Raw genomic sequence first — 57671 nt, 5'->3', positions numbered from 1 at the left:
TTGCTGTCGGACAGGATGATCTTGAAGGCTTCGGTCACGCGCTCTTTGGTTGCGCCGCCACCTACGTCGAGGAAGTTGGCTGGCTTGCCGCCGTGCAGGTTGACGATGTCCATGGTACCCATGGCCAGACCGGCACCATTGACCATGCAGCCGATGTTGCCTTCGAGCGCAACGTAGTTCAGTTCGAACTTGGCGGCATGAGCTTCACGGGCGTCGTCTTGCGACGGGTCGTGGAAGGTCTTCAGCTTCGGCTGACGGTACATGGCGTTAGCGTCGATGTTGATCTTCGCGTCCAGGCAGTGCAGGTCGCCGTCGGCCTTGATGACCAGCGGGTTCACTTCCAGCAGAGCCAGATCGTGATCCTTGAACAGCTTGGCCAGACCTACGAAGATCTTGGCGAACTGAGCGACTTGCTTGCCTTCCAGGCCCAGCTGGAATGCCAGCTCGCGACCCTGGAACGGCTGAGCGCCGACCAGCGGATCGATAGTGGCCTTGAGGATCTTCTCAGGCGTTTCGTGAGCGATCTTCTCGATGTCCACGCCACCTTCGGTGGAAGCCATGAACACGATGCGACGGCTGGAGCGGTCGACTACAGCGCCCAGGTACAGCTCCTTGGCGATGTCGGTGCAGGACTCGACCAGGATCTTGGTGACAGGCTGACCATTGGCGTCAGTCTGATAGGTCACCAGACGCTTGCCCAGCCAGTTGGCGGCGAAAGCCTTGGCGTCTTCCTTGCTCTTGACCAGTTTCACACCACCCGCTTTACCGCGGCCACCAGCGTGTACCTGAGCCTTGACGACCCACTCGGTACCACCGATTTTTTCGCAGGCTTCTGCTGCTGCTTCCGGGGTGTCTACGGCGAAGCCCTTGGATACGGGCAGGCCGTATTCAGCGAACAGCTGCTTACCCTGATACTCGTGAAGATTCATGCTTGTCTACCGTTTTCGTTTAGGTATTGCGCATCGGTGCTGCACTTGCGTGCCGCACCACCTGTGACCACCTCTAGGCAGTCAGGTGCACATTCCGCGCATGGGCCTGAGCCCTGCGCGGGCAATGCACCTTGGTTCTGCTTCGCGAAAAACCGTCCGTACGGTAGCGACCCTTGAGCCGCTGCCGGACAGACGATTTCTTAGCGTTTCTTGCGGTTGGCGATGTGAATCGCGCCACCGTTTACTGCGAGCGCTGCTTCGTGCAGCGCTTCGGACAGGGTCGGGTGCGAGAAGACCATCATGCCCAGGTCTTCAGCGCTGGTACCGAACTCCATGCCGATAGCGCCTTGCTGCACCAGCTCTGCTGCGCTTGGGCCGATCACGTGTACACCCAGTACGCGGTCGGTATTGGCGTCGGCGATCACCTTGACGAAACCGCCGGTGTCGTTGGCTGCCATGGCACGGCCGCTGGCGGCGAACGGGAAGGTGCCGACGTTGACGGCAACGCCTTCACTCTTCAGTTGCTGCTCGGTTTTACCAACCCACGCAATTTCCGGGTGGGTGTAGATGACCGATGGGATCAGGTCATAGTTCATCTGCGCCTTGTGGCCGGCGATACGCTCGGCAACCATCACGCCCTCTTCCGAGGCCTTGTGAGCCAGCATCATGCCGCGCACCACGTCGCCGATGGCGTAAACGCCCGGAACGCTGGTGGCGCACTGGTCATCGACGAAGATGTAGCCACGCTCGTCAAGGTCCACGCCGCTGTCCGAAGCCAGCAGATCGGTGGTGACCGGACGACGGCCAACGGCAACGATCAGCTTGTCGAAAACGATCTTCTGCTCGCCTTCGGAATCGGTGTAGTTGACGGTGACTTGCTTCTTCTTGACTTCGGAACCGGTCACGCGAGCGCCCAGTTTGATCTGCAGGCCCTGCTTGGTGAGGGTCTTCAGCGCTTCCTTGGCGACCGCTTCGTCAGCAGCAGGCAGGAACTTGTCCAGCGCTTCGAGTACGGTCACTTCGGCGCCCAGACGGGCCCAGACCGAACCCAGCTCCAGACCGATGACACCAGCGCCGATGACGCCCAGTTTCTTCGGTACGGACTGGAATTCCAGTGCGCCGGTGGAGTCGACGATGACGTCCTGGTCGACCGGAGCCGGCGGAATGTCGATCGGGCGCGAGCCGGATGCCAGGATCACGTTCTCGGCTTCGACGACGGAGGTCTTGCCGTCCTTGTCGGTGACTTCCACTTTCTTGCCAGCCAGCAGTTTGCCGTGGCCTTCCAGCAGGGTTACGCCGTTAGCCTTGAACAGGCCGGCAACGCCGCCAGTCAGGTTCTTGATGATGGTGTTCTTGCGACCGACCATGGCCGGCACGTCAATGCTCAGGCCCTTGGTGCTGATGCCGTGAGCGGCGAAGCCGTCATGGGCTTCATGGTACTTCCAGGAGCTGTCCAGCAGCGCCTTGGACGGAATGCAACCGACGTTCAGGCAGGTACCACCGAGGGCGATCTTGCCGTCCTTGTCCTGGTACTTCTCGATGCACGCGGTTTTCAGGCCGAGTTGTGCAGCCTTGATGGCGGCAACATAGCCGCCAGGGCCGGCACCGATGACTACCACGTCGAATTTCTGGCTCATAAAAGATTCCTTTTCAGCGTCAAGCTTCAAGCCTCAAGCTGCAAAACGGAGCGCTTCTACTCGAAGCGTGGCGCTTGCAGCTCGAGGCTGGTGTATTAGATGTCCAGCAGCAGACGAGCTGGGTCTTCCAGCAGGTTCTTGATGGTCACCAGGAAAGTCACGGCTTCTTTACCGTCGATCAGGCGGTGATCGTAAGACAGTGCCAGGTACATCATCGGGCGAATGACCACTTGGCCGTTCACCGCAACCGGGCGCTGGATGATGTTGTGCATGCCCAGAATCGCGGCCTGCGGCGGGTTGACGATCGGCGTCGACATCATCGAACCGAAAGTACCACCGTTGGTGATGGTGAAGGTGCCGCCAGTCATCTCTTCGATGGACAGCTTGCCGTCACGGGCTTTCTTGCCGTAGGCGGCGATGCCCGCTTCGATATCGGCCAGGCCCATCGACTCGGCGTTGCGCAGCACCGGTACGACCAGACCACGGTCGCTGGAAACAGCTACGCCGATATCCTGATAACCATGGTAAACGATGTCGTTGCCATCGATCGAAGCGTTGACCGCCGGCAGACGCTTCAGCGCTTCGGTGGCAGCCTTGACGAAGAAGGACATGAAGCCCAGGCGCGTGCCGTTGTGAGCTTTCTCGAACTGGTCCTTGTAGCGCGAGCGCAGCGCCATGATCTCGGACATGTCGACTTCGTTGAACGTGGTCAGCATGGCCATGTTCGACTGAGCTTCGACCAGACGACGAGCGACGGTGGCACGTACGCGGGTCATCGGCACGCGCTTCTCGGTGCGATCGCCAGCAGCAGCGACAACCGGAGCTGCAGCAGCGGCGGGCTTGGCAGCAGGAGCAGCAGCCGGAGCGTTTTTCTTGGCTTCGACAGCGGCAACCACGTCTTCCTTGGTCACACGGCCACCCTTGCCAGAACCGCTGATGCTGTTCGGGTCGATGCCGTTTTCTTCAGCCAGCTTGCGCGCGGCAGGCGACAGGATCTGGTCGTCGCCAGCGGCTGCGGCAGCAGGGGCCGCGGCCTGAGCCGGGGCTGCAGCGGCTTGCGCCGGAGCGGCGGCCGGAGCGGCTGCGCCACCTTCGGTCAGTTTGCCCAGTACTTCGTTGCTCAGTACGGTGTCGCCTTCGTTCTTGACGATTTCAGCGATGACACCATCGGCCTCGGCCAGTACTTCGATCACTACCTTGTCGGTTTCGATGTCGACGATCAGCTCATCGCGCTTGACCGCTTCGCCCGGCTTCTTGTGCCAGGTCGCTACGGTGCCGTCGGCGACCGATTCGGGAAATGTAGGGGCTTTGATCTCGATAGCCATTGTGTTCTGTTCCTTAAATTCGGTTTGTTCGAGGAGGTAGCCCCCAATTGAGCTACCTCCTTCGCGATGGCATTAAACGGTGAAGGCATCCTGCAGCAGTTTTTCCTGCTGCTCGGCGTGCATCGAAGCGTAACCACAAGCAGGCGCAGCCGAGGCATCACGACCAGCATACTCGAGCACCAGCGCCTTCTTGTGCGCCGAAGCAGCACGACGCATATGGTGCTGGCTGCAATACCAGGCGCCCTGATTCATCGGTTCTTCCTGACACCAGACGATGTGCTTGAGGTTCTTGTACGGAGCGAGAACTTCGGCCAGGTCGTCTTCCGGGAACGGATAGAGCTGTTCGAGACGCACGATGGCGATATCTTCGCGGCCTTCGGCACGGCGCTTCTCCAGCAGGTCGTAGTAGACCTTGCCGCTGCACAGCACCAGACGCTCGACCTTTTTCGGATCGATTGCATCGATTTCCGGGATGACGGTCTGGAACGAGCCTTCGGCCAGATCTTCCAGCGTCGACACGGCCAGCTTGTGGCGCAGCAGCGACTTCGGCGTCAGCACCACCAGCGGCTTGCGCAGCGGACGGATGACCTGACGACGCAGCAGATGGTAGATCTGCGCCGGCGTGGTCGGAACGGCAACCTGGATGTTGTGCTCGGCGCACAGCTGCAGGTAACGCTCCAGACGTGCCGAGGAGTGCTCCGGCCCCTGCCCTTCATAACCGTGTGGCAGCAGCATGGTCAGACCGCACAGACGGCCCCACTTGGTTTCGCCACTGGAAATGAACTGGTCGAACACCACCTGAGCACCGTTGGCGAAATCGCCGAACTGAGCTTCCCAGATCACCAGCGCATTCGGCGTGGTGGTGGCGTAGCCGTATTCGAATGCCAGTACCGCCTCTTCCGACAGGAAGGAGTCGTACAGATCGAAACGCGGCTGACCTTCATACAGGTTCTGCAGCGGAAGGTAGGCACTGCCGTCCTTCTGGTTGTGCAGTTGCGCGTGGCGGTGCGAGAACGTGCCACGGCCCACGTCCTGACCGGTGATGCGGATCGGATGACCCTCGACGAGCAGGGTCGCGTAGGCCATGGTTTCCGCATAGCCCCAGTTCAGCGGCAAGCCGCCTGCGCCCATCTTCTGGCGATCTTCATAGATCTTGCCGACCTGACGCTGAACGACGAAGCCGTCCGGGGTTTCCAGCAGTTTGCCGGACAGGTCCTGCAGGGTTTTCAGATCGAAACGGGTGTCGTGGCGCGCGGTCCAGGCATGACCCAGGTATGGACGCCAATCGACGAACAATTCCTTGTTCGGCTCCTTGACCAGGCTCTTGACCACGTGCTGACCGTTGTCCAGTGCCGTGCGGTACTCGTCGACCGGCGCTTGCACGGCCTCTGCCGACAGGCGACCTGCATTGGTCAGCGCTTCGGCATAGAGCTCGCGGGTGGTGCGCTGCTTGGCGATCTGCTGATACATCAGCGGCTGGGTACCACTTGGCTCGTCGGCCTCGTTGTGACCACGACGGCGGTAGCAGACCAGGTCGATGACCACGTCACGCTTGTACTGCATGCGGTAGTCGACAGCCAATTGGGTGACGAACAACACGGCTTCCGGATCATCGCCATTCACATGGAAGATCGGCGCCTGGATCATCTTGGCAACGTCGGTGGAGTACTCGGTGGAGCGCGCATCGTCAGCACGGTTGGTGGTGAAGCCAACCTGGTTGTTGATCACGATGTGGATGGTGCCGCCCGTCTTGTAAGCACGGGTCTGCGACATCTGGAAGGTTTCCATGACCACGCCCTGACCGGCGAATGCCGCGTCACCGTGGAGGGAAATCGGCAGAACCTTGTCGCCCGCCACATCATTGCGACGATCCTGACGAGCACGTACCGAACCTTCGACCACCGGGGAAACGATTTCCAGGTGAGACGGGTTGAACGCGAGCGCCAAGTGCACTTCGCCACCCTGCGTCATCACGTTCGAGGAGAAACCCTGGTGATATTTGACGTCACCGGAGCTCAGGCCCTCGACCTTCTTGCCTTCGAACTCGTCGAACAGGTCGCGCGGGTTCTTGCCGAAGGTGTTGACCAGAACGTTCAGACGGCCACGGTGGGCCATGCCGATGACGATTTCCTTGGTGCCGTAGGAACCGCTGCGCTGGATGATTTCGTCGAGCAACGGGATCAGGCTCTCGCCGCCTTCCAGACCGAAGCGCTTGGTGCCCGGGTATTTGGTACCCAGGTATTTTTCCAGACCTTCAGCGGCAGTCAGACGCTCGAGCAGGTGGCTTTGTGCCTCTGCGGAGATCTGAGGACGGCCACGCACGCTTTCCAGACGCTGCTGGAACCAGCTGCGTTGCTCGGAATCGGTGATGTGGGTGAACTCGGAGCCGATGGTGCGACAATATGTCTGCTGCAAAGCATCGCGGATTTCCCGCAAAGTAGCTTCTTCTTTGCCGATTGCCAGACCACCCGTGCGGAAGGTGGTGTCCAGATCCGCGTCGGTAAGGCTGTAATGGCTGATCGACAGATCAGCAGGAACAGAACGCTGCCACAGCCCAAGCGGATCGAGCTGAGCCGCCTGGTGGCCACGCATGCGGAATGCCTGAATCAACCGCAACACTTCGACCTGCTTCTTCTCGTGTTCACTGCTCACGGTCCCGGCTGATGCCGGCTGAGCGCGACGCTGGTTTTTGGCCAGCAACACGAAATGATCACGAATCGTCGAGTGCGATACGTCATTGGCGGTACTGCCTTCGGACGGCAACTTATCGAAATAAGTGCGCCATTCTTCCGGCACGGCGTTGGGATCGTGCAGGTAGAGCTCATAGAGCTCTTCCACGTAGGCAGCGTTACCACCGGATAGGTGGGCACTGTCCCACATGCGCTGCATCACGCTTTCTTGCATGCTTGGTCACCCTCGGTAAGGGGACACCACCGGCGAGGACACCGACTGGCTTTCGAAGTCATGTAACAGCGACTTCGACAAAGCCACCAAGAATCCCGCAGATAGTCCGGGCACCAGCCCGGATGCCCCTGCTGGTCGTCATATTTTTCGTGTAAGGACATCGGCGGCTAGGCCGATGCCCTGGCTATACTGCTACACCGACATGAAGTCGGTGCGGCAGGCGTTGCGGGTCAAGCTAAAGAACTGTGAATCAGGTACCGCTCTGCAGCAGCATGTTGCGAACGTGACCGATTGCCTTGGTTGGGTTCAACCCTTTGGGGCATACGTTCACGCAGTTCATGATGCCGCGGCAGCGGAACACACTGAATGGATCATCCAAAGACGCCAATCGTTCCGCGGTCTTGGTATCACGGCTGTCAGCCAGGAAGCGATAGGCTTGCAACAGCGCGGCCGGGCCCAGGAATTTGTCCGGGTTCCACCAGAACGACGGGCAGCTGGTCGAACAGCAAGCGCACAGAATGCACTCGTACAGGCCGTCCAGCTTCTCGCGCTCTTCCGGCGTCTGCAGGCGCTCGATAGCGGGCGCCGGGGTATCGTTCTGCAGGAACGGCTGCACCTTCTCGTACTGCTTGTAGAAGATGCTCATATCGACGACCAGGTCACGAATGACCGGCAGCCCGGGCAGCGGGCGGATCACCAGCTTGTTGCCCTTGACCACGGTGGAGATCGGCGTGACGCAGGCCAGGCCGTTCTTGCCGCTGATGTTCATGCCGTCGGAACCGCAGACGCCTTCACGGCAGGAGCGACGGTAGGAGAAGCCTTCGTCCTGCTCCTTGATCAGGGCCAGCACGTCCAGCACCATCAGGTCCTTGCCGTCGATCTCGACGTCGAATTCCTGCATGAAGGGCGCTTTGTCCGCTTCCGGGTTGTAGCGATAAACGCTGACTTTCAAGCTTTTGCCAAGAGACATGGTAGCCACCCTTAATAAGTACGAACTTTGGGTTCAAACGCCGGGACCGTCTTCGGCGAGAAGTTGACGTCACGCTTGGTCACGCGCTTCTCACCCGGGAAGTACAGGCTGTGGCACAACCAGTTGGTATCGTCACGATCCTCGTAGTCTTCACGGGCGTGGGCGCCGCGGGACTCGGTACGGGTATCGGCTGCGATAGCAGTGGCTTCGGCGACTTCCAGCAGGTTCTGCAGCTCCAGCGCTTCGATGCGCGCCGTGTTGAAAGCCTGGCTCTTGTCGGAGATCTTGACGTTGGCGATGCGCTCGCGCAGATCGGCCAGCTGAGTGATGCCCTTCTTCATGTATTCGCCGGTACGGAATACGCCGAAGTAGTTCTGCATGCACTGTTGCAGCTCTTTGCGCAGCGGTGCGACGTCTTCGCCGGTGCTACGCTCGTTGACGCCGGACAGACGCTTGAGCGACTGCTCGATGTCGGTCTCGCTGGCGCCACGGACTTCCACGCCTTCTTTCAGCGCTTTTTCCAGGTGCAGGCCAGCGGCGCGGCCGAATACCACCAGGTCGAGCAGCGAGTTGCCACCCAGACGGTTGGCACCGTGCACCGAGACGCAAGCCACTTCGCCCACGGCGAACAGACCGTCGATGATGCGATCGACGCCATTGGCGTCCTGGGTGATGGCCTGACCATGGATGTTGGTGGCAACGCCGCCCATCATGTAGTGGCAGGTCGGAATGACCGGAACAGGCGCGACGACCGGGTCGACGTGGGCGAAGGTCTTGGACAGCTCGCAGATGCCGGGCAGACGGCTGTGCAGCACTTCCTCACCGAGGTGATCGAGCTTCAGCAGTACGTGATCCTTGTCAGGGCCACAGCCGTTGCCGGCGATGACTTCCTTGACCATGGAGCGGGCCACTACGTCACGACCTGCAAGGTCCTTGGCGTTGGGCGCATAGCGCTCCATGAAACGCTCGCCGTGGGCGTTGATCAGGTAACCACCTTCACCGCGGCAGCCTTCGGTGACCAGTACACCGGCGCCGGCGATGCCGGTCGGGTGGAACTGCCACATTTCGATGTCCTGCACCGGCACGCCAGCACGCAGCGCCATGCCCACACCGTCACCGGTGTTGATCAGCGCGTTGGTGGTGGACGCGTAGATACGGCCAGCACCGCCAGTGGCCAGAACCACGGCCTTGGAACGGATGTAGACGGTTTCACCGGTTTCGATGCAGATGGCGATGACGCCAACGACGGCGCCATCCTGGTTCTTGACCAGATCCACTGCGTACCACTCGTTGAGGAACGAGGTACCGGCTTTCAGGTTGGCCTGGTAAAGGGTGTGCAGCAACGCGTGACCGGTACGGTCGGCAGCGGCGCAAGTACGGGCCGCCTGAGTCGGGTTGTCCGGGCCTTTGGACTGGCCGCCGAACGGACGCTGATAGATGCGGCCCTGCTCGGTACGGGAGAACGGCAGGCCCATGTGCTCGAGCTCGAACACGGCTTCCGGACCAACGGAACACATGTATTCGATCGCGTCCTGGTCACCGATGTAGTCGGAGCCCTTGACGGTGTCGTACATATGCCAGCGCCAGTCGTCGTTCGGATCGTTCGACGCGATGGCACAGGTGATGCCACCCTGAGCGGATACGGTGTGGGAACGGGTCGGGAAAACCTTGGTTACCACTGCGGTCTTGTGGCCGCCCTGCGCCAGCTGCAGCGCAGCGCGCATACCGGCACCGCCACCACCAACGATGATGGCGTCATAGGAAAGAGTACGGATGCTAGTCATGAATCAGAAACCCCAAAGAATCTGCACGCCCCAGACGAAGAACACGAACATGGCGATGCCACACGTGGCCTGGAACAGAAAACGCACAACGGTGGCCCACTTGCCCAGCGCGGTCTGCGTCAGGTAGTCGGTGGAGATCGTCCACATGCCGACCCAGGCGTGGATGCCCAGCGCGACGAGGGTCAGCAAGCTGAAGATGCGCATTGCGTTATTGGAGAACAGACCATGCCATTCGGCGTAGCCCATGCCTGGATTCAGGACGATGTAGCCCAGCAGAAACAGGACGTAAGCCGCGAGAACGACCGCAGAAACGCGTTGTGCCATCCAGTCATAGAGGCCCGAACGCGAGAAATTCGTGACATTAGTTACCATATCCACACCCCCAGCAGCACGATCAGGATCGCCGATACGACGAGTACGATTTTGGAACCCAGCTTGCCGCCTTCCAGCGTCTCACCGACTCCAGCATCCATGATCAAGTGGCGCACACCGGCCACCAGGTGGTACAGCAGAGCGGACAGAAGTCCCCAGATCACGAACTTGGCCAGCGGGCTGGTCAAGCATTCTTTCACCTGGGCGAAGCCCTCTTCCGATGACAGCGATTTGTCGAGCCCGAACAGCAGCACGGCAATGCCGAGGAAAAGGATCACGCCGGATATACGGTGAAGAATGGACGTGTAAGCAGTGACTGGGAGTTTTATCGTCCGAAGGTCTAAGTTTACAGGTCGTTGGCTATTCACGGCTTTATTATCACACTGAGAGCCCCAGCTATCAGGGCTGAGTTGTCGGGAAGCGCACTGGTCAGGTACCCATCACCCAAGAAGTGACAACTACCAGAATCCGGGCTGTAAGGCCCTTGGCAGTCGGGCGCAGAGTATAGACAGTTAGGTCGCTAATGACAACGCGGACACCTCGACCTTCTACCGATTGCGTCAAGCCCGGAAATGGCGTAAAAGGCCGCGCCCTTTTGTCGCAGGTAGCGCACTCAAACCCTTCTATTGCCTGGGTTTTCGCAAATTGACTTTCAGATTCATAACACTATAGTGATGCGGGCCCTGCGTGGGGGGCCGACTGATGATTCCAAGCATAACTAGGAGGCCAAACATGGCTGACAAAAAAGCGCAGTTGATCATCGAGGGCGCAGCCCCCGTCGAGCTGCCCGTTTTATCCGGCACCGTTGGCCCTGATGTGATCGACGTGCGAAGCCTGACCGCCACGGGCAATTTCACTTTCGACCCCGGTTTCATGTCGACCGCTTCCTGCGAGTCGAAGATCACCTACATTGATGGTGACAAGGGCATCCTGCTGCACCGCGGCTACCCGATCGAGCAACTTGCCGAGAAAGCCGACTACCTGGATACCTGCTACCTGCTGCTCAATGGTGAACTGCCAGACGAAGAGCAGAAAGCCGCCTTCGTCAGCACCATCAAGAACCACACCATGGTTCACGAACAGCTGAAGACCTTCTTCAACGGTTTCCGCCGTGACGCCCACCCGATGGCCGTCATGTGTGGCGTGGTTGGCGCCCTCTCCGCCTTCTATCACGACTCCCTGGACATCAAGAACCCGCAGCACCGCGATATTTCCGCGATGCGCCTGGTCGCCAAGATGCCGACCATCGCCGCCATGGTGTACAAGTACTCCAAGGGCGAACCGATGATGTACCCGCGCAACGACCTGAGCTACGCGGAAAACTTCCTGCACATGATGTTCAACACGCCGTGCGAGACCAAGCCGATCAGCCCGGTGCTGGCCAAGGCGATGGACCGGATCTTCATCCTCCACGCCGACCACGAGCAGAACGCCTCCACCTCCACCGTTCGCCTTGCCGGCTCCTCGGGTGCCAACCCGTTCGCCTGTATCGCTGCCGGTATCGCTGCGCTCTGGGGCCCGGCCCACGGTGGCGCCAACGAAGCGGTTCTGGCGATGCTGGACGAAATCGGTGACGTATCGAACATCGACAAGTTCATCGCCAAGGCCAAGGACAAGGACGATCCGTTCAAGCTCATGGGCTTCGGGCACCGCGTCTACAAGAACTTCGACCCACGCGCCCAGGTCATGAAGCAGACCTGCGATGAAGTACTGGCCGAGCTGGGCATCAATGACCCGCAGCTGGAACTGGCGATGAAGCTCGACGAAATCGCCCGTAACGATCCTTACTTCAAGGAACGTAACCTGTACCCGAACGTCGACTTCTACTCGGGCATCATCCTCAAGGCCATCGGCATTCCGACCAGCATGTTCACCGTGATCTTCGCTCTGGCGCGCACCGTCGGCTGGATCTCGCACTGGAAAGAAATGCTCTCCAGCCCGTACAAGATTGGCCGTCCACGCCAGCTGTACACCGGCCCGACCAAGCGCGATATCAAGTAATCCGCTCGAGCCGAGCAGGCTGTGACAAGAAAGCCCATATCTGCGGATATGGGCTTTTTCATTTCTGTTCCCAAGCACTCAGGCCTTATCATGGCGCCCTGTTTCCGCAACCGGGCCGCTCATGAAATTCGCCATTGCCCTGTTTTCGCCACCTACGGCTCCCTCCTCCCGCCGCGCCCTGCGTTTCGCCGAAGCGGCACTGCAAGGCGGCCACGAGATCGTGCGCCTGTTCTTCTACGCCGAGGGCGTGCACAGCGCCTCGGGTAACGTCATCAGTCCTCAGGATGAAATCGATGTCGCTCGCCAGTGGCGTGCATTCATCGCCGAGCGGCAACTCGACGGCGTGGTGTGCATCGCCGCCGCCCTGCGCCGTGGCGTGCTCGACGAGCAGGAGGCGCGCCGCTACGAACGCCAGGCCGCCAATCTGCCAGCGCCCTGGGTGCTCTCCGGCCTTGGCCAGTTGCATGAGGCGGCGCAACAGGCCGACCGACTGATCTGCTTCGGAGGCGACTGACATGAACCGCTCATTGCTGATCATCAGCCGCAAGGCGCCCTGGCAGGGCCCCGGCGCCCGTGAAGCGCTGGATATCGCCCTGGCTGGTGGTGCCTTCGATCTGCCCATCGGCCTGCTGTTTCTCGATGATGGCGTGCTGCAGCTGGCTCACCGGCAGCAGTCCCAGGCCCTGCAGCAGAAGGACCTGACCGCCAACCTGCAGGCCCTGCCGATGTTCGGTGTCGAAGCGCTGTACGCTTGCAGTCACAGCCTGCAACAACGTGGCCTGCGTGAAACCTCGCTGGAGGTCGAACGCCTGGACAGCGCCGGACTGCGTGACCTCATCGACCGATACGACCAAGTGATCACCCTCTGATGACGACCCTGCACGTACTATCCAGTTCTCCCTACAGCGATGACCGCCTGGGCAGTTGCCTGCGCCTGCTGGGCAACGGCGACGGCCTGCTGCTCTGTGGCGATGCCACCTATGCCAGCCAGCCCGGCACGCTGCACGCGCAGTCGCTGAGCGCCCTGGGCGCGGGGATTGCCCTGTTCGCCCTGCAAGAAGACATCCAGGCCCGCGGCCTGCAGCCTGCCGATGACCTGCAGCAAATCGACTATCCAGGCTTCGTCGCCCTCGCCGCGCGCTTCGACAAGGTCAATAGCTGGCTATGAGCGCCCTGATCGTCAATGACCGCGCCATCGAACTGGACAAGGATGGCTATCTGCTCGATCTTCAGGACTGGTCCAGCGACGTGGCCGCCGCCCTGGCCGAGCGTGAAGCCCTGCCACTGAGCGACGAGCACTGGGAAATTCTCGTGCTGCTGCGCGCCTTCCACGCTGAATTCCAGCTGTCGCCGGCCAATCGCCCGCTGATCAAGTACGTTGCCCTCAAACTGGGCCCGGACAAAGGCAACAGCCTGCATCTCAATCGCCTGTTCAATGGCACTCCTGCCAAACTCGCCGCCAAGCTGGCGGGCCTGCCCAAGCCCACGAATTGCCTATGAACCTGATTACCCCAGCCGAACACCCTTTCGCCCTCTTCGTGCGCATTCTCGGCAAGGGCAAGCGCGGCGCGCGCAACCTGACCCGTGAAGAAGCCCGCGAGGCCATGGGCATGATTCTCGACGACCAGGTCGAAGACACCCAGCTTGGCGCCTTTCTCATGCTTCTGCGCCACAAGGAGGAAAGTGCCGAGGAGATGGCCGGTTTCACCGAAGCGGTACGTGCGCGCCTGCCTGCACCGGCTATCGCCGTCGACTTCGACTGGCCCACCTACGCGGGCAAGAAACGCCACCTGCCCTGGTTCCTGCTGGCTGCCAAGGCCCTGGCCAACAGCGGCCTGCGCATCTTCATGCACGGCGGCGGCGCGCACACCGCCGGGCGCCTGTACAGCGAGCAACTGCTAGGCGAGCTGGCCATACCGCTGTGCAAGGACTGGAACCAGGTCGCGCGAAGTCTGGACGAGCAGAACCTGGCGTTCATGCCTCTGGGCAATTGGATGCCGGCACTGCAGCGCATGATCGACCTGCGCAACGTGCTCGGCCTGCGCTCGCCTATCCACTCCCTGGCTCGCATTCTCAATCCACTGGCGGCACGCTGCGGTCTGCAGAGCATCTTCCATCCGGGCTATCAGGCGGTGCACCGTGAGGCCAGCCAATTGCTGGGTGATCGCGCCATCGTGGTCAAGGGCGATGGCGGCGAAATCGAGCTCAACCCGGACGCCATCTGCCACCTGTACGGCACCGAGGGCGGGGTCAACTGGGACGAGGACTGGCCGATGCTTTCCGAGCGCCGGCATGTCAAACCCGAGCGCCTGGACCCGGCCCACCTGCAAGCCGTATGGCAGGGAGAAGCGGACGATGCCTACGGTCAACTGGCGATCATCGCCACCATGGCCCTGGCCCTACGTGGGCTGGGCCTGCAGCGCAAGGCGGCCTTTGCGGAGGCGGAAGAACGCTGGCAAGCGCGCCACCTATCGAGCCAGCCGATTCGTTGAACCCGGTTTTTACGGCCTGTGTCCATAGCTGACTGGGTAGACTCCAGGCATCGAACGACAGGGGAGTAAACGACATGGGCTTGCTGATCGAAGGCCAATGGCACGACCAATGGTACGACACCGGTGCCGGTGGCCGCTTCAAGCGCGAGAACGCTCAGCGGCGCAACTGGATCACCGCCGACGGCGCGCCCGGCCCCACGGGCGAAGGTGGCTTCGCGGCAGAAGCCGGCCGCTACCACCTGTATGTGTCGCTGGCCTGCCCATGGGCCCATCGCACCCTGATTCTGCGTACCCTCAAGGGCCTCGACGCGCTGATCGAGGTGTCGGTGGTGAGCTGGCTGATGCGCGAGAATGGCTGGACCTTCGACCCCGAGCACGGCTCCAGCGGTGACGCTCTGGATGATTTCGCCTTTCTGCATCAACGCTATACCCGGGACGACCCCGAGTACACCGGGCGGGTCACCGTGCCGCTGTTGTGGGACAAACAGCAGCGACGCATCGTCAGCAACGAGTCGGCGGAGATCATCCGCATGTTCAACTCGGCATTCGATGGGCTGACCGGCAACCATCTGGACTTCTACCCGCAAGCCTTGCGCGCCGATATAGACGCGCTCAATGCGCGCATCTACCCGAGCGTCAACAACGGCGTTTACCTTGCCGGTTTCGCCACCACCCAGGCGGCATACGAAGAAGCCTTCGACGAGCTGTTCCGCGAGTTGTCGGTGCTGGAGACCCGTCTTGGGCAGTCCCGCTACCTGACGGGCGAGCACCTGACCGAGGCCGACTGGCGGCTGTTCACCACCCTGGTGCGTTTCGATGCCGTGTACCACGGCCACTTCAAGTGCAACCTGCGGCGTATCGTCGACTACCCGAACCTCAGCAACTGGCTGCGCGAGCTGTACCAGTGGCCAGGCGTGGCGGCGACCGTGGACATGCGGCACATCCAGCACCATTACTACGCGAGCCACCAGACCATCAACCCCACCGGTGTCGTACCCAAGGGGCCGGCGCTGGACTTCGACGCGCCGCACGATCGAGCGCGCCTGCCGGGCAAGGGCGTATATCGCCACGGGTAATGGTCCAGTAGCCCGGGTCTAGCGCAGCGACAACCGGGATCGACTCACCTGGGGTTCCGGGTTACGCCTGCGGCCAACCCGGGCTACGGATCACGCTTACTCGCCGTCTTCTTCGCGCAACTGCTGATCCCAGCCACCGCCCAGCGCAGCGATCAGCTGAACGCTGGCGGTCAGGCGGCTGCCGAGCAGCGTCAGGCTGTTGCGCTCGTTGCTCAGCGCCGTGGCCTGCACGTTGACCACGCTGTTGTAGTCCACGGTGCCGGCGCGATACTGGTTTTCGATCAGGCGCAGGGATTCGCGTGCGGCATCCAGCGCTTGCGACTGCACCTCGGCCTCGCGGCCCAGTACACGCTGCTGCACCAGGTAATCCTCGACCTCGCGGAAGCTGTCGAGCACTGCTTGGCGATATTGCGCGACGGTCTGGTCGTAAGCGGCCTCGACCCGCTCACTCTCGGCGCTGCGCCGGCCGCCGTCGAACAGCGTCAGGGCCAGCTGCGGCCCCACCGACCAGAAACGATTGGGCAGGTTGACCCAGTCGGCAAAGCTGCTGCCACGGTAACCACCGCTTGCGGACAGCGTGAGGTCCGGGAACCAGGCGGCCTTGGCCACGCCAATCTCGGCATTCGCGGCGATCACCCGTCGTTCGGCGGCGGCCACGTCAGGCCGACGCTCGAGCATCTGCGACGGCACGCTCGCCGGCACCTGCGGCAAGGTCGGCAGGCTTTCGCGGCGGGCGATGCTCACCTCACTGGGCGGCACGCCGATCAGCACGGCAATGGCATGCTCGAGCTGCGCGCGCTGCCATTGCAGGTCGATGGCCTGGGCCTCGGTGCTGCGCAGTTGGGTCAGCGCCTGGGCGACGTCGGAGCGCGGCACGATGCCGGCGCGGTACTGGTTTTCGGTGAGGCGCAGCGAACGCTGGTAGGCCGCCACCGTGGCGTCCAGCAAGCGTTGCTGCTCATCCAGTACACGCAATTGCAGGTAGCTCTGCACCAGCTCGGATTGCAGGCTCAGGCGCATCGCAGCGAGGTCCGCGGCGCTGGCTTCGAACGCCGCACGATTGGATTCCAGGCCCCGACGCAGCTTGCCCCACACATCCAGCTCCCAGCTGGCGTTGAGGCTCAGGTCGTAGTTCTTCGAAATGCTCGCCGAGTTGGAGCCGCCGATGGCAATGCCATCGGAGGTGCGCAGCGTGCTGTCACCACCGCCCTGCCCGGCACGGGTCATGCCGGCACTGGTGGACAGGGTCGGAAAGAAGGCTGCACGACCGCTGCGCAGCAACGCCCGGGCCTGGCGGTACTGGGCCTCGGAGGCGGCCAGATTCTGGTTGGAGACGTTCAGCCGGCCGACCAGCGCATTCAGCTCGCCATCGCCATACAACTCCCACCAGGTGCCGCGCTCGAGCGCGTCGGCAGGCACCGCGGCCTTCCAGCCTTCGGCCTGCTTGAACTGCGCCGGGGTGCTGATTTCCGGACGCTGATAATCCGGCCCGATGGCGCAGCCGGCCAGGGCGACGCTGAGCGCCAGCAGGCCAAGGGTACGGCGGGTTGCATGAGTCATAGAGGCGTTTCCAAAGCGGCATCGGTACGCACGCCACGCCAGCGGTTGACCCGGTGGCGCAGGCGATCGAGATAGAGATAGACCACCGGAGTGGTGTAAAGCGTGAGGATCTGGCTGAGGATCAGGCCACCGACGATGGTGATGCCCAGCGGCTGGCGCATTTCCGAACCCTCGGCGCTGCCGAACATCAGTGGCAAGGCGCCGAGCAAGGCCGCCAGGGTGGTCATCATGATCGGTCGGAAGCGCAGCAGGCAGGCACGACGGATCGAGTCGGCGGGGCTGAGGTGCTCGTTACGCTCCAGCTGCAACGCCAGGTCGACCATCAGAATGGCGTTCTTCTTCACCACCCCGATCAGCAGGAACAGCCCCAGCAGCGAGATCAGGCTGAACTCGGTATTGAGCAGTTGCAGAGCGAGCAAGGCACCCACGCCCGCCGACGGCAACGTCGAGAGGATGGTCAGCGGGTGCACGTAACTCTCGTAGAGGATACCGAGCACGATGTACACCACGACCAGCGACATCAGGATCATCCAGGGCTGATTCTTCTGCGTCTGCTGGAAAGCGCCACCGGTGCCGCCCAGCACACCCTGCACCTCGCTGGGCAGGCTGATGAGCGCCACGGCACGATCGATCGCGGTGGTTGCCTGGTCGAGGCTGACCCCCTCCGCCAGGGAGAAGCCGATGTTTTCCACCGCGAACTGGCCCTGATGGCTGACGCGGTCGTCTTCGAGGCTGCGTTCCCAGTGCGCGATCGCCGACAATGGCACCCGCGCGCCGTCCGCGGTGATCAGCTGGATCTGCGCCAGGGCCTCGGGGCTCTGGGCATAGCGTGGGTTGATCTCCATGACCACGCTGTACTGGTTGAGGCTGTCGTAGATGGTGGAGATCTGCCGCTGGCTGAACGCGTTGTTGAGCACGCCGGTCACCAGACTCATGTCGATGCCCAGGCGTTTGGCCTCGTCACGGTCGACCACCAGACGGATCTGCGGCGCCCCCCCGTCTTCGCTGGCATCGATGTCGGTCAGTTCCGGCAGGGCTCGCAGTGCCTCGCGCACCTTCGGCAACCACTCGCGTAGCGCATCGAGATCGCCGGACATCAGCATGTACTCGTTCTCGGAACTACGCCCCTGGCGCCCGCCGACCTGCAAATCCTGGTCGGGCATGAGGAACATGCGCCCACCCGGAATCTTCGGCGCATTCTTGCGCAAACGATCGATCACCTGCTGGGCGGACAGGTCGCGTTCGTTCATGGGTTTGAGGCGCACGATCATGATCGCGTTGTTGATACCACTGCTGCCGCCGATGAAACCCGCCACGCTCTCAACGGCCGGGTCCGCCAGGATCGAGCGACGATAGGCTTCCATCTTCGGCTGCATGACCTGGAACGACAGGCCGTTGTCGCCCCGAATGAAGCCCATCAACTGGCCGGTATCCTGTTGCGGCATGAAGGTCTTGGGAACGATGACGAACAGGAAGACATTCAGCGCGATGGTCGCGAACAGGCTGATCAGCATCAGCAGGGAATGACGCAACGCCCAGTCCAGGCTGCGCTCGTAGCCGCGCATTATGCGCGCCCCCAAGGCCTGCAGGCGCCCTGCCCGGTGCCCCTGCCGCTCGGGTTCTGGCTTCAGCCAGCGCGCGCAGAGCATCGGCGTGAGGGTCAGCGACACCAGCAGGGAAATGACGATGGCCACCGCCAGGGTAATGGAGAACTCGCGAAACAGCCGCTCGACCAGCCCGCCCATGAACAGGATCGACAGGAATACCGCCACCAGCGAGACGTTCATCGACAACAGCGTGAAACCCACCTCGCGAGATCCCTTGAAGGCCGCGGCCATGGGGGTTTCACCCGCTTCGATGTGCCGGGAAATGTTCTCCAGCACGACGATGGCATCGTCCACCACCAGGCCGGTGGCGATGATCAGCGCCATCAGCGACAGGTTGTTCAGCGAGAACCCCAGCAGGTACATCGCCGCGAACGAGCCGACCAGCGAGACCGGCACTGCCAGCGCGGGAATCAGCGCCGATCGCCAGCGCCCGAGAAAGGCGAAGACCACCAGAATGACCAGCGCCACAGCGATCAGCAGGGTGTGTTCGGCTTCCTTGAGGGTGGCCCGGATCACCGGCGAGCGATCCATCGCCACTTCCAGGTTGGCACTGGCTGGAATCACCCCGCGCAATTCAGGCAGCAGGGCACGGATACCGGCGACGGTTTCGATGATGTTCGCCCCGCTCTGCCGGTTCACCACCACCAGAACGGCCTGTTTGTCGTTGTAGAAGCCGCTGTTGTAACGGTCCTGCACGCCATCGGTGACCTGGGCGACATCACCCAGGCGGATCGCCGCACCGTCCTGGTAGCGGATGATCATCGGCTCGTAGTCGGCGGCGCGCTCCAATTGGTCATTGGCCTGCACCTGCCAGTGGCGCAGCTCGTCCTCCACGGCACCCTTGGGTCGCTTGGCATTGCCGGCAGCGATGGTCGCACGCACGTCGTCCAGCGCCACACCGTACTGATCCAGCAAGCGTGGCTCCAGCGCCACCCGCACGGCAGGCAGCGAGCTGCCGCCGATCTGCACCTCACCGACACCGCTGATCTGCGACAGCTTCTGGCCGACGATGGTCGAGGCGACGTCGTACAACTGGCCCTTGTCGAGCACCGTGGAGGTCAGCGACAACACCATGATCGGTGCCTGGGAGGGATTGATCTTGCGGTAGGTGGGCATGCTGCGCATGCCGCTGGGCAGCAACTCCCGTGAGGCATTGATGGCGGCCTGCACCTCCCGCGCCGCGGCGTTGATATCGCGATCCAGATCGAACTCGATCATGATTCGCGTACTGCCCTGGCTGCTGTTGCTGTTCATCTGGCTGACGCCGGCGATGGCGCCCAGCGAGCGCTCCAGTGGTGTGGCCACCGTGGCCGCCATCACCTGCGGGCTGGCACCGGGCAGGCTGGCCTGCACGGTGATCACCGGAAAGTCCATGTTCGGCAGCGGCGCCACCGGCAGCAGGCCGAAGCTGACACCGCCCAGCAGCATGATGGCCAGGCTCAGCAGCAGGGTCGCTACCGGCCGCCGAATGAAGGGTGCGGACAGATTCATAGCGGCCAGCCACTTGCTTCAAGCGGCCAGTGAGCAGCAAAAGCCAGGCAATGACCCGCCTTCAACCTGTGGCCTGTCGCTTGCAGCTTGCCGCTCATACGGCCACGCCCGCGGCACTGCGGCCACTGACACGCCGTGCCAGGCGGTCGAAGTACAGGTAGATCACCGGCGTGGTGAACAGGGTGAGCACCTGGCTGAGCAGCAGGCCGCCGACCATCACCAGGCCCAGCGGCTGACGCAGCTCGGCGCCCGAGCCCGACGCCAGCATCAACGGGATGGCACCGAACAGCGCCGCCAGGGTCGTCATCAGAATCGGCCGAAAACGCAGCAGCGCCGCCTGATAGATCGCATCGTGAGGGGTCATGCCCTGATGCCGCTCCGCCTCGAGGGCGAAGTCGATCATCATGATGGCGTTCTTCTTGACGATGCCGATCAGCAGGATGATGCCGATGATCGCGATCAGCCCCAGGTCGTTACCGGTCAACAGCAGCGCCAGCAAGGCACCGACGCCTGCCGACGGCAGCGTGGAAAGGATGGTGATCGGGTGGATATAGCTCTCGTAGAGCACGCCGAGCACGATGTACATGGTGACGATCGCCGCCAGGATCAGCAGCAGTGTGGACGACAGCGAGGCGCGGAAGGCCTCGGCGGCGCCCTGGAAGTTCACCTGTACGCTGACCGGCATCTGGATATCCTGCTGCACCCGCTCGATCACCGCCACCGCATCGCCCAGGGCGACGCCGGGGCTGAGGTTGAACGACAGCGTGGCCGCCGGGAACTGGCCGATATGGTTGATCAGCAGGCTCGCCGCCCGCTCCTCGACCTGGGCCAGGGATGACAGCGGTACCTGACCACCTTCGGCGGTCGCGACGTGGATCTGGCGCAAGGCCGCCGGCCCGATGCTGCCGCCATCGGCGCTTTCCAGCACCACCCTGTACTGGCTGGCCTGGGTGTAGATGGTGGAAATCTGCCGCTGGCCGAAGGCGTCGTAGAGCGCATCGTCGATTGCCGCGACGCTGACGCCAAGACGCCCGGCCAGATCGCGGTCGATCTTCAGATACGCCTGCAGGCCACGGCTCTGCAGGTCGCTGGTGACGTCACTGAGCTCGGGTTGCTGACGCAGCGCCTCGACCAGCTTGTTCGACCAGGTTTCCAGCATCTCGGGGTCCGGGGACTCCACGCTGAACTGGAACTGGGTGCGGCTGACCCGATCCTCGATGCTCAGATCCTGCACCGGCTGCAGGAACAGCTCGATGCCGCTCAGTTTGGCCAGTTCCGGACGCAACCGCTCGATCACCTGAGCGGCGCTGAGGTCACGTTCGGCGTGGGGCTTGAGGTTGATCAGCATGCGCCCGCTGTTCAGGGTCGGATTGTCCCCGTCCACACCGATGTAGGAAGACAGGCTGGTAACCGCTGGATCCTTGAGGATCACGTCGGCCAGGCGTTGCTGACGCTCGCTCATGGCCGAGAAGGAAATCGACTGAGGTGCCTCGGAAATGCCCTGGATCACCCCGGTGTCCTGCACCGGGAAAAACCCCTTGGGCACGGCCAGGTAGAGCACCACCGTGAGCGCCATGGTTCCAATGGCCACCAGCAGGGTCAGCGGCTGATGGCGCAGCACCCAGCGCAGGCCAACCGAGTAGCGTTCGATCATGCGATCGATGACCGCGCCGCTGACCTTGTAGAACCGCCCCTGCTCCGCCTCCGGTTCGTGCCTGAGCAGACGCGCGCACATCATGGGCGTCAGGGTCAGGGAAATCACCAGAGAGATGAGGATGGCCACCGCCAGGGTGATGGCGAATTCGCGGAACAGCCGCCCCACGACATCGGCCATGAACAGCAGCGGGATCAGCACGGCAATCAGCGACAGGGTCAGCGAGACCAGGGTGAAACCGATCTGCCTGGCGCCCTTGAGGGCGGCGTTTAGCGGGGTTTCGCCATCCTCGAGATGGCGCGCGATGTTCTCCAGCATGACGATGGCATCGTCGACCACGAAGCCGGTGGCGATGGTCAGCGCCATCAGCGTCAGGTTGTTGACCGTGAAACCGGCCAGGTACATCACGCCGAAGGTACCGATCAGCGACAGCGGCACCACCACCGAAGGAATCAGCGTCGCCGACACCTTGCGCAGGAACAGGAAGGTGACCATCACCACCAGGGCGATGGCCAGCATCAGCTCGTGCTGCACATCGCGCACCGCGGCACGGATGGTCTGGGTGCGGTCGGTGAGCACCGTCACCTCGACACTGGCCGGCAGGCCCTGGGTCAGGTGAGGCAGCATGGTCTGAATGCGATCCACCACGTCGATGACGTTGGCGCCGGGCTGGCGCTGCACATTGACCAACACCGCCGCATTGCGATTGGCCCAGGCCGCAAGGCGCTGGTTTTCCGCGCCGTCGACGATCGACGCGACATCACGCAGGCGCAGCGCGCCTCCGTTGGCATAGGCGAGAATCAGGTCGCGGTATTCGTCGGCCGAGCGCAGCTGATCGTTGGCATCGAGCTGGGTGACCCGGGTCGGGCCGTCGAAATTGCCCTTGGGCTGATTGACGTTGCTGGCGGTGATCAGCGTGCGCACGTCGGACAGATTGAGGCCATAGGCCGCCAGCGCCTCGGGATTGACGCGAATGCGCACGGCCGGACGCTGACCACCGGCCAGGGAGACCAGGCCGACACCGGTGGTCTGTGCCAGTTTTTGCGCCAGCCGGGTGTCAACCAGATCGTTGACCTGGGGCAGCGGCAACTCTTTGGAGGTCACCGCCAGGGTCAGCACCGGGGTGTCGGCCGGGTTGACCTTGTTGTACACCGGCGGCGCCGGCAAGTCGTTGGGCAGCAGGTTGGTGGCGCCGTTGATCGCCGCCTGCACTTCCTGCTCGGCCACATCCAGCTGCACTTCCAGATTGAAGCGCAGGGTGATCACCGAAGCGCCACCGGAACTGGTCGACGACATCTGCTGCAACCCGGCCATCTGGCCGAACTGACGCTCCAGGGGCGCCGTCACCGCGCTGGTCATCACATCCGGGCTGGCGCCCGGATACAGGGTCATCACGCGAATGGTCGGGTAGTCGACCTCGGGTAGCGCGGAAACGGGCAGCAGCCGGTAGGCGATCACCCCACTGAGGAAGATCGCCAGCATGATCAGGGTGGTGGCGACCGGTCGCAGGATGAACAGGCGGGAGACGTTCATGAAGCGGTACGCACCCGCGGTGCATTTTCTTCGGTGGCAGAAGGCTCGCGCGTGCCCTCACCGATCACCTCGACCTTGTTGCCGTCACGCAGGCGATCGGTACCTTCGACCACCACTCGCTCGTCGGCGGCCACGCCGTCTTCGATCACCGAGAACTCGCCGTCGCTCGGGCCGACCTTGACCTGGCGAACCTGCACCTTGTCTTCGCCGTCGATGGCGTAGACGAAGGTGCCATTGGCGCCGAATTGCAGCGCTGCGACCGGCACCAGCAGAGCGTTCTGGCGCACGGAAACCTGCAAGCGGGTATTCACGAACTGGTTGGGGAACAGCATTTCCTCGGCGTTCTCGAAGCGCGCCTTGAGCTTGACCGTGCCGGTGGTGGTGTCGATCTGGTTGTCCAGGCTCTCCAGCACGCCGTCGGCCAGCTTGTTGTTATCACCGCGATCCCAGGCCTGTACCACCAGTTCGCGGTCCTTGCGCACCTGGGCGAGTACGGCCGGCAGTTCGGCCTCGGGCAGCGTGAAGGTGACGGAAATCGGCAGCGTCTGGGTGATCACCACGATGGGATTGGTATCGCCGGAGTTCACCAGATTGCCCTGATCGACCTGACGGATACCCAGGCGGCCATCGATGGGCGCGCGTACCTTGGTGAAGTCCAGGTTGAGCTTGGCCTCGGCCACCGAACCCTGATTGTTCTGCAGCGTGCCGCGGTACTGGTTGACCAGCGCCTCCTGGGTGTCCAGGGTCTGCCGGGCAATGGAATCTTCGGCGAACAGGCCGCGATACAGGGCCAGATCCTTCTCGGCATTGCGCAGTTGTGCCTGGTTCTCCGCCAGCGTGCCCTGAGCCTGCTGCAGCGCGATCTCGAACGGCCGCGGGTCGATCTGCGCCAGCACGTCGCCGGCCTTGACCGGCTGCCCGTCCTTGAACAGCACCTTGACCAACTGGCCATCCACCCGGCTGCGCACATTGGCGGTGTTGTAGGCGGTAACCGTACCCAGGGCTTTCAGGACGATGGGAAAGTCCCGCGACTCGACATGAGCGATGCGCACCGGCACGTTATTGAAGCCCCAGCCCATGTCGTCTTCCGGTGCCGGTTCGGCCGGCCAGAACCACCAGATCAATACGATGACAGCCGTCAGCAGGAGCAGACCGATGAACCACTGACGTGTCGAGGATGGAGCATTGCGCGGTGTATTTACTTCGGACATGGGCCAATCGCTTCCTTGGGGAGCGTGAACGATAAGCACTGTAAGGCCCGAAGCAAAGCCTCTTTACGGGCTATTTACCTCCAGAAGTGGGTTTAGAGGAAGAAATGCACTGGAAATTGCGCGCGGCAGCAGCCGGACGAGCGTGATGCGCGCTGTTCTGGATGTATTGCCTGGTATTACCTGGCGCGACGGACGCCAGGCTCTGTCGACCTTCCGGCAAGCCCCTGGGACGGACACCAGAGCGTCACAGGCCCTACAGGATGACCCGGTGCTCGATCTGCCCCTGGGCCGCGACATCGGCGGCGAACAGTCTGCCCGCCTGGGGCTCGGCAGCCAGTTCGTCGTCGAGGCCATCGCGCGCCGACGTCGCGAACAGCGTCGACAGCTCAGGCCCGCCGAACGCCGGGCAGGATATCTGCGAAGCCGGGAAGGCTACCGCCTGCAGAAAGCGGCCTTCGGGGTCATAGCAGGCCACCCGCGAAGCCCCCCATTGCGCGTTCCACAAGCGCCCCTGGCTGTCGACCACCGCACCGTCCGGGTTGACCCCAGCCACCCGGCCATCGATGAACGGCTGTGCATCGCCCTGTGGCCAGCCATGCCGCTCGTCCAGCGGCTGTCGCCAGATCTGCTGGCGGGCGGTGTCGGCGAAGTAGGCATGGCGCCGATCCGGGGAAAAGCAGATGGCATTGCTGATGCTGATGTCCGCGAACAGACGGCGTAGCTCACCGCGGTAGTACCGGTAGATGGCACCGGCCTGCTTCTCGCAATCGAGGCCCATGGTGCCGATCCAGAAGCCGCCCCAGGGATCGGCGCGGCCATCGTTGGAACGGGTCAGCGGGTTGTCCGCCTCTAGAGCGCAGACCCTCTGCCGCGCGCCACTGGCCAGGTCGAAGGTCAGCAGCGCCGTTTCGCTGGCGATCAGCAGAACATTTTCATCGACCCAGCCGGCTGCGGATATCCGCTCGTCGAACAGCCACTCCAGCGGCTGGTCGTTGCGCTGGCTGAGCAGGCGTCGACCGAGAATGTCGAACCAGAACAATTGCCCGCGCTGCGGGTGCCACAGCAAGCCCTCCCCCAGGGTGCAGCGGCGTGCGTCGGCGATACGTGCCTCGGTCCTGCCATTCGGGGTAGTGGCCATGCCTAGATTCCTCGTTGGATGTGCTCATGGGCGGCGGACAGCCCAGCCAGGGTGACTCGCTCGGCGCTCACGGTCAGCGCCGTCACCCCCAGCGTGTCGAGCGCATGGCGGTAGCGCTCGGCCGATTCGCCGTCACCGATTACACAGACCTGCTGGCCCCGCCAGCGTTCATCCAGCGCAGCCAGCTCCTCGCCGATCAGCAGCCCGGACAACCGGGAACGTGCGGCGACCGGCCCCAGCCCTGCCAGCAACCCTTCGGCACGCAGGCCGAACAAGGCGCCGACCAGACGCTGCGCCTGCCCTGCCCCTGCCTGCAACCCGCTATCGAACGCCTGCTGGTCCAGGTGCCCCGCGTCACCCTGCATGCCATGGCGCAATACCGATTGCTGACTCAGCAAGGCGAACAACTCGCCGGTCATGAACGTCTGGAAGGCCGTTACCCGGCCATCGCGCACCTTGACCCACTTGCTGTGGGTGCCTGGCAGGCAGACCACGCCGCTGTAATCGGCATGCTCGGCGAGCAGGCCGGCGACCTGGGTTTCCTCGCCACGCAATACATCGGCAGGCGCACGCTGGCACAGCCCCGGAATGATCGAGACGCGCAAGCGCGCATCCCTCACCTCGGGTCTGATCATCCGTTCTACCGCCTGGGGTGCACAGGGCACTTCGGTATACGGCGCTTCGCGCCAGCCCTGACGGGCACCGACCATGCCACAGGCGACCACGTCGATGGTCCGCTCGTGATCCAGCCAGGGCTCGATCAGTTCCAGCAGCGCCCCTTCGAACTGATCGGGCGTCAGGGTGCTCATGCCGCGTGCCGAAGACGCGCGCTGGAGGATCTCCCCGCTACCCGACAGCGCCCACGCGCGCACCTGGGTCGTGCCCCAGTCGACGGCTATCCAGCCCACCGCAGCTCGGCTGTTCTCTGTCATCGCTGATTTCCTCGCAGGTCTCAGTGGCTGTCCTTGGGAATGCCGGCACCGCGACAGCCCTTGAGAAAATCGAAGTCCGCTCCGCTATCGGCGCCCTCGACGTGGTCGTGGAACAGCTTGATGTAGCCGCTGGTAGGCGGCTCGACGGTCGGCTGCCACTCGGCCAGGCGCTGGCGCAACTCGGCCTCGGGAATGTCCAGGTGAATGCGCCTGGCTTCCACATCGAGCTCGATCATGTCGCCATCGCGCACCACCGCCAAAGGCCCTCCGGCGGCGGCCTCCGGCGTGGTGTGCAAGACCACGGTGCCGTAGGCGGTGCCGGACATCCGTGCGTCGGAGATGCGCACCATGTCGGTGATGCCCTTGCGCAGCACCTTCGGCGGCAGGCCCATGTTGCCCACCTCGGCCATGCCCGGATAACCGCGCGGCCCGCAGTTCTTCAGTACCATCACGCAGTGTTCGTCGATATCCAGGCTTTCGTCGTTGATCTTCGCCTTGTAGTCGTCGATGTCCTCGAACACCACGGCGCGGCCACGGTGCTGCATCAGGTGCGGCGACGCTGCCGAGGGTTTGAGCACGGCGCCGCGAGGCGCCAGGTTGCCCCGCAGCACGGCAATCCCGCCTTTGGCGGTAAGCGCCTTGTCCACCGGACGGATGACATCCTCGTTCCAGTTGCGAACGCCCTTGACCTCTTCCCAGATGGTTTCGCCGGACACGGTCAGTGCGCTCTTGTGCAGCTTGCCGCCCTCGCCGAGCATGCGGATCACCACCGGCAAGCCACCGGCGTAGAAGAACTCTTCCATCAGGTATTTGCCCGAGGGCATCAGGTTGACGATGGTGGGAATGTCCTGACCGAGATGGTCCCAGTCATCCAGCGTCAGGTCGACGCCGACGCGGCCGGCGATGGCCAGCAGGTGGATCACCGCATTGGTCGAACCGCCGATGCTGCCGTTGACCCGGATGGCGTTTTCGAAGGCGTGGCGGGTCATGATGTCGGACGGTTTCAGGTCGTCCTTGACCATCTGCACGATGCGCCGCCCGGTCAGGTGCGCGACCACCCGGCGACGGCTGTCCACGGCCGGAATCGCCGCGTTGCCGGACAGCGCCATGCCCAGCGCTTCGGCCATGCTGGCCATGGTGCTGGCGGTACCCATGGTGTTGCAGGAGCCCGGTGAACGGGACATCGACTGCTCGGCTTCGAGAAAATCCTCGCGGCTCATCTTGCCGGCCTTGATGTCTTCCGACATCTGCCACAGCGCGGTGCCCGAGCCGACTCGCTCGCCACGAAACCAGCCGTTGAGCATCGGCCCGCCGGACACCACGATGGCCGGAATGTCGACGCTCGCCGCGCCCATCAGCAGCGCCGGGGTGGTCTTGTCGCAACCGGCCAGCAGCACCACCCCGTCCAGCGGGTTGGCGCGCAGCGCTTCTTCCACATCCATCGCCGCCATGTTGCGGTACATCATCGCGGTCGGACGCAGCGAGCTTTCCCCGGCGGAGAACACCGGAAACTCCAGCGGCAGACCACCGGCTTCGTAGATGCCGTGCTTGACCCGTTCGGCAAGGTCGCGCAGGTGCGCGTTGCAGGGCGTCAGCTGCGACCAGGTGTTGCAGATGCCGATCACCGGGCGGCCGTCGAACAGGTCGGCCGGCAGCCCCTGATTCTTCATCCAGCTGCGGTGGTAGATGTGATCCCGCGAGTTGCCGCCGAACCATTCGGTGGAGCGCAGCTTGCGTGGCCATACCGCCGGTTTGAAGGTGCTCATACCCAGCCTCCGTCGACAATGAAATTCTGTGCCGTGCACATCGCCGCGGCGTCCGAAGCCAGGAACAACGCCATGTCGGCGATATGTTCGGGCAGCAGTTGGCCCGGCATGCACTGGTTCTGGCGAATCTGCTCCTTGGCCGACTCGTCGACCCACATGGCCAGTTGCTTCTCGGTCATCACCCAGCCGGGCACCAGGGTGTTGACGCGAATCCGGTCCTTGCCCAGATCCCGCGCCAGGCCTCGGGTCAGGCCGTGAGTGGCAGCCTTGCTCGCCGCGTAAACAGGGTAGCCGGCCGATGCCATCATCCAGCCCACCGAGCCGAAGTTGATGATTGAGCCGCCGCCAGCCTGGCGCATCATCGGCACCACCGCCTGGGTGGCGAAGGTGGCGTGGCGCAGGTTGACCGCGATCAGGTCGTCGAAGCGCTCGGCACTGATCGAATCCAGCGCGTGGCGAACGTCGTTGGCGGCGTTGTTGAGCAAGGCGGTGATCGGCCCGAACTGTTCGGCAATCTTGTGGATGGCCGCCTGGTAGGCCTTGATGTCGGTGATGTCGCAGCGCAGGAAGCGCACCTGGTGCCCCGCCTCGCTCAACTGGCTGGCCAGGGCCTGGCCGTGTTTGTCGTCGATATCGACGAACGCGGTACGTGCACCCTGACGGGCGAAGGCTTGCACCAATGCCCGGCCAATGCCGGTGGCGCCACCGGAAATCAGCACGGTGCGCTCGGCCAGGTCGGCGTACACGGCCTTGCCTGGGGTCAGATTCTGGCTATTCATGGCCTGTTACCTCGTGTTCGTCCCGTGACGCGCAGGCAGCGCCTGGCGCGACGGGAGCGGATGGCTCCGCCTCAGCGGGATTTGTTCTTGTTGACCACGTCGAAGATCACCGCAGCCAGCAGCACCAGGCCCTTGATCACCTGCTGCCACTCGATGCCGATCCCGAGGATCGACATGCCGTTGTTCATCACGCCCATGATCAGGGCGCCGATCACTGCACCGATGATCTTGCCCACGCCGCCGGACATCGATGCGCCACCGATGAACACCGCGGCGATAACGTCGAGTTCGAAGGACACCCCGGCCTTGGGCGTGGCGGTATTCAGGCGCGCGGCGAAGATCAGCCCGGCCAGAGCGGCGAGCATGCCCATGTTGACGAAGGCGAAGAAGGTCAGCCGTTCGGTGTTGATGCCCGACAGTTTGGCGGCCTTGACGTTGCCACCGATGGCGTAGATGCGCCGGCCCAGGGTGGTGCGGTTGGTCAGGAAGGTGTAGGCACTGATCAGCATGGCCATAATGATCAGTACATTCGGCAGCCCCCGGTAGGTGGCCAGCAGGTAGGCGATGTAGACGATGGCCCCGGCGATCAGGCCGTTCTTGATGACGAAGAACAGCGCCGGCTCGTCGACGATGCCGTAGCGCTTGGCACGCCGCCGGGCACGCACGGCCAGGTAGATGATCAGCACGGCCGCCAGCGCGCCGAGCACGATGGCGGTGATGTTCGGCCGCGTATCGCTGAAGATGTCCGGGATGAAGCCGTTGCTCATCAACTGGAAGCTGCTCGAGAACGGGCCGATCGACTGACCATCGAGCACGGCCAGGGTCAGGCCACGGAACACCAGCATGCCGGCCAGGGTGACGATGAACGAGGGAATCTGCCAATAGGCGATCCAGTAGCCCTGGGCAGCGCCGATCAGACAGCCCATCAGCAGGCACACCGGCACCACCACTGAGGTCGACCAGCCCCATTGCACCATCATTACCGCGGCTGCGGCGCCGACGAAGCCGACGACCGAGCCCACCGACAGGTCGATGTGCCCGGAGACGATCACCAGAAGCATGCCCAGGGCCATGATGATGATGTAGCTGTTCTGCAGGAACAGGTTGGTCAGGTTCACCGGGCGCATCAGGGTACCGTCGGTGAGCACCTCGAAGAGCGCCATGATGACCACCAGGGTCATCAGCATGCCGTAGTCGCGCACGTGGTTCTTCAGGTGGGCCAGCAACGAGGGCCGGGTCGGTTGGGTTTTCGTATCCATTGCGTTCACCTCGCTCACGCCTTGACGATCATCGACATGATCTTTTCCTGGCTCGCGTCTGCGCGCGCCAGTTCGCCCAGGAAGGCGCCTTCGTTCATTACGTAGATGCGGTCGCACATGCCGAGCAGTTCGGGCATTTCCGAAGAAATGATGATCACCCCCTTGCCGTCGGCGGCGAGCTGGTTGATCAGGCTGTAGATCTCGAACTTGGCGCCGACGTCGATGCCCCGGGTCGGCTCATCGAGAATCAGCACCTCGGGTTTGGCGAACAGCCATTTGCTCAGCACCACCTTCTGCTGGTTGCCACCGGACAGGTTGAGGACCTTCTGGAACACCCCGGGCGTGCGGATGTGCAACGCTTCGCGGTACTGCTCGGCGACGCGTCGCTCCTCGTGCTCGTCGATCACGCCGTGGCTCGATACGCCCGGCAGATTGGCCAGGGTGGTGTTGCAGAGGATGCTCTCGTCGAGCACCAGGCCCAGGGACTTGCGGTCCTCGGTGACGTAGGCGATGCCGTTGTCGACGGCGCGGCGCACCGTGGAGACGTCGATCTCCCTGCCGCGCAGGTGCACGGAGCCGGAGATGTTGCGCCCGTAGCTCCTGCCGAACACGCTCATGGCCAGCTCGGTGCGCCCTGCCCCCATCAGCCCGGCGATGCCCACTACTTCACCGGCAGCCACGCTGAGGTTGACGTTGCGGATCATCTGCCGGGATGCCGACTCCGGGTGCCAGACGTTCCAGTCGCGGATCTCCAGCAGGGTTTCGCCGATCTCGGGAATGCGCTCCGGGTAGCGGTTTTCCATATCGCGGCCAACCATGCCGCGAATGATGGTTTCTTCGCTGACCGCCTCGGTATGGCAATCCATGCTGCTGACCGATGCGCCGTCGCGCAGCACCGTGATGCTGTCGGCGACGCGGCTGACTTCATTGAGCTTGTGGGAAATCAGAATCGAGGAAATCCCCTGGGCGCGAAACTCCAGCAACAGATCGAGCAGCTTCTGGCTGTCGTTCTCCTGCAGGGCCGCTGTGGGCTCATCGAGGATCAGCAGCTTGACGTCCTTGGCCAGCGCCTTGGCGATCTCCACCAGTTGCTGCTTGCCGACACCGAGCTTCTCGACCGGCGTGGTGGCGATTTCGTCGAGGCCGACCTTTTTCAGCAACACCTCGGTACGCTGATAGACCTCTGGCCAGTCGATCACGCCGTTGCTGGCGATCTCGTTACCGAGAAACAGGTTCTCGGCGATGGACAGCAGCGGCACCAGTGCGAGCTCCTGGTGAATGATGATGATCCCTTCCCGCTCGCTGTCGCGGATGCCGCCGAAAGCCAGTGGTTTGCCTTCGTAGACGATCTCGCCCTCGTAGCTGCCGTGGGGATAGACGCCGCTGAGCACCTTCATCAGGGTCGACTTGCCAGCGCCGTTCTCACCGCACAGGGCATGGATCTCGCCGCGGCGCACCTTGAGATTGACGTCGTTCAGGGCTTTTACCCCCGGGAACGTCTTGGTGATGCCGCGCATTTCCAGAATGATGTCTTGCTGCATGGTTTTATCCGTCCGCAAGGCACACGCCTACCGCAGCGGGCACGCCATGCTCAGGTAAACGAAAAGGTGGATGGCCGGCAGCGCCTGGCTGCCGGCGCAGTCGCGCTACTGGACCTGGTTCTTGGTGTAGTAACCGCTGTCGATCAACACCTTTTCCCAATTGCTCTTGTCGACCGTGACCGGCTGCAGCAGGTAGGCCGGCACGACTTTCTTGCCGTTGTTGTAGGTCTTGGTGTCGTTGATCTGCGGCTCGCCGCCTTCGAGCAGGGCCTTGACCATGCCGACGGTCACTTCGGCGAGCTGGCGGGTATCCTTGAAGATCGAGGAATACTGCTCGTCGGCGAGGATGGACTTCACCGACGGCACCTCCGAGTCCTGGCCAGTGACGATTGGCATCGGCATGTCGCCCGAGCCATAACCAACGCCTTTCAAGGACGAGAGAACGCCGATGGAGATGCCGTCATAGGGCGACAGCACACCGTCGAGGTGCTCCTTGGTGTAGTTGGCGGACAGCAGGTTGTCCATGCGCGACTGGGCAGTGGCGCCATCCCAGCGCAGGGTGCCGACCTTGCCCATGCCGGTCTGCCCGGAGAGGATCTTGATCTCGCCCTTGTCGATCAGTGGCTGCAGCACCGACATGGCGCCGTCGTAGAAGAAGTAGGCGTTGTTGTCGTCTGGCGAACCGCCGAACAGCTCGACGTTGTATGGGCCTGGGCCCCGCGCCTGCATGCCCTTGACCAGCGACTCGGCCTGCAGCACGCCGACCTTGGTGTTGTCGAAGGTGGCGTAGTAGTCCACGTACTCGCTGTCGCGGATCAGGCGGTCATAGGCGATGACCTTGATATCCGCAGCATTGGCGTTTTCCAGCGTATTGGTGAGGGTGGTGCCATCGATCGCCGCGATGACCAGGACATTGACGCCCTTGACCATCATGTTTTCGATTTGCGAGACCTGGGTGGGGATGTCGTCTTCGGCGTACTGCAGGTCGGCCTTGTAGCCGGCCTTTTCCAGTTGCTTGACCATGTTGTTGCCATCGTCGATCCAGCGGGCGGACGACTTGGTGGGCATCGCGATACCCACGTAACCCTTTTCGGCGGCCCCTGCGGACGCGGCACTCAACAGGCTGGCGCCCATGGCCACGGCAGCCACGAGTTTACGGACAGTGTTCATCAGCTTCTCCTGGGCGAAGCCTGCAGTGGGCCTGAGCACACGGGGCATCGCAGTTATTGTTGTTCGGTCAGCGAAGAGCTTTCAAAGCAGGCATGACGATAGAACCAGCCCCCATATCAATCAAATTCATATTCCGCTCACTGCCATACCAATACTGGTATGTAGCAGTCGACAAGCACCCTGCCCCGTCGCAGAATCCGTTCAGTGCCTCCGATAACGACAATAAAGTGAGAGCTGCCATGGACATCGGGATCGCCCGACACCTGAAGATTCCCCAGTTGCGCCTGATCGCCGCGATCGCCGAGCACGGCCAGCTCGGCCTGGCGGCGGACGATTTGACCATCACTCAACCAGCCGCCTCGCGCATGCTCGCGGAGATCGAACATACCCTCGGCGCACGGCTGTTCGAGCGCAATGCCAAAGGCATGCTGCCGACCCTGATCGGCCGAGCGCTGGCGCAGCGTTCGCACAACATGCTGGTGGAACTGCGTGACCTGGCGCAGGACGTCGAGGAGCTCAAGCGCGGCGAAGGCGGTATCACCACGGTGGGCGCGGTGACCGGAGCGGCGGTGGGTTTCGTGATTCCGGCCATTCGCCAGCTCAAGGCGATCTCGCCACGGGCCGACGTGCACGTCAACGTGGCGGCCAGCGACGTGCTGGTGCATGACTTGGCGGCCGGCAAGAACGACTTCGTGCTCGCCCGCCTGCCCCGCGGCGTCAACCCGGCGGACTTCGAGATCTTCCCGGCGCGTACCGAAACCCTGAAGCTGATGGTGCGCCAGGATCATCCGCTGGCCAACGTCGATCAGGTGACGTTGCGCGACCTGTCTCCTTACGAATGGGTGATGCAAAGCCACCGGGCACCGATCCGCGAAGCGATGGAGACGGCCTTTCTCAGCGCTGGCGCGCCGCTGCCGACCAACATCACCAACACCACTTCATTGCTGGCGATGATCGCCATTCTGGTCTCGTCATCGGCCATCGCCCCGCTGGCCAGCGAGGTTCCTGACTTGCTGCTGGGCGATCAGGTCGGCGCCAGGCTGAAGGTGCTGCCGCTCAACGTGAGCATCGAGATGTCGCCGTACTACCTGCTGCTGGTCAAAGGCAGGCAGCTGTCGCCGGTCGCCAACCGCCTGCGCCGGCTGGTGGCTGCGGGCTTGAACAAGCAATGAGCCACTGAAACGAAAACGGCCTGCAAAGCAGGCCGTTTTCGCGTGACGAGAAACTTACTTCAAGACGGCCAGAGCGGCCTCGTAGTCCGGCTCGCTGCCGATCTCGGCAACCAGCTCGCTGTGCAGCACCTTGTCGTTTTCATCCAGCACCACCACGGCGCGGGCAGCCACGCCGGCCAGCGGGCCGGAACTCAGGGCCACACCGTAGTCCTTGAGGAACTCGGCACCGCGCATGGTCGACAGGTTGATCACGTTTTCCAGGCCTTCGGCGCCGCAGAAACGTGCCTGGGCGAACGGCAGGTCGGCGGACACGCACAGCACGGCGGTGTTGGCCAACTGGCTGGCTTCGCTGTTGAACTTGCGTACCGAGGTGGCGCAGGTCGGAGTGTCGACGCTCGGGAAAATGTTCAGCACTTTGCGCTTGCCCGCCAGGCTGCTCAGGCTGACATCGGCCAGGCCAGCGCCGACCAGATTGAAGGCCGGCGCCTGCTGACCGACTTGCGGCAGTTGGCCTTCGACCTGAACCGGGTTACCGCGCAGGGTTACTTGTGCCATGAAAATGATCCTTTTCTATGTGGGTAAAACACGCTTGGGCGGCCATCCTACGTCAGGACGACGCCAGCTAGAAGTCACGTTTGTAGAACAGGTCCAGAGAACTCGCCAGACCGCTCGCAGCCTCAAGATACAGGCGCCGGCTGAGCGCGTAACGCAGTGCCACGGTGTTCACCGGTTCGAATACGCCAACGCCGTAGCGCAGGCTCAGACGCTCCGAAAGGTTACCGCTGGCGACCACGCTGGTGCTGTTGCCGCTGCCTTCGGTATCCAGCTGGAAGTCCTGAATGCCCAGGCTCTGCGCGACCGAGCCGGTAACCCCGGAACTGCCCGCCACGCCAAGTGCCAATGCCGCCTGTGCCAGCATGTTGCTGTCTTCGCTGCCCGTCGATAGGGGTCGCCCCAGCACCAGATAGGACAACGCCTGCTCCTGGCTCATCGCCGGCTCGGAAAACACCTCGGTACGCGGCTGATCGGCGCTGCCGGTCAAACGCAGGCCAGCGACCACCTCGTCGACCTTGCGGATCGCCTCGATATCGAGGAACGGCTGGTCGATGGGCCCGGCGAACAGCAGGCGCGCGCGGCGGATGGTCAGGCGCTGGCCGTAGCCGCGGAAATTGCCCTTGTTGAGGTTCAGCTCACCGCGGGTGTCCATGTCGTCACCGATGTGCACTCGTCCGGCCAACTCGGCGTTGAGGCCGAAGCCGCTGAAGGTCAACTTGTCGCTACCGACCTCGACGTCGATGTCCATGCTGATGGCCACCGCCTGCTGCTCCCGTGCCTCGGCGCCGACGATGACCGCATCATCGGAGACCTTGACCGTCGACGGCGGCAATTCGCGCACCACGATCTTGCCGCTGGGAATGGACACCTTGCCGCTGACTGAGAGTTGATCATTGGCCAGACGCACCTGCATGTCCGGCTCCACTTCCAGATTCGCATAGGGCTCGACGACCACCGGCAGGCGGCTGCCCTGCACGCTCAGGCTGCCGCTCAGTTGCTCGCCCCAGGCCAGCTCACCATTGAGCGAGCCCTGCCCACGTTCGCCACTGCGCCAGTTGCCGTTGAGCTGCAGGCTCTCACCGGCGATCAGTGCACGGATCTGCAGATCCTCGAAGCTGGTCGGCAATTCGCCACCGGAAATTTCCCCATTACTGAGCGCCAACTGACCGTTGACCAGCGGCTTGAGCAGATCACCGGACAGATTGCCGCTGCCGTCCAGACGCCCCGAAAGGCTCTCCACCATCGGCACGAACGGCCGCGCGATGGCCAGGTCGAGGCCGCTCAGGCGGAATTGCCCGGACAGCGGTTTGTTCTGCGGGCGCGGATCGAGCTGCGCCTGCACCATGAGCTCGCCGATCTTCGGCCCGCGCAGGTTCAGCTCGGTGTCGATACGCTGAGGCTTCAGCTCGCTGCTCAGGCGAAGGCTGTCGTAGGTGAAGTCCACCCACTGCCCGTCATCGCGGGCGCGCCAAGTGCCGCTGCCGGCATCCACCACCACCCGCCCGCTGGGACCGGCCGCTGGCAGATCGAGATGCACATCGGCGTTGAGCTTGCCTTCCCAGGCGAAGTCCTTTGGAAACCAGGGTGACAGGCTGTCGAGAGGGAAATCGGCAAGCCGATAACGGATTTTCGGCTCCGGTTGCAGGCGCTGGTTCTCGCCGCACAGACTGGCCCCGCCGGAGCGCAGGCAATGTGCGCCCAGGTCGATCTCACCGCTGGCCAGGCGCACCAGGGAGGCAGGCTGCTGCAGACGCCAATCCTGCCCACCGGCCTGCACCTCGACACGGCTCAGACGACCGCGCCAGTTGCCCTGATCGAGGGTGCCGTCCAGCGCCAGATGGGTCTGCAGTTGGGGGCCCTGCAGGCTCAGATCCATTTGCTGCTGACGTTGGCTGCCATTGCCGTTGATGGTCAGGTCGCCCACCTGGGTATCACCACTGGCGATCCCCTGGCCACGCACTTGCACCTTGGCTTGCCCATTGCCATCCAGGGTGGCGTCCAGCCCCAGTTGACGCAGACGCATGTCCTCGAATGCCAAGCCCTGGCCGTTCAAGTCGAACGTGCCCTGCGGAGCCTGCAGGCTGCCGGCCAGATCGAGGCGCCCGGTGGCCTGCCCCTGCAACCCTGGCCATAGCTGGCCGAGGCGGTTCAGAGCGATGCGCAGCTCGCCCTGCAGGCGCTGATCGAGCTGGCCACGGCCGTCGATACGGTTGTCGCCCAGGCGCACGCTGAGCGCGCTCAACTCCCAGCGCTCTCCAGCGCCGGCTACCGTGGTCTGCAGCTGTGCAGGTTGACCACGCAAGCGCCCCTGCAGGTCAAGATCACCGGTCAGTTCCAGGCGACCATCGCGTAACTGTCCCTTGCTGCGCACCGGCCCGGCGATACGCCCGGGCAGCTCGGCGACCCAGTAGGCGGGATCGAAATCACTGACCTGCAGTTGCGCATCCCAGCTCACCGCATCGGCGAAACCGACCGTCACCTGGCCATCGATCTTGCCCTGCCCGGCGCGGACCTGCAGTTGCGGCAAATGCACCTGCTGCAGGTCACCACTGAGCGGCGTCTGCACGCTGAAGGCGCCGGCTGGGCCATCCAGTGCCGCGGACAGATTGCCAAGGTAGTTGCCGTTCTCATAAGAGAGGTCGCCGGTGAGCTTTTTCAGGGTGACCGGTGGCGCCTCCTCCAGCGGATACAGGCGCAGCCAGGGAAAGTCCTGCCAATCGACATGGCTGTCGGCGCTGAAGCCTTGCTGCCAGTCCAGGCGTCCGTTGACAGCCAGGTACTGGTTCTCCGCTGCCGCCAGGCGCAGGGTGGCGATATCCGCCCCCTTGGCGTCGATGCGTCCGCGCAGCGCCAGGGCGACCGGACCACCTTCGGCTGGCAGGGTGGCGACGCCATCGATACCGTAACCGTCCTGCAGATTGCCCGCGGCCCGCAAGGTCAAACCGTTCAGGCGAAGGGTATCGGGCAGCGATGCTTCGGCCTTGAAGCCGTCGGCGGTGAACGTCAGTGTCGCCGGAAGGTGCTCGACCAGCGGCTGAACCTCACCGCTCAGACGCCCTGCCAGGTAGCCGCTGCTGTCGACCGTCAGCGCCAGACTCTGACGCAGATCACCCTCGACCCGCAGCGCCAGGTCCCACTCTTTGCCATCCGGCGACGGCAGCGCAGCGCTGCCCTGCAAGCTCAGCGGCCATTCGCCGCTCGGCAGCAGCCTGCCCTGCAGGTCGACGACCAGATCATCACGCTGTACATGCAGCCTGCTGATATTCAGACCGTCGCTCGCCCAGTTGGCCGCCAGTTCCAGCCCCTGCAGTTGGTCATCACCGTTGAGCTGCAGGCTGCCGATCCATACCTCACCCACCTGCACGGCCAGCGGCAGATCGATCTGCGGCAGGCTGAAAGGCTCCTCGCTCGGCGGTGTGTCGCTGGCGGCGAAGTTCAGCTCGATGCGTTCGCTGCGTAGCGTATCGATGCACAGGGTCAGGCGCAGCAGGCAGGCCGGCGACCAGTCGAGCAACGGCTGGCGAACCAGCACCTGGTCGTCACCCTGGCGCCAGAGCACCTGGTCGGCCGTCCAGCGGCCGCCCAGGCGTCCCTCGAATCCATCCACCTGCAGCCCGGGCACCAGGCTCAGGGTCCAGCGGCTGCCGGCAGAGGTCGCCAGCATCCACACCAGCAGCACGATCAGCAGTGCCAGCAGGCTCGCCAGGCTGAGCCCGGCATACTTGAGCGCCCGCTTCACAGTTCGGGCCCCATGGAGAAATGCAGCCGCACGCCACCCTCGTCGTCCAGGGGATGAGCCAGGTCCAGGCGCAGCGGCCCAACCGGCGACACCCAGCGCATACCGATACCGACCGCACTCTTGAGCGTCGGCATATCCAGCGAGTTGAACGCGTTACCGGTGTCGTAGAACGTCGCCACCCGCCATTTGTCAGCCACGCTGTACTGGTACTCGGCGCTGGCGGCGAACATGTAACGTGCACCGATCTTGTCGCCCTGATTGTTCTCCGGCGACAGGCTCTGGTAGTCATAACCGCGCACGCTCTGGTCACCACCGGCGAAGAAGCGCAGCGAGGGCGGCACGGACGAGTTGAACCCCTTGGACTCGGTGCCGCCAAACTGTGCCCGACCGAGGAAACGGTGGTTCTGCCACAGGGTGGTCAGGCCTTTGGCAAGCACGTTGCCATGGATCACATCGGAGTCGGCCAGCAACCCCTCCTTGGCGACCGAAGCATCGAACTGCAGGCGGTAACCGTGGTTCGGGTCGATGCGATTGTCGCTTTGCAGGTAGGAGTAGCTGATACCGGGCATCAACAGGGTGCTGAGCCCCGAATCGTCACCGAGACGGTATTCCTCGCGCTGCCATTTCAGGGAAATCACCCGCTGCCAACCGCTATCAAGCCTGCTGTGCCATTCCGGCCCGACGGTCAGCAGGCGGCTGAGGCTGTCGGTGTTGGCGATCTCTTCGTACTGGTAACCGCCAGCCATGCGCAGCTTGTCGGTCAGCGGCGGATCCAGCGGCACGTCATACCACAGACCAACGTTCTGCCGAGGTGCCGAGAGTTCCATTTCCGCGCCGTAGCTGTGCCCTCGGGAATTGGCCCAGTGGCGCTCCCAGTTGGCGCGACCACGGGGACCGACGTCGGTGGAGAAGCCAAGCCCGAGACCCATGGTGCGCGGCAAGCGGGTCTGCAGGTGAACCTTGACCGGAATCACTTGTTGTTCCGCCACGGTGGGGCTGGCATCGACACGCACCGATTCGAAATAGCCACTGGAACGCAGCGCCTGATAGAGCTCGGCGATGCGTTCGGAATCGTAAGGTGTGTCGGCGGGAAACGGCACCATGCGCTGCAGCAGATCATCGTCGAACGGCATGTCGCCTTCGAAGGCCACGCTGCCGAGGATGTAGCGCGGGCCACTGTCGTAGATCAATTCGATGTCGGCCAGGCCAGCCTGGGGGTCGATGCTCAGGCGCTGCTGGGTGAAGCGTCCGCGGAAGAACCCGTAGCGCGAGGCCTGGTTCTGGATGTGCCGCTTGGCGGCCTCGTAACGACCGTGATTGAGCCGAGCGCCCTGAGTGAGCTGTGCATCCTTGGGGATCTGGAAGGCGCGCATCTGAGCGGCCGGCCCATCGACCCGAACGGTCACGCTGCCGATGCGCACCGGCTCACCGGGCACGATGCGCACGTTCAGCCGCGGCGGCGTCTGCTCGACCACTTCGGTGGTGATCTGCGCCTGGTAATAGCCCAGCGCCTGCGCGGCTTTTTCCGCCTGGCCCTCGACCACTCGACGCAAGCGCTGCAGCGCCTCGGCATCACGCTCACCGAGGCTGCCGATGTAACCCTCGACATTGCTCTTCAAGGCATTGTTGGCAGGCTGCACACTGACCACCAGACGAGCGTCTTCGGCGAGCAGCGTCGAACTGAACAACAACAGCGCGCATCCCGCGCCTAGTGTAGAAATAACTCTCATGCCCGCGATGCTATCACGCCAAGCGCCCCATTCCAGTGCTGGCACGCTCCCAAAGCATTACCAGGTCTTGCCCGGCCGCTGGCCGTGCGCCGCCCTGATCGGCTAGCATCGCCGCTTCAACGCCACAGAATCACCAGGATCGCCGATATGAAACTCGTTTCCTTCAACATCAACGGCTTGCGGGCACGTCCGCACCAACTCGCAGCGCTGATCGAGAAGCACCAGCCGGATGTGATCGGCCTGCAGGAAACCAAGGTCAGCGACGATCAGTTTCCCGAAGCGGACATTCGCGCGCTCGGTTACCACGTTCACTACCACGGCCAGAAGGGCCATTATGGTGTCGCCCTGTTATCGCGCCAGGCGCCACTGGAGCTGGTCAAGGGATTTCCGAACGACAGCGAGGAGGCCCAGCGACGCTTCATCTACGGCACCTACGCCGACGCCAACGGCAACCCGGTCACCGTGATGAACGGTTACTTCCCCCAGGGCGAGAGCCGCGACCACCCCACCAAGTTTCCTGCCAAACAGCGCTTCTATGCCGACCTTCAGGAACTGCTGACCGGCCGTTTCGCCCACGACCAGCCGCTGATCGTCATGGGTGATATCAATATTTCCCCGGAGGATTGCGACATCGGTATCGGCGAGGTCAACCGCAAGCGCTGGCTGAAGACCGGAAAATGCAGCTTCCTGCCAGAGGAACGCGAGTGGCTCGCCACGCTGAAAGGCTGGGGGCTGGTCGACAGTTTCAGGTCGCTGCATCCGCAGGTCGACGACCGTTTCAGCTGGTTCGACTATCGCAGTCGCGGCTTCGAGGACGAACCCAAGCGCGGCCTGCGCATCGACGTGATCCTCGCCTCCCAGGTGTTGCAGGAACGCCTCAAGGACGCCGGTATCGACTATGACCTGCGGGGCATGGAGAAGCCTTCGGATCACGCGCCGATCTGGCTGGAACTGAGCTGACGCGCAGCGTCATCTTCCAGTCATTTTTCTGTCTTATCGTCGCAGCACTTCAGCCACCCCCTGCAAGGTGTTTGCCGCATGCTGCGCCCCCCCGTCTGTGACCGCGAAACCTGGAGCCGAACCGCAACGTTTCTGTTGCTCGGCTTCGTCTGCTACCTGAGCCCCTGGACGGCATTCGCCGCCCTGCCACTGCCCACCGGAGACGCTCCGGCGCTGCGCATTCAGGGCTCCAACACCATTGGTGCCAGCCTGGGCCCGGCGCTGGTCAAGGGCCTGATGCAGCAACAGGGCCTGAGCAATATCCGTACAGCCACGAGCCGGGAAAACGAACAGGTGGTTTCCGCCCTCAATGCGGCCGGCCGTACGGTGAGCGTGGAAATTGCCGCTCACGGCTCAGGCACCGGCTTCAGTGCCATAGGCCAGGGCAACGCTGAACTGGCGGCCTCGTCACGACCGATCAAGGACAGCGAAGTGGCGACCCTGTCATCGCTGGGCAACATGAAAAGCCGGGACGCCGAGCAGGTCATCGCCATCGATGGGCTGGCCATCGTGCTGCATCCTGACAACCCCGTCAGCACCCTCAGTACCGAGCAACTGGCGCAGATATTCTCCGGTGAAGTGAGCGACTGGGCACAGCTGGGCGGTCGCCCTGGCAGCATCGACCTGTACGCCCGGGACGACAACTCCGGCACCTTCGATACGTTCAAGGAGCTGGTACTGACCGCCAACGGCAAGCAGTTGTCAGCCAAGGCCAAACGCTTCGAGTCCAGCGAGCAGTTGTCCGATTCGGTCGCCGCCGATGCAAACGGCATCGGCTTCATCGGCCTGCCCTACGTGCGCAAGGCGAAAGCGGTGGCCATCGCCGCCGGCGAGTCGCAGCCGATGCTGCCCAGCGTGACGCTGATCGCCACCGAGGACTACCCGCTGTCGCGGCGCCTGTTCCTTTACGGGCCACCGAAGAACACCAACCCATGGGCCGAAGCCCTGCTGCAGTTCGCGCAGAGCCCGCAGGGTCAGGAAATCGTCGCTCAGAACGGCTTCATCGCGCAGACCGTGCAGGCGGTCAGCATCGAAGCCACCGCCGATATGCCTGCCACCTATCAGACCCTGACCCGGGAGGCCAAACGACTGTCGGTGAACTTCCGCTTCCAGGAAGGCAGCGCCAGCCTCGACAACAAGGCGCAGCAGGATCTGCGCCGGGTGCTCGACTACCTGAGGCAGCACGACAAGCTGCAGCGCAAGGTGGTGCTGGTCGGTTTCGGCGACCCGAAAGCGGTTTCGGCACGCGCCGAGCTGTTGTCCAAGCTGCGGGCCATGGCGGTACGCCGAGAGCTGGTGCGCGAAGGTGTGGTATTGCGTGAAGTCGCCGGCCTTGGCGATGAATTGCCGGTCGCCGACAACGAAGGCGACAGCGGCAGGTTCAAGAATCGCCGCGTGGAAGTCTGGGTGTATTGAGTTTTTCGAGGCGCGCCAAGCACTTGCTCAACCGCGCGATTCATCCTAGCCTTATGGAGATGTGACGCCGGGCCCCTCTGGCGATGAGTTCATCTCATCGTGATGTCGGAGTCACTAAGTTGAATCTCAACTTAGGCATCAACAGGGAGGGCCCATGACAGCTCTACATGCCTTTATGTCCACGCCGTTTCTCGGCACCCCGTACTATTTCTGGATGGCGTTCATCGTCATCGTCTTTGCGCTGCTGATCTTCGATCTCGGCGTCCTGCACCGCGACCAGCATGAAATCGAAATGCGCGAAAGCCTGCTGCTCTACGCTGGCTACTTCAGCGTGGGCGTCGCGTTTGGCGGCTGGGTCTGGTGGGAGCTTGGCGCAACCAAGGCACTGGAGTTCTACACCGGCTTCCTGGTCGAACAGTCGCTATCGATGGACAACGTGTTCGTCATGGCGATGATCCTCGGCTTCTTCGGCATTCCCCGCAAATACCAGCACCGCGTGCTGTTCTGGGGAATCATCGGCGTGGTGGTGCTACGGGCAATCATGATCGGCCTGGGAACGGCTCTGGTTCAGGAGTTCGACTGGATCCTCTACGTGTTCGGCGCCTTCCTGCTGTTCACCGGCATCAAGATGCTGTTCAGCAAGGATCACGACGAGCATCCGGACCTATCGCAAAACAAGTTCCTGATCTTCCTGCGCAAGCACATCCGGGTGACCGATGACCTGCACGGCGGCAAATTCCTGGTGCGTCAGCAAGATCCGGCCAGCGGCAAGATGCTGCTGTTCGCCACCCCGCTGCTACTGGCACTGGTGCTGATCGAACTGGCGGATCTGGTGTTCGCCGTGGACAGCGTGCCGGCGGTATTCGCCATCACCCAGGATCCGTTCATCGTCTACACCTCGAACATCTTCGCGATTCTCGGCCTGCGGGCGCTGTACTTCGCGCTGGCGGCCCTCATGCACCGCTTCGTGTACCTCAAGTATGCGCTGGCCATCGTACTGATGTTCATCGGCTGCAAGATCTTCCTGCATGGCTTCATCAAGGTTCCCGCTTTGCTCTCGCTCGGCGTTACCATGGGCGTACTGGCCGGCGGCGTCATCCTGTCGCTGCTGAAAACCCGCGACAAGAAGCCTGCAGAGACGACGTGACCCAGCAAAACGTGCAGATCGAATGCGTAGACAAAGGCGACGGCGTACGCTGGTGCGTACGCCTGGGCAAGCGCACGCTGATGTTCGAGGATGAGCTCGCTGCACGCACCTTCGCCGCGCAACTGCACATGCGCGTCAACGCGACGAAGCTGACTCTGGTGCCAGGGCTCGACGAGCCACCTGGCACCTGAGCCGGCCTCATTTCATGTACTTGCCCAGCTCGTATTTGCCGATTGCCGCACGATGCACCTCGTCCGGACCATCGGCCAGGCGCAAGGTGCGCTGCATCGCATACCAGTAAGCCAGCGGAAAATCCGCACTGACCCCTGCCCCACCGTGCATCTGGATGGCACGATCGATCACCTTCAATGCCACGTTGGGTGCCACTACCTTGATCTGCGCGATCTCGCTGGCGGCCACCTTGTTGCCGACCGTATCCATCATGTAGGCCGCATTCAGCGTCAGCAGGCGCGCCATGTTGATTTCCATGCGTGACTCGGCGATCAGGTCGATGTTGCCGCCGAGGCGCGCCAGCGGCTTGCCGAACGCACTTCGCTCCAGCGCTCGCTCGCACATCAGCTTGAGCGCCCGCTCGGCCATGCCGATGGAGCGCATGCAATGGTGGATACGCCCGGGACCGAGGCGCCCCTGAGCGATCTCGAAGCCGCGCCCCTCGCCTAGCAGGACGTTGTCGTATGGAACCCGAACATCCTCGAACAGCACTTCCGCGTGACCGTGAGGCGCGTCGTCATAGCCGAACACCGGCAAGGGCCGGACCACCTTGACGCCTGGCGTATCCATCGGCACCAGAATCATCGAGTGCTGCTGGTGGCGATGCCCCTCGGGATTGGTGAGCCCCATGAAGATCATGATCTTGCAGCGTGGGTCACAGGCGCCAGAGGTCCACCACTTGCGCCCGTTGATCACCCAGTGATCACCATCGCGCACGGCACTGGCCTGCATGTTGGTCGCATCGGACGAGGCGACCTCCGGTTCGGTCATGGCGAAGGCCGAACGAATCTCGCCACTGAGCAGCGGGTCGAGCCACTGACGTTTCTGCTCCTCGCTGGCATAGCGCACCAGTACCTCCATGTTGCCGGTATCAGGCGCCGCACAATTGAACGGTTCGGGGCCGATCAGCGAGCTCCCCATGATCTCCGCCAGAGGCGCGTATTCGGTGTTGCTCAGCCCTGCCCCTCGCTCGGAGTCAGGCAGAAACAGGTTCCACAGGCCTTCGCCTTTCGCCTTGTCCTTGAGCTGTTCCATGATCGCCGTCGGCTGCCAGCGATCACCTTCGCCCACCTGGCGCTCGAACACCGCCTCGGCCGGATAGACATGGGCCTCCATGAAAGCACTGACGCGCTCACGCAACTGCTGAACCCGGGGGGAATAGGCGAAATCCATGGCACACCTTCGGCTGCTTTTTCGTGTGCAAAGGATGCTAGTGGAGGCCGCATGATTTATCTAAGCTATTTTCGGCGTGTATAAACATTCATCACCGATATAAGATCACCCGACAAGAACAACATTGCGGAGTCGCTCAGGCATGAACCTGAACAAGGTGGATCTCAATCTTTTCGTGGTCTTCGATGCCATCTACACCGAAGCCAATCTAACGCGTGCCGGACAGATCGTCGGCATCACCCAGCCAGCGGTGTCCAATGCCCTGGCACGCCTGCGGGAGACCTTCAACGACCCGCTGTTCGTACGCACCGCCCAGGGCATGGTACCGACGCCAATGGCGCAGAACATCATCACCCCGGTGCGCACCGCGCTGCAGCAGCTGCGTATCTCGGTGCAGGAAAGCCGTACCTTCAACCCGGCCCAGGCGAACAAGACCTTCCGCATCAGCATGACCGACCTGACCGAAGCCGTGGTGTTGCCACCGGTGTTCCAGCGCCTGCGTCGTCAGGCGCCGAGCGTGACCATCGAAAGCATGCTGGTACGTCGCCGGGAAACCACCAAGGAGCTGGCTGCAGGACGCCTGGACTTCGCCGTGGATGCGCCGTTGAACATCGACCCGCAGGTGCGCCACGTCAAACTGATGGAAGACCGATACGTCTGCGCGATGCGCCATGGCCATCCGCTGGGCAATGAAAAGCTGAGTCTGGAGAAATACCTGTCACTGACCCATATCCACATTTCCAGCCGCCGCAGCGGCCTGGGTTATGTCGACCTGGCCTTGGGCAAGATGGGCATTCAGAGGCGCATCGCCCTGCGCTCTCAGCATTACCTGATGGCCTGCCGTGTGATGCGAGACACCGACATGGCGATCACCGTGCCGGAGCGCTTCGCCCGGGATAACGACCTGCATTTCAGCGAGCTGCCGGTTGCCAGCATCCCGCTATTGGAAACCCATCTCTACTGGCATGAGAGCACTGACCAGGACCCAGCCAATCGCTGGATGCGTGAGCAGATCATCGAGATCTGCCAACGCATCACCGCCGAAGAGCGCAAGGCGTCCATCGCAGCGGCCGCCTGCTAGTTTGCGGGTGTCAGCTGGAGTAATCGAGAACCGTCCAGACTCGCGTCAGGCCTTCGCCGATCACGCAGCCCGAACCACCCAACTGATTGTTGTCATGCAGGGTCATGCGGGTGGTCACCCCGTCCGCGGCGTCCTGACGTTCGACCAGCCACTGCACCTTGCCGCAGTTAGGCGTATCGATCACGTAACTGGCAGCTATCGGTGCATCGCTGCCGGCCAGCTTGATCGCATCGACCACCACACCAGGCTCTTCCACGCGCTTGCCATCTGAAACCAGTACGGCCCAGGCCTGGCTGTCTTCGATGATCAGGTAATTGGCATTGACCCTGGGTTGCTCGACGTGCGGCTGCACGCAGCCCGTAAGCGTCACCAACAGCACAATTGTCATGAGTATCTGTTGCATTGTTCGGAGCCCTCGGCATCGGCCACGGGCGCTCTGCAGCGCTCGCGGATATGGGAGTCATGAAGCGTCGAAGCTCACTATTACCGAATACTGTTTATTTGTACAGTACTTTTGATTTACCCTAGCGTCATCACTGATCGAAAACCGGGATTGCCCCGGCTGGGGTCAAGGCGTAAAGCGGGAGCCTACTATGCTGGACGTAATGCAACTCAAGCACTCGATCAACCGGATGCAGCTGGACAAGGTTCGGCCCATCGTCGAGGAACTGCATCTGGAGGGAATCGTTACCGAAGGTAAAACCCCCTTCAACCGCCTGCACTTCAACACCTGCTTCGCCGAGATCGAGGCCTTGTTGCAGCGTGCGGGTTATCACCGGCAGCTCGATGTGGTGGGCTACCAGGGTCTGGCCTATGCCATGTTCGACCCCAATCGCTGGGAGGCCGTGGATGTGCTGCGCTGGCTGCGAGACTATGTGGAAGAGGCTCAGGCCTGCCCTGCCTCATAACGATCCATTCGCAACCGGCCACGCCCAGCAATGGCCCATGATCCGCGATGGGTTGTGCCCGCAAGCAATGGATTTGCACTTGTACGACCACATGGCGCGATACTTGCTGTATCATTCAGACATCAAATCGGCGGTCATTCGTTGGGAAGCCGAGTAACGAACACGGCGTCTGCCAGGTCTCCTTCCCCCATCGGGTGGCCTGGTAGATGCCGTTTTTATTTGCGCCTTTAGCACTTTTCTACAGGCAAAGAAAAACCCGGCCGAAGCCGGGTTTTCCTGAAACCTGAGCCTATTACTGGGCTTGGGCTTCTACTTCGGCTTCTACGCGACGGTTGATCGCGCGGCCTTCTTCGGTAGCGTTGTCAGCAACCGGACGGGACTCACCGTAGCCAGCGGAGTTGACGCGGTTAGCGCCTACGCCGTACTGGTTGACCAGTACGTCACGAACGGCGTTGGCACGACGCTCGGACAGCTTCTGGTTGTAAGCGTCAGTACCGACGGAGTCGGTGTGACCTTCAACGGTGGTGCTGGTTTGCGGGTACTGGTTCATGAAGTCAGCCAGGCTCTTGATGTCGCCATAGCTTTCTTCTTTGACAGCGGCCTTGTCGAAGTCGAACTTGACGTCCAGCTCAACACGAACCACTTGCGGGGCTTCTTCAACGACCGGAGCCGGAGCTGGAACTGGCTCTGGAGCCGGCTCAGTCACCTGGGCAACCTGACGGGTGCTACCGCCGAAGTTCAGACCGACACCGACGCCGGTTTGCCATTCGGTGTCACCTTTGTCGATGTTGTACAGCGCTTCAACGCCAGCACGTGCGTACAGAACTTCGGTGAAGTAGTACTTGGCACCAGCGCCAGCGATGGCCAGAGTGGAGGTATCGCGACCGCCTTTGTTGGCGTCGCCGATGCTCTGGTGGCCGAAACCGCCGGAAACGTACGGACGCAGGCCAACACCCGGCTGACCGAAGTGGTAGAGGGCTTTCAGATCAGTCAGGTTGCCCTTGATGTTCTTGCTGCCAGCAGCGCCTTCGCCACGCAGGTCGTGGTACTCGCCGTAGGACAGAGCCAGTTCAACGTCGTCGGTCAGGTAGTAACCAACGCTGGCGCCGAACAGGTTGCCTTCGTCATGAGCGAAATCACGCTGAGTGTCGGTGAAGTAGCGATTGGCAAAGCCTTCCACCTCGACAGCGCCTTGGCCTTGAGCCAGCACGCCCATCGAGGTTGCGGCTACCAAGGAGCCAATGACAACGCCTAAGGTGTTTTTCAGTTTCATCCGTTAAATCCCCATCTATAGATTGATTGATTCACATGCAGATAGACATGCGAGTCGTCGGTAAGTTTAACAAAACTCACCTATGCTAGTGAAAGTTCGCCCCGAACTAACTTTCGGTAATTCCTGCAAACTTCTCCCGCAATCTGTCTAGCGCGCGCTTGTAGCGCATTTTCGTGGCGCTCAGGCCCATGTGCATGATGTCGGCGATCTCCTGAAACTCCAGCTCCGCAACGAAGCGCAACACCAGAATCTCACGGTCAATCGGGTTCACATGCACGAGCCAGCGATCCAAACCACCTCGATCCTCTACCTTCGGCGCCTTTTCTTCGGACGCTTCTTCTAGTGGATCCAAACTCAGCGCATCCATCAAACGACGTTTGCGACGCTCCTTGCGATACTGGGTAATACACTCGTTGTAAGTAATGCTGTAGAGCCAGGTCTTGAACTTCGATTTACCCTCGAAGTTCTTCAGTCCGTATAGAACTTTCAGCATCACTTCCTGACAGACATCGTCCGCATCTCGATCGTTCCCTAAATATCGTGCACACACGTTGAACAGGGTACGCTGGTAACGCCGCATCAGCTCCTCGTAGGCACGCGTGATGTGGAACAGCTCGTCATGGGCACGCGCCACCAGCTCCTCGTCGGAGAGCTCGCGTGGGTCATAGCGCAGTGACGGTGATTGGGGTGCGTTCAAAGCAGATCGGGCCAACGGTCAGGACGAAAACAGCCAGCACCTGTCCGTACAGGCCGCTGGCTGGGCGCATAGGGTAGCAGAAATGCACCCTCAGCGGCTGCTTACCCGCTGCTCGAGCAGCACCCGATTGGAGAGCGATATCAGCTCGCCAGAGTCCGTCAACACCGTGGTCTTCACCGTACCGATTTCTTCGATCTGGCCTTCGACCCCCCCCACCTCGATTTCCTGCCCCACCTGATACAGCTCACGCACGTAGATACCGGCGAGAATCTGGCTGGCCAGCTCCTTGCTGCCGAGGCCCAGCGCCAGTGCGACTGCCAGGCCAACGGAAATCAGCACGATGGCAATGACGTTGTTGAGCAGGTCGGTCTTGACTTCCAACTGGCCGATCGCCACGGAGATGCTGATGATGATCACCAGCCCCTGGGCCAGCCGCGCCAGGCCATGGGCGTAGTCCAGGCCGACGCCTTCCGCAGCCCCGCGCACCAGGCCGCTGAGCAGATGAGCCAGCAGCACACCGGCCAGCAGGATCAGCGCAGCGCCGAACACCTTCGGCAGGTACAGGGCGAGCACGTCCAGCGTTGCGGAAACACGCTCCAGCCCCAGCGATTCGGCAGCGGAAACCAGGAATATCAGCAGTACAAACCAGTAGACGATCTTGCCGATGAGGGTCGAAACCGGAACCTGAAAGCCCGCCCGGCCCAATATCTTGGTCAGGCCGGTACCGGCCATCAGGCGGTCGAGGCCCAGTTTGCCGAGCAGCTTGGAAAGCAGCGTATCGAGCAGCTTGGCGACCACGAAGCCGAGCAGCACCAGCACCAGGGCCACGAACAGGTTGGGAATGAAGCTGGCGACTTTCGTCCACAACGCCGTCATCGCGGCGACCAGGCTATGAGTCCAAGGGTCGAGTTCCATTTCATTCAGCCTTATCAGAAGAGCGAGCAGCAGCACGGCGACGCGACACCGGTGCTACATGGGAAGAGCCATTGTTGAGGGCAATCATCAGGGCGCCGGCCCAGTGCCCCATCAAGCCGAACAGGTCGCCCGCGCCGACCTGGCGGTTGGCGGTCTTCAGGACGCGGTTCAGACAAGCGTCGTCATCGCGCGATGGCGAAGACGAGGCTTTCAACAGATCACGCAGGGATTCTTCGAATGGATCGTGCATGGCAGACCTCATAGAACGTCTTCGCTAGACGAAGCGCCTGAGACGCAAGTCACATCAGACCCAGCGCAAGCGCCGGAACAGCAGCCACTGCCCAAAGCCGATGGACAGCATCAACAGGCAAGCGACGAGAAAGCCGTACGGGCTGTCAGCTCCCGGGATACCGCCGACGTTGATGCCCAGCAGCCCGGTGACGAAGCTCATTGGCAGGAAGACGCAGGTGATGATGCCGAAACGGAACATGATGTGGTTCATGCGCACGTCCATGCGCCGATTTTCCGTTTCCAGCAGCAGCCCGATGCGCTCGCGAGTCAGCTCCAGCTCCTCGAGGTAGCGCAGCAGGCGGTTGTTCAATTCGTTCCAGTAGATGCCGTCTTCGTGGGTCAGCCAGGGCAGCTGGCTGCGCGTCAGCTGTACATAGATGTCACGCTGTGGCGACAGAAAGCGTCGCAGGTTCGCTGCGCGCCGACGGATTTGCAGCAGCAGGCCGTGATCGGGCAAGGCCCGCTCGTCGCCATCGACCTTCTCTTCCTGGCCGTCGACCAGTTCGGAGAGCTCGGCCACCAGATCCTCGACCTTGTCCGTCAGGTAATCGCTGAGCTGCAGCACCAGTTCGGAGGCGGTCTTCGGCCCCTTGCCGACCTGCAGCCGCTCGATCAGATCCTCGGTGGCGCGCAACGGGCGCAGACGCAGCGAGATGATGCGGCGCTCTTCGGCGAAAATCCGCACCGATACCATGTCCTCGGGCTCGGCACCCGGGTTGAGGTTGACGCCACGCAGAAACACCAGCAGCTCATCGTTGGGTAGCGGCAATGCCCGTGGCCGGGTATTTTCCTCGAGCAACAGATCGCAGGCGAACTCGCTCAAACCACTGTCGCGGCGCAGCCAGTTCTGGGTCTGCGGGTGACTGCGATCCCAGTGCAGCCAGAGGCTCTGCCCCTGCGCCAACTGCAATTCATCGAGTTGCGCGCGCGCGACCGCGCAGGCGCCACCTTTACCATCGAGCACGAAGCCGTGCACCAGGCCCCACTGCGCGTTGTCTTCCTCGTACATCCATACCCCTGGTGATTGGTCACTGCAGCCGGGTGGCTACGACAAGCTGATTTACTCGACCTGCAAGGCCTGCGGCGAAACGATGATGCCGTTGTTGTCGGCATACAGGTACTCGCCCGGGCGGAAGGTCACGCCACCGAAGGTGACCACAACGTTGAGATCACCCAAGCCACGCTTCTCGGTCTTCAGCGGGTGGCTGCCCAGGGCCTGAACGCCGAGATGGGTCTGCGCCAGCACATCGACGTCACGCACGCAGCCATAGATCACCATGCCTTCCCAGCCATTCTTCGCGGCCTTCTCGGCGATCATGTCGCCCAGCAGCGCACAACGCAGCGAGGCCCCGCCGTCCACCACCAGCACCTTGCCAGCACCGGGCTCATCGGCCTGGGACTTGACCAGGGAATTGTCCTCGAAGCATTTGACGGTGACGATCTGCCCACCGAAAGAATCGCGGCCTCCGAAATTGCTGAACATCGGCTCCACGACGCTGACCAGTTCCGGGTTGGCGTCACACAGATCGGGCGTGATGTATTGCATGGCGAAGCTCCTGAGTAGGTGATCGAGGCCTGCAGCATAGTCTTCTCAGCGGCGCTACGGACATGGTGAAGACGTCGCAGCGATTGACGAGGCCATCTTAGCCGGATCACGGCGTGGCAGGAATGGCCGCGGCGCTTTCCTCCGGCGCGGTGGCGAGCGGCGCCTGCCGCTCCCCCTCGAGCCAACGGCGAACCAGCGGCCAGACTTCGTCCTGCGCCGGCTTGCTGACCAGCATCTGCACGTGGTCGTAATCCTGTTGAAAGCCCTGAGCACGGCTCAGGTGGATGAACTGCCGATCCCGCGAGGCGAATTGCTCGAAAAGCGCCCGGCACGCCGCAGGTGGACACTTGAGGTCACCCTCGCCCGCCACTGCCAGCAACGGCACCTGCACCTCATGCAAACCGGCCCACCAATCGCGTTCGGCATCACCGAATCGGCCGAACAAGCGATGCCAGCGGAGGATCTCAAGTGCGATGCCGATGGGCTCGTCTTCGGGCCCGCGCTTGAGCCGCGAGCCCGACAGCAGCGCAAAACGCTTGAGCAGCAAACGCGCCAGCCATTCGATCGGCGGCACCTTCAGCGGCCAGTAGCGGCGACTGATCTCGGTACCGAACAGGCCGACGCTGGCGATCCCACCCTGCTGCAGATAGCCGCCGCCCAACGCTGCGGCGAGGGTCAGGCCGCCCTGCGAATGGCCGAGCCAGTGCGCAGGACGCGGATTCTTTTCAGCAACGAAGGCGGCTATTGCCGGCAGGTCGTAACGCGCATAGTCGGCCACGCAGTTGTGGCGATAGGCGAGGTTGCGCGGTGAAAGGCCATGGCCACGCATTTCCGCGATCCACACATCGAACCCGGCGCGAGCCAGATACGGTGCCAGGCCGATGCATTTGGGTGAATACCAGAAGCGCCGATTGGAAAAGCTGCCGTGCAGCAGGATCACCGGCTCGCCACGGGCCCCCTCCTGCCCTGCCACGGCCAGTCGGGTCAACACCAGTTCAACGCTGAAATCCGGGCTGTTACCTGGCTTGAGGCGGTAGACATCTTCACTCAGGTCGCCACGCAGATCGGCACTGATCAGCGCAACGGGAAACAACTCACTACTGCTCTGCATCTTCTTCGCTCTGGTACAGCCACGCTGCCGACGGCGAGAAATCGCCCGCCGGCAGGCCACAAATGTCGGTAAACAGCTGGCGCCTTAGAAAAGCCGGCCAGCGGGAATGCGGGTCACAAAAAAGGGCAGGTAGAACCTGCCCTCGGGTCACCGTTGAGTGCGTGTCGGTCAGCCAGGCTGGCCTTCAGCGAGGAAGAACCAGGTTTCCAGCACCGAATCCGGGTTCAGGGACACGCTCTCGATGCCCTGCTCCATCAGCCACTTGGCCAGATCCGGATGGTCGGAAGGCCCCTGGCCGCAGATACCGATGTACTTGCCCGCCTTGTTGCACGCGGCGATGGCATTGGCCAGCAGCTTCTTGACCGCCGGGTTACGCTCGTCGAACAGGTGAGCGACGATACCGGAATCGCGATCCAGGCCCAGGGTCAGCTGCGTCAGGTCGTTGGAGCCGATGGAGAAGCCGTCGAAGTACTCGAGGAACTCTTCGGCCAGAATGGCGTTGGACGGCAGCTCGCACATCATGATGACCTTGAGGCCATCCTGACCACGTGCCAGACCATTTTCGGCCAGCAGATCGACCACCTGCTTGGCTTCGCCCAGGGTACGCACGAAAGGCACCATGATCTCGACGTTGGTCAGGCCCATCTCGTTGCGAACCTTCTTCAACGCCCGGCATTCCAGCTCGAAGCAGTCGCGGAACGACTCGCTGATGTAGCGCGAGGCACCGCGGAAACCGAGCATCGGGTTCTCTTCTTCCGGTTCGTACAGCTTGCCGCCGATCAGGTTGGCGTATTCGTTGGACTTGAAGTCGGACAGGCGCACGATGACTTTCTTCGGCCAGAACGCAGCGGCCAGGGTGCTGATGCCCTCGACCAGTTTCTCGACGTAGAAATTCACCGGGTCGTCATAGCCAGCGATGCGCTTCTCGACGCTTTCCCTGATTTCCGGCGGCAGGCCGTCCATGTTCAGCAGCGCCTTGGGGTGCACGCCGATCATGCGGTTGATGATGAACTCCAGACGCGCCAGGCCGATGCCCGCGTTGGGCAACTGGGCGAAGTCGAAGGCGCGATCCGGGTTGCCAACGTTCATCATGATCTTGAACGGCAGTTCGGGCATGGCGTCGACGGAGTTCTTGCGAATGTCGAAGCCCAGCTCGCCTTCGAAGATGAATCCGGTATCACCCTCGGCACAGGAAACGGTCACGCCCTGGCCATCACGCAGCACATGGGTGGCGTTGCCGCAACCGACCACGGCCGGAATGCCCAGCTCACGGGCGATGATCGCCGCATGGCAGGTACGTCCGCCACGGTTGGTGACGATGGCGCTGGCGCGCTTCATCACCGGCTCCCAGTCCGGATCGGTCATGTCGGAAACCAGCACGTCGCCAGGCTGAACCTTGTCCATTTCCGACACGTCGTTGATGACCCGCACCTTGCCGGCACCGATCTTCTGGCCGATGGCGCGACCCTCGACCAGCACGGTGCCGGTCTCCTTGAGCAGGTAGCGCTCCATCACGGTGACGTTGGCGCGGCTCTTCACGGTCTCGGGGCGCGCCTGGACGATGTACAGCTTGCCGTCGTCACCGTCCTTGGCCCACTCGATGTCCATCGGGCGGCCGTAGTGTTTCTCGATGATCACCGCCTGCTTGGCCAACTCGGTGACCTCGGCATCGCTCAGGCAGAAGCGTGCGCGTTCGGCGCGGTCGACGTCGACGACCTTGACCGACTTGCCGGCCTTGGCCTCGTCGCCGTAGATCATCTTGATCGCCTTGCTGCCCAGGTTGCGGCGCAGAATCGCCGGGCGACCCGCTTCGAGGGTGTGCTTGTGCACGTAGAACTCGTCGGGGTTGACCGCGCCCTGCACGACGGTCTCACCGAGGCCGTAAGCACCGGTGATGAAGACCACGTCGCGAAAGCCCGATTCGGTGTCGAGGGTGAACATCACCCCGGCGGTACCGGTTTCCGAGCGCACCATGCGCTGCACGCCGGCAGACAGTGCGACCAGCTTGTGATCGAAACCCTGATGCACGCGGTAGGCGATGGCGCGGTCGTTGAACAGCGAAGCGAAGACTTCCTTGGCAGCACGGATGACGTTTTCCACGCCGCGAATATTCAGGAAGGTTTCCTGCTGGCCGGCAAAGGACGCATCGGGCAGGTCTTCGGCGGTCGCCGAAGAGCGCACGGCGACGGCCATGTTGTCATTGCCACCCGCCATGGCGGCGAAGGCGGTGCGGATCTGCTCGTTGAGCTCGCTGGGGAACTCGGCGTCCATCACCCACTGACGGATCTGCGCACCGGTCTTGGCCAGGGCGTTGACGTCCTCGACGTCCAGAGCGTCCAGCGCTTCGTGAATCTGCGCGTTGAGTCCACTCTGCTCGAGGAAGTCGCGATAGGCCTGTGCCGTAGTGGCGAAACCACCGGGAACCGAGACGCCGGCCCCCGCCAGGTTGCTGATCATCTCGCCGAGGGAGGCGTTCTTGCCCCCTACGTGCTCGACATCATGATTGCCGAGCTTATCGAGGGAAACTACGTACTCTGCCAAGGTGATCTCTCCACTTCAGTGTTGGAAAAGCTCATGGGGCTGGAAAAGCCGCCGGCTCGCGCCGTGTGGACAATGGCCTGGCCCTGGAAAATAAGTAACAATGCAAGCCCATCGGGGGCCGCAAAACTGGCCCATCATAGCCAAGATTCGCTCTCAGCTTAAGGCCATTGTCGCAATGAATCGAACCGCGTACTTCATCTCCGACGGCACCGGTATCACCGCAGAAGCGCTGGGGCAGAGCCTGCTGGCCCAGTTCGAGACCATCGGCTTCACCAAGCTCACGCGGCCGTACGTCGACAGCGTGGAAAAAGCGCGTGCGATGGTACAACAAATCAATAACGCCGCCGACAAGGACGGCGCCAACCCGATCATCTTCGCCACCATCGTCAATCAGCAGATCCACGACATTCTGGCCGAGTCGCGCGGCTTCATGATCGATATCTTCTCGACCTTCCTGTCACCCCTGGAGCAGGAGCTGAACTCGCACTCCTCCTACTCGGTGGGCAAGTCGCACTCGATCATTCACAACGCCAACTACATGGAGCGCATCGAGGCGGTCAACTTCGCCCTCGACAACGATGATGGCGCGCGCACGCACTACTATGACAAGGCAGATCTGATTCTGGTCGGCGTATCGCGCTGCGGAAAGACCCCGACCTGCCTGTACATGGCCATGCAGTATGGCATCCGGGCCGCCAACTACCCGCTGACCGAAGACGACATGGAACGCCTGCAGTTACCGGCTTCGCTGAAGAAGTACCGTGAAAAGCTGTTCGGTCTGACCATCGATGCCGATCGCCTGGCCGCCATTCGTAACGAACGCAAGCCCAACAGCCGTTACTCCAGCTATGCTCAGTGCGAGTTCGAGGTGCGCGAGGTGGAAAGCCTGTTCCGTCGCGAATCGATCAACTTCATCGACTCCACGCACTTCTCGGTGGAAGAAATCTCCGCCAAGATCCTGGTGGAAAAAGGCGTCGAACGGCGCTTCAAGTAACCCGCACCCTCCCTGGACGTGCCCCATGACCCTGCTCGATGCCGTGCTCTTCGCCCCTGTCGCCATGCTGATCGCACTCACGCCAGGGCCGAACAACTTTTGCGCGATGAACAACGGCATTCGCCACGGCATCGGTACGGCCGTGCTGGCCACCACCGGCCGCGTGGTGGCCTTCGCCATCTTCCTGAGCATTTCCGCCATCGGTCTGGGGGCCATGCTGCTGGCCTCGGAAACCGCGTTCACGGCGATCAAATGGGTGGGCGCGCTGTACCTACTCTACCTGGGCATAAGCGCCTGGCGCAGCCGAGAGTTCAATGGCCTGGAGCTGGACGGCGCGGTGCCTGCCGTGCAGCCGCAGCGGCGAATTGGCCGTTTGATGCTGCAGGAGTTCCTGATCGGTATCAGCAACCCCAAGGCCATCCTGCTGTTCGCTGCGGTGTTCCCGCAGTTCATCAAGCCGGGCCAGCCCGCCATCGAGCAGTTCGTCTACCTGGGCGCAACCTACCTGCTTGCCGAGTATGCCGCGTCGCTGGTCTACGCCCTGTTCGGCCGGCAAATTCGTCGTTTCATCCGCACCAGCCGGGGCGCGCAGCGCCTCAACCGCACTACCGGTGCGTTCTTCATGGGTGCAGGCGGGCTACTGATCGGCACGACACAACACTGAGCCGGCCCACTAGAAAGCGTCGCCTGGTACGCGCACCCAGCCCTCCATCAATACCCGCGCGCTGCGGCTCATGATGGCCTTGGTCACCTGCCAATGCTCGCCATCTTGGCGGGCCTCGGCGCCAACCCGCAGCGTGCCGGACGGATGACCGAAACGCACCGCACTGCGCTCGCCACCACCCGCCGCCAGATTCACCAATGTGCCGGGAATGGCTGCCGCCGTGCCGATGGCGACCGCAGCCGTGCCCATCATGGCATGGTGCAGTTTGCCCATGGACAGCGCTCGCACGAGCAGGTCCACCTCCGCGGCGTCGACCGTTCTGCCACTCGATGACGTGTACGATTTCGGTGGGCTGAC

The 57671-nt window shown here is 62.6% G+C and carries 49 protein-coding genes (2 of these 49 only partly in view); 16 read left to right on the top strand and 33 right to left on the bottom strand.

Annotation, left to right across the window (positions count from 1 at the left end; genetic code table 11):
• From sucC to sdhC, 8 genes are all read right to left on the bottom strand, one after another.
• Positions 1-929 carry the 5' portion of an ADP-forming succinate--CoA ligase subunit beta gene (gene sucC / locus FHR27_RS06035; RefSeq protein WP_042553713.1) on the bottom strand. The gene continues 238 nt to the left of window position 1, outside the view, so 929 of the gene's 1167 nt are visible here — the first part of the coding sequence; it begins with the start codon at positions 927-929; its stop codon lies off the left edge, out of view.
• Positions 930-1129: 200 nt separating this feature from the next.
• A complete protein-coding gene (lpdA, locus tag FHR27_RS06030) occupies positions 1130-2566 on the bottom strand; it encodes a dihydrolipoyl dehydrogenase (protein ID WP_042553714.1) in 1437 nt (478 codons plus the stop codon).
• 95 nt (positions 2567-2661) lie between these two features.
• A complete protein-coding gene (gene odhB, locus FHR27_RS06025; RefSeq protein ID WP_042553715.1) occupies positions 2662-3891 on the bottom strand; it encodes a 2-oxoglutarate dehydrogenase complex dihydrolipoyllysine-residue succinyltransferase in 1230 nt (409 codons plus the stop codon).
• Between the two features lie 72 nt (positions 3892-3963).
• A complete protein-coding gene (locus FHR27_RS06020; RefSeq protein ID WP_042553716.1) occupies positions 3964-6795 on the bottom strand; it encodes a 2-oxoglutarate dehydrogenase E1 component in 2832 nt (943 codons plus the stop codon).
• A gap of 250 nt (positions 6796-7045) precedes the next feature.
• A complete protein-coding gene (locus FHR27_RS06015) occupies positions 7046-7765 on the bottom strand; it encodes a succinate dehydrogenase iron-sulfur subunit (RefSeq protein WP_042553717.1) in 720 nt (239 codons plus the stop codon).
• 11 nt (positions 7766-7776) lie between these two features.
• Positions 7777-9549 (bottom strand): succinate dehydrogenase flavoprotein subunit, encoded by a 1773-nt coding sequence (gene sdhA / locus FHR27_RS06010; protein ID WP_042553718.1) that lies wholly within the window; start codon positions 9547-9549, stop codon positions 7777-7779.
• A gap of 3 nt (positions 9550-9552) precedes the next feature.
• On the bottom strand, positions 9553-9921 hold the full coding sequence (gene sdhD, locus FHR27_RS06005; RefSeq protein ID WP_042553719.1) for a succinate dehydrogenase, hydrophobic membrane anchor protein: 369 nt from the start codon (positions 9919-9921) through the stop codon (positions 9553-9555).
• Entirely contained in the window at positions 9915-10289 is a 375-nt protein-coding gene (gene sdhC, locus FHR27_RS06000) for a succinate dehydrogenase, cytochrome b556 subunit (protein ID WP_042553720.1), read from the bottom strand. Before sdhC ends, sdhD begins: the two co-directional genes overlap by 7 nt.
• A gap of 364 nt (positions 10290-10653) precedes the next feature.
• On the opposite strand from sdhC, the gene gltA reads away from it, so the two are divergent.
• From gltA to FHR27_RS05965, 7 genes are all read left to right on the top strand, one after another.
• Entirely contained in the window at positions 10654-11922 is a 1269-nt protein-coding gene (gene gltA / locus FHR27_RS05995; RefSeq protein WP_042553721.1) for a citrate synthase, read from the top strand.
• 121 nt (positions 11923-12043) lie between these two features.
• Positions 12044-12436 (top strand): sulfurtransferase complex subunit TusD, encoded by a 393-nt coding sequence (gene tusD, locus FHR27_RS05990; RefSeq protein ID WP_179538065.1) that lies wholly within the window; start codon positions 12044-12046, stop codon positions 12434-12436.
• Between the two features lies 1 nt (position 12437).
• Positions 12438-12791 (top strand): sulfurtransferase complex subunit TusC, encoded by a 354-nt coding sequence (tusC, locus tag FHR27_RS05985; RefSeq protein WP_042553723.1) that lies wholly within the window; start codon positions 12438-12440, stop codon positions 12789-12791.
• Positions 12791-13090: a sulfurtransferase complex subunit TusB gene (gene tusB / locus FHR27_RS05980; RefSeq protein ID WP_042553724.1), complete on the top strand. Its 300-nt coding sequence runs from the start codon at positions 12791-12793 to the stop codon at positions 13088-13090. The genes tusC and tusB overlap by 1 nt, the downstream gene beginning before the upstream one ends.
• The gene (locus FHR27_RS05975) at positions 13087-13422 is read left to right on the top strand and encodes a TusE/DsrC/DsvC family sulfur relay protein (RefSeq protein ID WP_179538064.1); all 336 of its coding nucleotides are present in this window, start codon (positions 13087-13089) and stop codon (positions 13420-13422) included. The genes tusB and FHR27_RS05975 overlap by 4 nt, the downstream gene beginning before the upstream one ends.
• On the top strand, positions 13419-14414 hold the full coding sequence (locus tag FHR27_RS05970) for a glycosyl transferase family protein (protein WP_179538063.1): 996 nt from the start codon (positions 13419-13421) through the stop codon (positions 14412-14414). Before FHR27_RS05975 ends, FHR27_RS05970 begins: the two co-directional genes overlap by 4 nt.
• Before the next feature lie 74 nt (positions 14415-14488).
• Positions 14489-15490 (top strand): glutathione S-transferase family protein, encoded by a 1002-nt coding sequence (locus FHR27_RS05965; protein ID WP_179538062.1) that lies wholly within the window; start codon positions 14489-14491, stop codon positions 15488-15490.
• A 96-nt stretch (positions 15491-15586) separates the two neighbouring features.
• Here FHR27_RS05965 and FHR27_RS05960 read toward each other — a convergent pair whose 3' ends face one another.
• From FHR27_RS05960 to chvE, 11 genes are all read right to left on the bottom strand, one after another.
• Positions 15587-17050: an efflux transporter outer membrane subunit gene (locus FHR27_RS05960; RefSeq protein ID WP_042553728.1), complete on the bottom strand. Its 1464-nt coding sequence runs from the start codon at positions 17048-17050 to the stop codon at positions 15587-15589.
• Complete coding sequence (locus FHR27_RS05955; protein WP_179538061.1) at positions 17047-20148, bottom strand: efflux RND transporter permease subunit; 3102 nt, start codon at positions 20146-20148, stop codon at positions 17047-17049. Before FHR27_RS05955 ends, FHR27_RS05960 begins: the two co-directional genes overlap by 4 nt.
• A 94-nt stretch (positions 20149-20242) precedes the next feature.
• A complete protein-coding gene (locus FHR27_RS05950; protein WP_179538060.1) occupies positions 20243-23335 on the bottom strand; it encodes an MdtB/MuxB family multidrug efflux RND transporter permease subunit in 3093 nt (1030 codons plus the stop codon).
• Positions 23332-24546 carry an MdtA/MuxA family multidrug efflux RND transporter periplasmic adaptor subunit gene (locus FHR27_RS05945; RefSeq protein ID WP_042553731.1) on the bottom strand — a complete coding sequence of 405 codons (1215 nt, stop codon included), beginning with the start codon at positions 24544-24546 and terminating at the stop codon, positions 23332-23334. The genes FHR27_RS05950 and FHR27_RS05945 overlap by 4 nt, the downstream gene beginning before the upstream one ends.
• A gap of 253 nt (positions 24547-24799) precedes the next feature.
• Positions 24800-25684 (bottom strand): SMP-30/gluconolactonase/LRE family protein, encoded by an 885-nt coding sequence (locus FHR27_RS05940; RefSeq protein WP_179538059.1) that lies wholly within the window; start codon positions 25682-25684, stop codon positions 24800-24802.
• Positions 25685-25686: 2 nt separating this feature from the next.
• On the bottom strand, positions 25687-26616 hold the full coding sequence (locus FHR27_RS05935; RefSeq protein ID WP_179538058.1) for a 2-dehydro-3-deoxygalactonokinase: 930 nt from the start codon (positions 26614-26616) through the stop codon (positions 25687-25689).
• 20 nt (positions 26617-26636) lie between these two features.
• Positions 26637-28382, bottom strand: coding sequence for an L-arabinonate dehydratase (gene araD, locus FHR27_RS05930; RefSeq protein ID WP_179538057.1), 1746 nt, complete (start codon positions 28380-28382; stop codon positions 26637-26639).
• Complete coding sequence (locus tag FHR27_RS05925) at positions 28379-29161, bottom strand: SDR family NAD(P)-dependent oxidoreductase (RefSeq protein ID WP_042553735.1); 783 nt, start codon at positions 29159-29161, stop codon at positions 28379-28381. Before FHR27_RS05925 ends, araD begins: the two co-directional genes overlap by 4 nt.
• Positions 29162-29232: 71 nt before the next feature.
• Complete coding sequence (gene mmsB / locus FHR27_RS05920; RefSeq protein ID WP_042553829.1) at positions 29233-30420, bottom strand: multiple monosaccharide ABC transporter permease; 1188 nt, start codon at positions 30418-30420, stop codon at positions 29233-29235.
• Between the two features lie 14 nt (positions 30421-30434).
• Entirely contained in the window at positions 30435-31961 is a 1527-nt protein-coding gene (gene mmsA / locus FHR27_RS05915) for a multiple monosaccharide ABC transporter ATP-binding protein (protein WP_179538056.1), read from the bottom strand.
• Positions 31962-32066: 105 nt separating this feature from the next.
• Positions 32067-33131 carry a multiple monosaccharide ABC transporter substrate-binding protein gene (gene chvE, locus FHR27_RS05910; protein ID WP_042553737.1) on the bottom strand — a complete coding sequence of 355 codons (1065 nt, stop codon included), beginning with the start codon at positions 33129-33131 and terminating at the stop codon, positions 32067-32069.
• A 239-nt stretch (positions 33132-33370) separates the two neighbouring features.
• Between chvE and FHR27_RS05905 the strand changes: the two genes are divergently transcribed.
• Positions 33371-34303: a LysR family transcriptional regulator gene (locus FHR27_RS05905; protein WP_042553738.1), complete on the top strand. Its 933-nt coding sequence runs from the start codon at positions 33371-33373 to the stop codon at positions 34301-34303.
• Between the two features lie 54 nt (positions 34304-34357).
• Here the strand turns inward: FHR27_RS05905 and tpx are convergent, their stop codons facing one another.
• The 3 genes from tpx to FHR27_RS05890 form a co-directional block, all read right to left on the bottom strand.
• The gene (gene tpx / locus FHR27_RS05900; RefSeq protein WP_042553739.1) at positions 34358-34858 is read right to left on the bottom strand and encodes a thiol peroxidase; all 501 of its coding nucleotides are present in this window, start codon (positions 34856-34858) and stop codon (positions 34358-34360) included.
• A 67-nt stretch (positions 34859-34925) separates the two neighbouring features.
• Complete coding sequence (locus FHR27_RS05895; RefSeq protein ID WP_179538055.1) at positions 34926-38597, bottom strand: translocation/assembly module TamB domain-containing protein; 3672 nt, start codon at positions 38595-38597, stop codon at positions 34926-34928.
• Positions 38594-40327: an autotransporter assembly complex protein TamA gene (locus FHR27_RS05890; protein ID WP_042553741.1), complete on the bottom strand. Its 1734-nt coding sequence runs from the start codon at positions 40325-40327 to the stop codon at positions 38594-38596. The genes FHR27_RS05895 and FHR27_RS05890 overlap by 4 nt, the downstream gene beginning before the upstream one ends.
• Before the next feature lie 147 nt (positions 40328-40474).
• On the opposite strand from FHR27_RS05890, the gene xthA reads away from it, so the two are divergent.
• The 4 genes from xthA to FHR27_RS05870 all read left to right on the top strand — a co-directional run bounded on the left by xthA (position 40475) and on the right by FHR27_RS05870 (position 44080).
• Positions 40475-41287 carry an exodeoxyribonuclease III gene (xthA, locus tag FHR27_RS05885; RefSeq protein WP_042553742.1) on the top strand — a complete coding sequence of 271 codons (813 nt, stop codon included), beginning with the start codon at positions 40475-40477 and terminating at the stop codon, positions 41285-41287.
• Positions 41288-41365: 78 nt separating this feature from the next.
• Positions 41366-42742 (top strand): substrate-binding domain-containing protein, encoded by a 1377-nt coding sequence (locus FHR27_RS05880; protein WP_179538054.1) that lies wholly within the window; start codon positions 41366-41368, stop codon positions 42740-42742.
• Between the two features lie 154 nt (positions 42743-42896).
• Positions 42897-43889 carry a TerC family protein gene (locus FHR27_RS05875; RefSeq protein ID WP_179538053.1) on the top strand — a complete coding sequence of 331 codons (993 nt, stop codon included), beginning with the start codon at positions 42897-42899 and terminating at the stop codon, positions 43887-43889.
• Entirely contained in the window at positions 43886-44080 is a 195-nt protein-coding gene (locus FHR27_RS05870) for a hypothetical protein (RefSeq protein WP_218878768.1), read from the top strand. The genes FHR27_RS05875 and FHR27_RS05870 overlap by 4 nt, the downstream gene beginning before the upstream one ends.
• A gap of 7 nt (positions 44081-44087) precedes the next feature.
• Here FHR27_RS05870 and FHR27_RS05865 read toward each other — a convergent pair whose 3' ends face one another.
• Complete coding sequence (locus FHR27_RS05865; protein ID WP_179538052.1) at positions 44088-45293, bottom strand: acyl-CoA dehydrogenase; 1206 nt, start codon at positions 45291-45293, stop codon at positions 44088-44090.
• A gap of 142 nt (positions 45294-45435) precedes the next feature.
• Here FHR27_RS05865 and FHR27_RS05860 point away from each other — a divergent pair, with 142 nt between their 5' ends.
• Positions 45436-46374, top strand: coding sequence for a LysR family transcriptional regulator (locus FHR27_RS05860; protein WP_042553747.1), 939 nt, complete (start codon positions 45436-45438; stop codon positions 46372-46374).
• A 10-nt stretch (positions 46375-46384) separates the two neighbouring features.
• On the opposite strand, the gene FHR27_RS05855 is transcribed toward FHR27_RS05860, so the two are convergent.
• Positions 46385-46762, bottom strand: a complete 378-nt coding sequence (locus tag FHR27_RS05855) for a hypothetical protein (protein ID WP_257026831.1) — start codon at positions 46760-46762, stop codon at positions 46385-46387.
• 205 nt (positions 46763-46967) lie between these two features.
• Between FHR27_RS05855 and FHR27_RS05850 the strand changes: the two genes are divergently transcribed.
• Complete coding sequence (locus FHR27_RS05850; protein WP_042553749.1) at positions 46968-47282, top strand: hypothetical protein; 315 nt, start codon at positions 46968-46970, stop codon at positions 47280-47282.
• 292 nt (positions 47283-47574) lie between these two features.
• Here FHR27_RS05850 and FHR27_RS05845 read toward each other — a convergent pair whose 3' ends face one another.
• The 8 genes from FHR27_RS05845 to ppsA form a co-directional block, all read right to left on the bottom strand.
• Positions 47575-48555 carry an OmpA family protein gene (locus FHR27_RS05845; protein WP_042553750.1) on the bottom strand — a complete coding sequence of 327 codons (981 nt, stop codon included), beginning with the start codon at positions 48553-48555 and terminating at the stop codon, positions 47575-47577.
• 106 nt (positions 48556-48661) lie between these two features.
• Positions 48662-49252 (bottom strand): RNA polymerase sigma factor SigX, encoded by a 591-nt coding sequence (gene sigX, locus FHR27_RS05840; RefSeq protein WP_082045778.1) that lies wholly within the window; start codon positions 49250-49252, stop codon positions 48662-48664.
• 90 nt (positions 49253-49342) lie between these two features.
• Complete coding sequence (locus FHR27_RS05835) at positions 49343-50167, bottom strand: mechanosensitive ion channel family protein (RefSeq protein ID WP_042553751.1); 825 nt, start codon at positions 50165-50167, stop codon at positions 49343-49345.
• Position 50168: 1 nt separating this feature from the next.
• Positions 50169-50417, bottom strand: coding sequence for a hypothetical protein (locus FHR27_RS05830; protein WP_042553752.1), 249 nt, complete (start codon positions 50415-50417; stop codon positions 50169-50171).
• Positions 50418-50471: 54 nt separating this feature from the next.
• Positions 50472-51467 (bottom strand): zinc transporter ZntB, encoded by a 996-nt coding sequence (locus tag FHR27_RS05825; protein ID WP_179538050.1) that lies wholly within the window; start codon positions 51465-51467, stop codon positions 50472-50474.
• A gap of 51 nt (positions 51468-51518) precedes the next feature.
• Positions 51519-52004 (bottom strand): ribonuclease E activity regulator RraA, encoded by a 486-nt coding sequence (gene rraA / locus FHR27_RS05820; protein ID WP_179538049.1) that lies wholly within the window; start codon positions 52002-52004, stop codon positions 51519-51521.
• Between the two features lie 106 nt (positions 52005-52110).
• On the bottom strand, positions 52111-53115 hold the full coding sequence (locus FHR27_RS05815; protein WP_179538048.1) for an alpha/beta fold hydrolase: 1005 nt from the start codon (positions 53113-53115) through the stop codon (positions 52111-52113).
• Between the two features lie 168 nt (positions 53116-53283).
• Positions 53284-55656, bottom strand: coding sequence for a phosphoenolpyruvate synthase (gene ppsA, locus FHR27_RS05810; protein WP_042553756.1), 2373 nt, complete (start codon positions 55654-55656; stop codon positions 53284-53286).
• A gap of 175 nt (positions 55657-55831) precedes the next feature.
• On the opposite strand from ppsA, the gene ppsR reads away from it, so the two are divergent.
• Positions 55832-56650, top strand: coding sequence for a posphoenolpyruvate synthetase regulatory kinase/phosphorylase PpsR (ppsR, locus tag FHR27_RS05805; protein WP_042553757.1), 819 nt, complete (start codon positions 55832-55834; stop codon positions 56648-56650).
• Between the two features lie 25 nt (positions 56651-56675).
• Complete coding sequence (locus tag FHR27_RS05800; protein WP_179538047.1) at positions 56676-57314, top strand: LysE family translocator; 639 nt, start codon at positions 56676-56678, stop codon at positions 57312-57314.
• A gap of 9 nt (positions 57315-57323) precedes the next feature.
• Here FHR27_RS05800 and prpF read toward each other — a convergent pair whose 3' ends face one another.
• On the bottom strand, positions 57324-57671 hold the final stretch of the coding sequence (prpF, locus tag FHR27_RS05795; protein ID WP_179538046.1) for a 2-methylaconitate cis-trans isomerase PrpF. It continues 840 nt past the right edge of the window; 348 of the gene's 1188 nt are visible here — the last part of the coding sequence; its start codon lies beyond the right edge, outside the window — the gene reads right to left on this strand; the stop codon is at positions 57324-57326.

This window comes from Pseudomonas flavescens (assembly GCF_013408425.1).
GTDB lineage: Bacteria > Pseudomonadota > Gammaproteobacteria > Pseudomonadales > Pseudomonadaceae > Aquipseudomonas > Aquipseudomonas fulva_A.
The sequence above is the reverse complement of the archived record's forward strand: the minus strand, read 5'-3'. Positions and strand labels throughout refer to the sequence as shown.

Excerpts from the sequence above, each read along its gene's own strand:
- chvE (WP_042553737.1), bottom strand. The coding sequence starts at position 33,131 with ATGAACACTGTCCGTAAACTCGTGGCTGCCGTGGCCATGGGCGCCAGC.
- FHR27_RS05890 (WP_042553741.1), bottom strand. The coding sequence starts at position 40,327 with ATGAGAGTTATTTCTACACTAGGCGCGGGATGCGCGCTGTTGTTGTTC.
- FHR27_RS05845 (WP_042553750.1), bottom strand. The coding sequence starts at position 48,555 with ATGAAACTGAAAAACACCTTAGGCGTTGTCATTGGCTCCTTGGTAGCC.
- tusC (WP_042553723.1), top strand. The coding sequence starts at position 12,438 with ATGAACCGCTCATTGCTGATCATCAGCCGCAAGGCGCCCTGGCAGGGC.
- tusD (WP_179538065.1), top strand. The coding sequence starts at position 12,044 with ATGAAATTCGCCATTGCCCTGTTTTCGCCACCTACGGCTCCCTCCTCC.
- FHR27_RS05905 (WP_042553738.1), top strand. The coding sequence starts at position 33,371 with ATGGACATCGGGATCGCCCGACACCTGAAGATTCCCCAGTTGCGCCTG.
- sdhD (WP_042553719.1), bottom strand. The coding sequence starts at position 9,921 with ATGGTAACTAATGTCACGAATTTCTCGCGTTCGGGCCTCTATGACTGG.
- odhB (WP_042553715.1), bottom strand. The coding sequence starts at position 3,891 with ATGGCTATCGAGATCAAAGCCCCTACATTTCCCGAATCGGTCGCCGAC.
- FHR27_RS05860 (WP_042553747.1), top strand. The coding sequence starts at position 45,436 with ATGAACCTGAACAAGGTGGATCTCAATCTTTTCGTGGTCTTCGATGCC.
- FHR27_RS05960 (WP_042553728.1), bottom strand. The coding sequence starts at position 17,050 with ATGACTCATGCAACCCGCCGTACCCTTGGCCTGCTGGCGCTCAGCGTC.
- araD (WP_179538057.1), bottom strand. The coding sequence starts at position 28,382 with ATGAGCACCTTCAAACCGGCGGTATGGCCACGCAAGCTGCGCTCCACC.
- FHR27_RS05875 (WP_179538053.1), top strand. The coding sequence starts at position 42,897 with ATGACAGCTCTACATGCCTTTATGTCCACGCCGTTTCTCGGCACCCCG.
- FHR27_RS05950 (WP_179538060.1), bottom strand. The coding sequence starts at position 23,335 with ATGAACGTCTCCCGCCTGTTCATCCTGCGACCGGTCGCCACCACCCTG.
- gltA (WP_042553721.1), top strand. The coding sequence starts at position 10,654 with ATGGCTGACAAAAAAGCGCAGTTGATCATCGAGGGCGCAGCCCCCGTC.
- FHR27_RS05965 (WP_179538062.1), top strand. The coding sequence starts at position 14,489 with ATGGGCTTGCTGATCGAAGGCCAATGGCACGACCAATGGTACGACACC.
- lpdA (WP_042553714.1), bottom strand. The coding sequence starts at position 2,566 with ATGAGCCAGAAATTCGACGTGGTAGTCATCGGTGCCGGCCCTGGCGGC.
- xthA (WP_042553742.1), top strand. The coding sequence starts at position 40,475 with ATGAAACTCGTTTCCTTCAACATCAACGGCTTGCGGGCACGTCCGCAC.
- FHR27_RS05955 (WP_179538061.1), bottom strand. The coding sequence starts at position 20,148 with ATGAATCTGTCCGCACCCTTCATTCGGCGGCCGGTAGCGACCCTGCTG.
- FHR27_RS05940 (WP_179538059.1), bottom strand. The coding sequence starts at position 25,684 with ATGGCCACTACCCCGAATGGCAGGACCGAGGCACGTATCGCCGACGCA.
- FHR27_RS05925 (WP_042553735.1), bottom strand. The coding sequence starts at position 29,161 with ATGAATAGCCAGAATCTGACCCCAGGCAAGGCCGTGTACGCCGACCTG.
- FHR27_RS05800 (WP_179538047.1), top strand. The coding sequence starts at position 56,676 with ATGACCCTGCTCGATGCCGTGCTCTTCGCCCCTGTCGCCATGCTGATC.
- FHR27_RS05815 (WP_179538048.1), bottom strand. The coding sequence starts at position 53,115 with ATGCAGAGCAGTAGTGAGTTGTTTCCCGTTGCGCTGATCAGTGCCGAT.
- FHR27_RS05975 (WP_179538064.1), top strand. The coding sequence starts at position 13,087 with ATGAGCGCCCTGATCGTCAATGACCGCGCCATCGAACTGGACAAGGAT.
- mmsA (WP_179538056.1), bottom strand. The coding sequence starts at position 31,961 with ATGCAGCAAGACATCATTCTGGAAATGCGCGGCATCACCAAGACGTTC.
- FHR27_RS05855 (WP_257026831.1), bottom strand. The coding sequence starts at position 46,762 with ATGACAATTGTGCTGTTGGTGACGCTTACGGGCTGCGTGCAGCCGCAC.
- FHR27_RS05935 (WP_179538058.1), bottom strand. The coding sequence starts at position 26,616 with ATGACAGAGAACAGCCGAGCTGCGGTGGGCTGGATAGCCGTCGACTGG.
- sdhA (WP_042553718.1), bottom strand. The coding sequence starts at position 9,549 with ATGACTAGCATCCGTACTCTTTCCTATGACGCCATCATCGTTGGTGGT.
- tpx (WP_042553739.1), bottom strand. The coding sequence starts at position 34,858 with ATGGCACAAGTAACCCTGCGCGGTAACCCGGTTCAGGTCGAAGGCCAA.
- FHR27_RS06015 (WP_042553717.1), bottom strand. The coding sequence starts at position 7,765 with ATGTCTCTTGGCAAAAGCTTGAAAGTCAGCGTTTATCGCTACAACCCG.
- FHR27_RS05830 (WP_042553752.1), bottom strand. The coding sequence starts at position 50,417 with ATGCACGATCCATTCGAAGAATCCCTGCGTGATCTGTTGAAAGCCTCG.
- mmsB (WP_042553829.1), bottom strand. The coding sequence starts at position 30,420 with ATGGATACGAAAACCCAACCGACCCGGCCCTCGTTGCTGGCCCACCTG.
- ppsR (WP_042553757.1), top strand. The coding sequence starts at position 55,832 with ATGAATCGAACCGCGTACTTCATCTCCGACGGCACCGGTATCACCGCA.
- FHR27_RS05880 (WP_179538054.1), top strand. The coding sequence starts at position 41,366 with ATGCTGCGCCCCCCCGTCTGTGACCGCGAAACCTGGAGCCGAACCGCA.
- tusB (WP_042553724.1), top strand. The coding sequence starts at position 12,791 with ATGACGACCCTGCACGTACTATCCAGTTCTCCCTACAGCGATGACCGC.
- FHR27_RS05825 (WP_179538050.1), bottom strand. The coding sequence starts at position 51,467 with ATGTACGAGGAAGACAACGCGCAGTGGGGCCTGGTGCACGGCTTCGTG.
- FHR27_RS06020 (WP_042553716.1), bottom strand. The coding sequence starts at position 6,795 with ATGCAAGAAAGCGTGATGCAGCGCATGTGGGACAGTGCCCACCTATCC.
- FHR27_RS05945 (WP_042553731.1), bottom strand. The coding sequence starts at position 24,546 with ATGTCCGAAGTAAATACACCGCGCAATGCTCCATCCTCGACACGTCAG.
- FHR27_RS05865 (WP_179538052.1), bottom strand. The coding sequence starts at position 45,293 with ATGGATTTCGCCTATTCCCCCCGGGTTCAGCAGTTGCGTGAGCGCGTC.
- FHR27_RS05835 (WP_042553751.1), bottom strand. The coding sequence starts at position 50,167 with ATGGAACTCGACCCTTGGACTCATAGCCTGGTCGCCGCGATGACGGCG.
- FHR27_RS05850 (WP_042553749.1), top strand. The coding sequence starts at position 46,968 with ATGCTGGACGTAATGCAACTCAAGCACTCGATCAACCGGATGCAGCTG.
- rraA (WP_179538049.1), bottom strand. The coding sequence starts at position 52,004 with ATGCAATACATCACGCCCGATCTGTGTGACGCCAACCCGGAACTGGTC.
- FHR27_RS05970 (WP_179538063.1), top strand. The coding sequence starts at position 13,419 with ATGAACCTGATTACCCCAGCCGAACACCCTTTCGCCCTCTTCGTGCGC.